A 57,671-nucleotide genomic window follows, 5' to 3' on the forward strand; every position below is an offset into this window, starting at 1 on the left:
CCGATCGAGCAGGCGGTAGAAAAAGCAGTCACAGAGTGTATTCGTGAAAATATATTAGCAGACTTTCTAAAAAAGCAAAGAGCAGAGGTGGTAGCGATGTCTATATTAGAATATAACGAAGAAGAAGAGCTCAAAAAGATCCGGGCAAGTGAGAGGCGCGGAGGCTATGATGATGGCTGGAATGCCGGAAGAATCGAAGGAGAAGCTGCCGGAAAGATCGCAGGAAGGATCGAAGGAGAAGCAGCAGGAAAGATAGCAGGCAAAAAAGAAGTATTACTGGAGATTTTAGAAGAAAAAGGAGAGATAACAGGATTGTTGAAAAAGAAGATTCACGATCAAAATGATATGACAATTCTAAAAAGTTGGATTCAAAAGGCATGTATGACTGATTCGATTGAAGAATTTGAAAATGATATCTGAAGTATGTGATAGTGGAAAATACTATCACACTATCGTTGTTTTGTACATTCATTAAGAACGCATTTTTTGAAAAAATATAATTTTTTTATAAGTTTTTTGGAGGTCATATTCTTATGGAAATGGCCTCCTGCTTTTTGTGTAGTAAAAAAAGCATAGTGTATCAAGGTGCTGTATAAAGTTCCTTCTAGGTATATACTTACTTTACTCCCTTTTGGAAATATGCTAAACTGAAAATGTTAGTATTCGTAATAAATGACAAATTAGTAAAAATAGATGATAAACGGAGGATCAGAAGATGGTAGTAGCACCGAAAGTAAAAGGTTTTATGTGTACCACAGCACATCCGGAAGGATGCAAAGCAGCAGTAAAGTCACAGATTGATTATGTAAAGTCGCAGCCGAAGTCGGAAGGACCGAAAAAAGTTCTTGTGATCGGTGCATCTATGGGATATGGACTTGCAAGCAGAATTGCATTGACATATTCATGTGATGCAGATACGATCGGTATTATTTTTGATAAAGCAGGAAAAGAAAAGAGAACAGCAAGTGCCGGCTGGTACAATACAGCAGCATTTGAAACATTTGCAACAAAAGATGGTTATTATGCTAAGTCCATCAACGGAGATGCCTATTCACAGGAAATCAAGGATGAAACGATCGAACTGATCAAAAAAGATTTTGGCAAGGTAGATATGGTGATTTATAGTGTAGCCGCTCCACGTCGTAAAGCTCCGGATGGAGTTACATATCGTTCTACATTAAAGACAGTGGGAGAAGAATATACGAATCAGACGATCGATCTTCTGACCAATGAAATCACGGAAGTGACGATCCCGGCAGCAACAGAGCAGGAAGTGCATGATACGATAAAAGTAATGGGCGGAGAAGACTGGAAACTCTGGATTGAGCAGTTAAAAGCAGCAGATGTATTAGCAGATCAGGCGATTACGGTAGCGTATTCTTATATCGGACCGGAAATAACCTACCCTATCTATAAAGAAGGATCGATCGGACAGGCAAAGAAGCATTTGTATCAGACAGCAGATGAACTGAATGAAGAGGTAGACGGACTTTTGGCATATGTTTCTGTCAATAAAGCGGTTGTAACACAATCAAGTGCTGCCATTCCGATCGTTCCGTTATATCTTTCTTTGCTTTTTAAAGTAATGAAAGAAAAAGGACTTCATGAAGACTGTATTAAGCAGATGTACCGTCTGGTACATGATCGTCTTTGTTGTAAAGAGATTCCTACCGATCAGAATCGTTTGATCCGCGTGGATGATTATGAAATGAAGCCGGAAGTACAGGAAGCAGTTGCTAAACTTTGGGATAAAGTTTCAAAAGACAATATCAAAGAGATCGCTGATCTTGATGGCTATTGGGATGAATTCTATGAAATCTTTGGTTTTGGGATTGATGGTGTGGATTATGATGCGGATGTAGCAATCCAGATTCCGATTCCAAGTCTGGATGAGTAGAAAGAATGGAAAGAACCAAAGAGGATATGCATTTATAAACAAGAGCGTTGCTGTATCTTGGATGAAAAATGAAATGTGTTTTATGATCTTTGGAGAGGCTCCTTTAAAAAAAAATAAATAAATAAAACGCAAGTGCAAAAATAAATTTTCCTTGCTATCCTGAAATAAAAATGATATACTATCAACTGTCGGCAAGAAAAGATTCTGCGAGAAACTTTTGTGCCGGATATGCGGATATGGCGGAATTGGCAGACGCGCTAGATTTAGGTTCTAGTGAGCAACCCTCGTGCAGGTTCAACTCCTGTTATCCGCATTTGATTTTTAAGGCTGAGAGCATTCTCGTTTATGAATGTTTTTCAGCCTTTTTCTTTTGTTTCTATCCCCTATCGACATGGTAAAATATTCCGTCTGTCTTTTCATTTATAGCATAATTTGTTAAAATATATGTTCATGGTGTCAGAGAACACAGATAGTATGAGAATGTTATTGTGAAAGGACGGAATCAGAACAATGAAACAAAAGTCAAATCCGGTTGCATTACTTCCGATCGGTGTCTTTTTAATCTTATATCTTGGACTTGGAATTACATTAGAATATATTATGAAAGTGCCAATGGGTTTTTACAATGTACCGATCATCGTGGCATTTCTTGCAGCAATACTAGTAGCCTGCTTACAGAACCGATCGGTATCTTTTGATGAAAAGCTAGAAATTATGGCGAAAGGACTGGCAGATAAAAATATCATTACAATGCTCTTGATCTTTTTGACTGCCGGTGTTTTTGTCGGTGTTGTCGGACGAAGCAGCGCGGAAAGTGTGGCATATTTTATGTTGCAAATGATTCCGGCAAAATACGCAGTTATGGTTCTGTTTGTGGTTGCTTGTTTTGTATCGGTTGCAATGGGAACTTCTGTTGGGACAATTACACTTCTGACACCGATTGCAGCGGCTGTGTCGGAAGCATCGGGATTTGGTATGCCTCTTTGCGTTGCTACGGTTATGGGTGGCGCTATGTTTGGTGATAACCTGTCGTTTATATCTGATACAACGATCGCAGCATGCAACGGACAGGGCTGCAGAATGAAAGATAAATTTTACAAAAACTTCTGGATTGCATTCCCGGCAGCTGTGGTCACTCTTATACTGGTTGGTGTCATATCTGCAAATACAACGGTAACAGGCGGCATACAAAAAGAATATCATTTGATCCGGATGATACCGTACATTTTAGTGTTGTTAGGCGGAATAGCGGGCTGTAATGTGTTTTTAGTGCTTTTGTCCGGAATCTTTTCCGGAAGTCTGATCATGCTTCTGACAGGAAAGTCTACAGGTGTAGAACTCATTGGCAATATGGGGAGTGGAGTCAGCGGAATGTTTGAAACCTGCATGGTAGCAATATTGGTTTCTGCAATGTGTGCTTTGATCCGTGAATATGGTGGGTTTGTGGCATTGCTTGGCTGGATTCAGAGGATGTTTAAAGGAAAAAAGGGCGGTCAGATCGGTATGGGCATTCTGGTAGCCGCAATGGATGTAGCAACAGCGAACAATACGGTAGCGATCGTTATGGCAAATCCTATTGCCCGTGAAATGGCAAAAACATATGGGGTATCTGCTAAAAAGTCGGCTTCTTTGCTCGATACATTTTCCTGCATCACACAGGGAATCATTCCGTATGGAGCACAAATGCTTGTAGCGGTATCGGCAGTTTCCGAATTAGGAAAAAATATATCGGCTTTTGATATCATTCCATTTTTATTTTATCCGTTTTTCCTTTTGATCAGTTCTCTGGCATGGATCATTTTTGGAAAAGAAGAAGAGGTTACGACAGCGTGCGAATATCGGTAGACACTACATACTTGTCTTTGTATACTTTTAAGAGCTGCATAGGCGATTGTTGTAGGTGAATCTGCTGCTGCTCTTTGGAAGCCCATTCTTCGACTAAAAGGATCTGATCGTCTTTTTCAACGTGCAAATAGTATTCATAACGAAGGCAGCCGTCTTCCTTTCGAATCTGTTCTAATATATGACTGTTTTGAACATCCTGTAAAAAGGATGTTCTTTTTTGTGGCTGTAATGTATAGGTGACTAATAATAACATAAGAATTCCTCCGGTGTTGATCTGATTGGATTATTTGGTAAACAGGTTAGTTGACGGAAAACCAAAATATTTTTATACTAATAGTGATACATATGAAAAAGTAAGCTTTTACAAGTTTGTATGTGAAAAGATAAATGCATATCTTCTGGAGTCTATATGTTCTATATGCAATTATTTTTGTTTCTAAAAGATTTTTGAAGTATTCTATTAGAGTAAAAATAGCTTCGGAATTCTCATATAGTATAGCAAATCTTGTGTAAAATGGGTAAGTAAAATAGCAAAAGTACAGACAGAAGTATATATATCAGGGTATAAAAAAGAAACATTATCTTGGAATATATCAGGGTATAAAAAAGAAACATTATCTTGGAATATATCAGGGTATAAAAAAGAAATATTACCTTGAAATATATCAGGGCGCAAAAAGAAACATTACATTGAAATACATCAGCGAATCAAAGCAAAACATTAAATCAACATACGTAGACAGCAACATAAATGAGGTAAAAGATGAAAAAGAAGATCCGAAAAAAGATAGTAGCGTTATGCATGATCACAACCATGCTTATTTCATTATGCAGTTGTTCGGCTGGCGGCAATAAGTCACGCGAAAAAGAACGAGAATTTCCTAAATTAGTGATCGGTGCAGATAATTATGAACCATTTAATTATATTGGAGAAGATGGTGAATATCATGGAATCGATGTCGCACTTGCAAGAGAAGCGTGCAAAAGAATGGGCTATCAGCCGGAGTTTCGTCAGATTGACTGGGATCAAAAAGATAATATATTAGAAAGTGGAAAGGTAGACTGTCTTTGGGGCTGTTATACCATGACCGGTCGAGAAGAAAAATACAACTGGGCAGGACCTTATATGTGCAGTCGTCATGTAATAGTGGTTCGTAAAGATAGCAGTATCAAGAAATTATCGGATTTGAATGGCAGGATTGTTGCAGCACAAGTTGGTACAAAACCGGAAACTTTGTTTTTAAATAAAAGCAATCATTTACCGAAAATAAAAAGTCTGGTGACTTTTAAAACAATTGACGAGGTGATTTCAGCATTGCGAAAAGGATATGTTGATGCAATAGCAGCTCATGAAGGTGTTTTGAGACAATACACCAAAGATGAAATAACGCAATATCGTTTTCTGAGTGAAAGTATTTATTCTGCAAAACTTGGTGTTGCTTTTTCGAAAAAAGGTGATCAACAGATAGCAGATAAGTTAACAAAAGTATTGAGAAAAATGGTTGCGGATGGAACCGTTAGCCGGATTGTGGAAAAATATAGTATGAATGGCATACAGGCAGTAAAAGATTTGGAATAAACAGGGAAAAAATCTTATGAAAATAAGGTTTTAGTTATAAGGTGATTCAAAAAGAAAGGCAGGTATTTTATTGAAAAAAGTGTTAGAAATTTTAAAAGGACTTCGTTGGAAAAATATTCTTTTGCTGACGATTGCAGGCTGTATTAATGCATTTGGTGTAACAATTTTTTTAGCACCGGTAGAGTTGTATGACAGTGGAATTTCAGGTACTTCCATGCTGTTATCCCAGATTACACCATCGTATCTTTCACTATCGGTATTTCTGGTCGTATTAAATATTCCTCTTTTCCTATATGGATTAAAAAAGCAGGGGATCTATTTTACGATTTATGCAACATATACGGTCATTATCTATTCTTTTATGGCATGGCTCATTACAGATGTGTTACCGATAGATGTAAGTCTGGCATCTCCACTGGCAGGAAAAGATTTACTTTTATGTGCTTTGTTTGGCGGATTGGTATCGGGAATTGGAAGCGGTCTTGCTATTCGTTTTGATGGAGCAATGGATGGCATTGAAGTTATGGCAGTAATCTTTGCAAAGCGACTGGGCGTTTCAGTTGGAACCTTTGTAATGACATATAATGTGCTCTTGTATATCATCTGTGGTATTGTGATCCACAGCTGGATTCTTCCGTTATATTCTATTGTAACTTATATGGCAGCATTAAAAACCGTTGATTTTATTGTAGATGGTTTTGACCATGCAAAATGTGCAATGATCATTACGACAAAAGCAGATGAGATCTGTGATGCACTTTCGTTGGAATTTGAATCCGGTCTGACTAAAATAAATGCAGTGGGCGGATATTCCGGTATAGAAAGAACCGTGATCTATTTTGTTGTCAATCGTTTCCAGATCACGAAGATGCGCGAGATCATAAGTGAGATTGATCCATCCGCATTTATTGCATTACATGATATTACCGATGTATTTAGTGAGAACCAATAAAAAAGAATCAGAATAAAACAGAGAAATGTTATGCGGCCGGATGAATAAAGTTCAATACAAAATAAAAGAAAAACAAGGAACATATTTGTAATAAAAAAATGATAAAAAGTATATTATGGATTCCTTTTGGCTACAAGAGCATAAAAACAGATGCTTGTACAATATTTATCTATAAAGTTGTTACAATTTATTCATAGTTTCATCATTTGCAATTAACAAAATCTCATTACAATAGAATTATCAAATGAAGGAAAAACATTTGATGAGTGCTTAAAATTTTTTTCATACCTTCTCCTTAAAGAATCGCTTCCCCGGCGATTCTTTTTTTGGTTATATAGGAAGCTTTCCGTTTCCTATATAATAATGATCTGCAAGGGTGCTGTTTTTGAATCTATTTGACCTTGACACCATTTAGCAGATAGAGTAAAACTAAAAAAGCATACTATTTCAAGGAAAAAGGAAAAAGACATGAACGAAACCACGAATCAAAATATACGATATGCTTTTATAAAGTCGATTCCGGTCATGTGTGGCTATCTTTTTTTAGGGATGGCATTTGGAATATTAGCACAGACTTCCGGGTTTTCTGTAATATGGGTTCTTTTACTGAGTATATTTGTTTATGCAGGATCGATGCAATTTATTATGATACCGATGCTTGCAAGCTGTGTTTCTCCGCTTACGATGTTTCTGACAACAATTTTTGTTAATAGCCGTCATTTGTTTTATGGGCTATCGTTTGTTTCTTCTTTTCAGAAAATGAGATCGAAGATCTACATGATCTTTTCTTTGACAGATGAGACTTATTCGGTGCTATGTGCATGCAGGAGCATGGATGAACAGGAAAGACACCGGGATACATGGTTCTGGATATCTCTTCTTGATCAGGCATATTGGGTGATCGGTTCGGTAACCGGTGCTTTGCTTGGAAAAGCTTTGCCGGTAGATTTTACGGGAATAGATTTTGCCATGACAGCATTATTTGTTGTTATTTTGTTAGAACAGGTCTTAGGAAAAGTAAGAAAAACGAAAATGGCAGCCATGACAGGCGGTGTCATTTCTCTGGTGTGTCTGTTTGCTTTTGGCACCACGAATTTTTTACTGCCCTCTTTGGTGATCACGGTCTTTCTTTTATCAGCCGGTCAGGTACATGAGCAAAAGAAAGGGAGACATATTGACGCTTAGAGACAGGTTCGATATACTTAAAGTCATATGGCTAGGAAAGGAGAATGTGTAAGAATACATGAGTAAAGATAGAAAGAAATGGAGTATACTGCTTACACTTGGTCTGACGATCTGTGGTACATTGACCGGATGTGGCGGAAAAAAAGAGATTAAGACAGTCAATGTAAAAGTACAGGAAGCATCCAAGATTGCGATCCCGGTAAAAGCTAAGGATAGCTTTTATTATATTGATGCAAATGGTAAAAAGCTTTTTGATAAGGAATTTTCGTATGCCGGAGCATTTCAAGATGGTATGGCGGTTGTAGAGAAAAAGGGGAAAACAGGTTATATTGATACAAAAGGAAACTATTGCGTTAAACCGATCTATGATCAGGGAAGCGATATGACTAATGGCTATGCTGTTGTAGCAAAAAATGATCAATACGGATATATCAAGCAGTCCGGAACCATTGCAATCGAGCCACGTTATGAAGAAGCATATGTATTTGCAAAAAATGGACTGGCTCGTATTAAACGTAACGGAAAATATGGCTTTATCAATGCACAGGGAGAAGAAGTGATCAAAGCTGTCTATCTTACGGCATCTGATTTTGACGACCATGGCAATGCGATCGTACAGACAAAATCCGGTTATGGTGCGATTGATCAAAAGGGTGTACAGACAGTAGCCTGTCAATATGATTCCATGGGAGCATTTAGCAAGGATGGTTTGGCATTGATCTGTCAGAATGATCTGTATGGTTATGTTGACCGGACAGGAAAAGTGATCGTTAAGCCTAAATATGAGAATGCACGTGATTTTGGTGATAACAAAATGGCAGCAGTTTTTCGTGCAACACGCTGGGGATATATCAATACAAAAGGAAAAGAAGTGTTGAAGCCGACTTATGTTAAAGCTTGGAATTTTGTTGGCGGACGTGCATTGCTTCAGAAAAATAAAAAGTTTGGCTATCTTGGAACAGACTTTGAATATGAGATCGATCCCGATTATGAAAAGGCAAGAGAGTTTTCTGAAAATGGACTTGCCGTAGTCTGTATGGATGGAAAATTCGGTGTGATCGACCGTTATGGTAATCAGGTTGCAAAGACAGAATATAATGACATTCAGGACTTTGGCGATACCGGTTATACGATCGTACAAAAGAATGGAAAATACGGTATCATGAATGCAAAAGGAAAAATTACGGCAAAGATTCAATATCAGGCAATTGGAGTGATCAGTGCAATAAACTGACCGGTGCAATAGACGGATCAGTATGCTGTCCGGTAAGCGAACAGATCAAAAAAGTACGTCGGATAGAAAGTAAAAAGCATATAGTAAGAAAGATATTACATTTCTTTAAAGTCAGAATGAAAATTGACTTTAGCAGATGGGTATATACAGAAATCTTACTATATGCTTTTCTTTTAAAAGATATAAGTGATATAGAATCTTGCTATGTGATTTGGTTTCCTTTTAAAAAATATAAGTTATATGGTGACGGCATTTTAACGGGTATGATCAAAACGCTGTCTTTGCCTTTTATTTCTTATTGGCAGCTTCGTTGATCAGTCCGACGATCTTTTCAATCGAATTATTCAACTGGCTGCGTTTCATGGCTTTTACATATTCGTCACGATGTTCATATGCTTGTAAAACGGCATCATAAAGTTTCTGGTCAGTAACATCTTCTTCCTGAATAACAATACTGTAACCGGCTTTTTCAAATGATGCGGCATTCAGGATCTGATCACCACGGCTGGCTTGTGCTGATAATGGGATCAGGATGTTTGGTTTACGAAGAGCAAGGATCTCACAGATCGCATTTGCACCGGCACGGGAGATCATTACATCAGCGGCCGCCATCAGATCACATAATTCTTCTTTGATATATTCATATTGTACATATCCTTTCGTACCATTTAAGGATTCATCGAGCTTGCCTTTGCCGCAAAGATGGATGATCTGGAATTTTTCTAACAGTTTTGGAAGAATACTGCGGACCGCAGTATTGACTGCAACTGCGCCAAGACTTCCTCCAATGATCAGAAGCGTAGGTTTCTCATCGGTAAATCCACAGAAAGCAAGCCCTTTTTCTTTATCGCCGTGGAAGAGTTCCTCGCGGATCGGTGAGCCGGTAAGAACAGCTTTTTGCGGCGGAAGATGCTTGATCGTTTCCGGAAAGTTCGTGCAGACACGGTTTGCACAAGGAATGCAAATCTTATTTGCAAGTCCCGGTGTCATATCGGATTCATGGATCACACAAGGAATCTTTCTGGATTTGGCAGCCAGTACAACAGGAACGGATACAAAGCCGCCTTTGGAAAAGACAACATCCGGTTTGATCTTTTTTAGTAATTTACGTGCCTGATGCAGTCCTTTAATGACTTTGAACGGATCGCTTAAATTCTTTATATCAATATAACGGCGCAGCTTACCACTGGAGATCGGATAATAAGGGATATCGAGATCTGCGATCAGTTTACGTTCAATACCTTCGTAAGAGCCGATATAAGAGATAGAATATCCCTGTTTTTTTAATTCCGGTATCAATGCAATGTTTGGTGTAACATGTCCGGCAGTACCGCCACCTGTTAATACTATTTTTTTCATAGTATGTAACCCTCCTTTGGAAATACAAAATGATACAGACCGGGTGTTTATGTCGGCCTGCTTCTTTTTTTCTATCATATTATTATAGTATAGATCACAAAATAACTGCAATGTTTTTTTGAAAAATATCCGAAAGTTTCCAAACCATAAAGCAGCCATTCGTAAAACAAAATAGGAAATGCGTCCTATTAACGTTTTTGATTTGTGTTTCTATTTCTTTTCTTTTTTGGAGCACTGTTTCACCTGATAAGAATTTTTAAGATTTTTTTCTTTTTTGCCCTGATTATGGGCGCTCTCATCTGATATAGGGGCAAGGCCAGTTCTGATGTACATTGCTGTTTGGGAATCTCTAAGCCCGTCGCCACTTGCGCTGCAAAAAGAGTATTTGCTTTTTGCAGTGCTATGTGTGCGCTACGTGGCTTTGCGAAGCGGAAGCGTGTCCCAAACAACAATGCTACTCAGACTGAGTCGCCCCTATAGTTATGACCCGCGCCCAATCAGCAAAAAAGATTAAAAAATCAAAAATTCTAATCAGCTGTCGTGTCTATCCAAAAAATAAAAAGAAATAGAAACACAATTTAATATGTTAAGATAAGACGCATTTTCTATTTTGTTTTATGAGAAAAATGATTGATTAGAAAGGCGTTCTATATTATAATGTAAAGGTTGCTTAGATTGTATAAACAAAGAAACAGGCTTGTCATAGGACAGCTTTACAGAGTGAGGAGGTACTTGTAGATGGATTATGATGTGATCATTATTGGAGCCGGACCGGGAGGTATTTTTGCGGCATATGAACTGACAAAAGAAAAAAGTGATCTGCGTATCGCAGTCTTAGAGGGCGGCCATGCATTGGAAAAGAGAAAATGTCCAATTGATGGAGATAAGATTAAATCATGTATTAATTGCAAGAGCTGTTCGATTATGAATGGTTTTGGCGGAGCAGGTGCATTCTCTGATGGAAAATATAATATTACCAATCAGTTTGGTGGCACGCTTTATGAATATATCGGGAAAGAAAAAGCCATGGAACTGATGCACTATGTAGATGATCTGAATGTAAAATACGGTGGAGAAGGCACAAAGCTGTATTCCACAACCAATACGCACATTAAGAAACTTTGTTTACAAAACGGACTTCATCTTCTGGATGCGTCAGTACGTCATCTGGGAACAGATATCAATTATATCGTGTTACAGAATATGTACAAAGAATTAAGTTCAAAAGCAGACTTTTATTTTGATACTTATGTAGAAAGTGTTCAAAAGACAGAAGAGGGTTATGTAGTATCTACAGCAGATAAAAACTACAGCTGTAGTAAATGTATCGTTTCCGCAGGAAGAAGCGGAAGTAAATGGGCAGAAAAACTTTGCAGTGATCTGGAGATCAAAACAAAATCCAATCGTGTGGATATCGGTGTCCGTGTCGAACTTCCGGCAGAAGTATTTTCGCATCTGACCGATGAATTATATGAAAGCAAGATCGTATATCGCACGGAGAAGTTTGAAGATCTGGTTCGTACATTCTGTATGAATCCGCATGGCGTTGTGGTTAATGAGAACACGAACGGTATTGTAACGGTAAACGGACACAGTTATGAAGATCCGGCAAAGCACACGGCAAATACAAACTTTGCACTTTTGGTTGCCAAGCATTTTTCAGAGCCGTTCCGCGACAGTAATGGATATGGTGAGAGTATCGCCAGACTTTCCAATATGTTAGGTGGCGGTGTTTTAGTACAGCGTTTCGGCGATCTGATCCGTGGACGACGCAGCAATGCACGCCGAATCGAGGAAAGCTTTGTAACGCCGACATTAAAGGCAACACCGGGTGATTTAAGTCTTGTTATGCCAAAGCGTATCTTAGACGGAATTATCGAGATGATCTATGCACTTGATAAGATCGCACCGGGTACGGCAAATGACGATACGTTATTATATGGTGTCGAAGTTAAGTTCTATAATATGGAAGTAGAACTTGACCGTAACTTAGAGACAGCACATAAAGGCTTGTATATCATCGGTGATTGCAGTGGGGTGACGCATTCGCTTTCACATGCTTCGGCAAGTGGTGTGCATGTTGCAAGAGCTATCCTTGAAGAAAAATAATATCAGGAAAAACGACTGTCATGCAGAAAAAGAATGCGGTCAGGTTAAAAAGTCAGCTAGACAATAGAAAGAATGCATTTGAACTAAAAGGTCAGCAGACAATGGAAAGAATGCATTCTGGGAAGAAACGGTCTTGACAAATGAAAAAGCAGGTTATATTATGAAATATATCTTGTGTTGATAAAAGCGTTGATGGAGACAGTAGCTTTTTGGGAAAAGGCAAAGTGAATCCGGGATAGTGAGAACCGGATGCAGAGTACCGGATTGTGAAGATCACTCCGAAGCTTCGGATGGAAAAAGGAATTGAGTACATTACGACGGTTCCCACCGTTATATGGGTTGTGTATCGAAGGTACATCAGAATAGGTGGTTTATGATTGTAACGGCTTTCATCCTGTTTTGGGATGGAAGCTTTTTTTGTTTTTTCTTCCCGGTCTTTATTGGGAAATCATTTACATTGCAATCTTTTAAAGTTTTTTATCAGGCAAAATCATAAAAAGAAAGGAAAGAGTAATTATGTACGAGAAAGTTTCGACGAACTTAAACTTTGTTGACCGCGAGAAAAATGTCGGCAAGTTTTGGCGCAATCAGAAAATCTTTGAAAAATCAATGAAAGCAAGGGAGGGAAATCCTACTTACACATTCTATGATGGACCTCCTACTGCAAATGGTAAGCCGCATATCGGTCATGTCCTGACTCGTGTTATCAAGGATATGATTCCACGATATAAGACCATGAAAGGTTATATGGTTCCACGTAAAGCAGGATGGGATACTCATGGTCTTCCTGTAGAACTTGAAGTAGAAAAGATGCTTGGTCTGGATGGCAAAGAGCAGATTGAAGAATATGGTATGGAGCCATTCATCAAGAAATGTAAAGAATCTGTATGGAAATACAAAGGAATGTGGGAAGACTTTTCCGGCACAGTTGGTTTCTGGGCAGATATGGATAATCCATATGTTACTTACGATGACAATTTCATTGAGTCAGAGTGGTGGGCATTAAAAGAGATCTGGAATAAGAATCTCTTATACAAAGGCTTTAAGATCGTACCTTACTGTCCAAGATGCGGAACACCTCTTTCTTCACAGGAAGTAGCACAGGGATACAAATTAGTCAAAGAACGTTCTGCTGTTGTACGTTTTAAAGTGGTCGGAGAAGATGCCTATTTCCTTGCATGGACGACAACTCCATGGACACTTCCATCAAACGTTGCACTTTGTGTCAATCCGGATGAAATCTATTGTAAAGTAAAAGCTGCAGATGGCTATACTTACTATATGGCAAAAGCTCTTCTTGATACAGTGCTTGGTAAGCTTGCAAACAAAGAAGAAAACGTAGAAGCATATGAAGTATTAGAAACATTTACCGGTAAAGACTTAGAGCATAAAGAATATGAGCCATTATATGCATGTGCAAAAGAAGTAGCGGATAAACAGCATAAGAAGGGATTCTTTGTAACATGCGATGCTTACGTTACGATGTCAGATGGTACTGGTATCGTTCATATCGCACCTGCATTCGGTGAAGATGATGCGAATGTCGGACGTAACTATGATCTCCCGTTTGTACAGTTTGTAAACGGTAAAGGTGAAATGACGGAAGAAACACCGTTTGCCGGCTTATTTGTAAAGAAAGCAGATCCTGAAGTGTTAAAGGATCTCGATAAAGATGGTAAATTATTTGATGCACCAAAGTTCGAACATGATTACCCACATTGCTGGAGATGTGATACACCGCTGATCTACTATGCACGTGAATCATGGTTTATCAAAATGACAGAAGTTAAGGATGATCTGGTACGCAACAACAATACCGTCAACTGGATTCCTGAATCCATCGGTAAAGGTCGTTTCGGTAACTGGTTAGAGAATATTCAGGACTGGGGTATCAGCCGTAACCGTTATTGGGGAACTCCTTTAAACGTATGGGAGTGTGAAGGCTGTGGCCATCAGGAATCGATCGGAAGCCGTGCAGAGCTTGCACAGCGCAGTGGTAATCCGGAAGATGCGAAAGTGGAATTACATCGTCCATATATTGATGAAGTGACATTTACCTGCCCGGATTGTGGCAAGACCATGCATCGTGTACCGGAAGTTATTGACTGCTGGTTCGATTCCGGAGCAATGCCGTTTGCACAGCATCATTATCCGTTTGAGAACAAAGATCTCTTTGAGAAGCAGTTTCCGGCACAGTTCATTTCAGAGGCAGTTGACCAGACAAGAGGATGGTTCTATTCATTGATGGCAGAGTCAACGCTTCTGTTTAACAAAGCACCATACGAAAATGTTATCGTATTGGGTCATGTGCAGGATGAAAATGGCCAGAAGATGAGTAAATCAAAAGGAAATGCAGTAGATCCGTTTGATGCTCTTGAAAAATACGGTGCAGATGCAATCCGTTGGTACTTCTATGTAAACAGTGCTCCATGGCTTCCAAACCGTTTTCATGGCAAAGCCGTACAGGAAGGACAGCGTAAGTTTATGGGTACTTTATGGAATACTTATGCATTCTTCGTATTGTATGCTAATATTGATGAATTTGATGCAACAAAATACACATTGGATTATGACAAACTTCCTGTTATGGACAAATGGCTGCTTTCCCGCTTAAACAGTACCGTAAAAGCTGTTGATGAAAATCTTGCAGCCTATAAGATTCCTGAGACAGCAAGAGCATTACAGGATTTTGTCGATGAAATGAGTAACTGGTATGTAAGACGCTGTCGTGACCGTTTCTGGGCAAAGGGAATGGAACAGGATAAGATCAATGCGTATATGACATTGTATACTGCTCTTGTAACGATCTCAAAGGCAGCAGCACCAATGATCCCGTTTATGACAGAAGACATTTATCGTAATCTGGTATGCTCTATTGATGCAAATGCACCGGAAAGTGTACATCTTTGTGACTTCCCTGAAGTCAAAGAAGACTGGATCGATACAAAGTTAGAAGAAGATATGGAAGAAGTATTAGAGGCTGTTGTACTTGGACGTGCCTGCCGTAATACAGCAAATATCAAGAACCGTCAGCCGATTGGCAAGATGTATGTCAAAGCAGACAAAGAGCTTTCTGACTTCTATATGGATATCATCCGTGATGAGTTAAATGTAAAGGAAGCAGAATTTACCGGCGATGTCAGCAAACTGACCACATATAGCTTCAAGCCACAGTTAAAGACTCTTGGACGCCGTTTCGGTAAGAACATCAATGCAGTCCGTGAGATCCTTGCTTCACTGGATGGTCAGGCTGCTATGGCAGAATTAAACGAAAAAGGAAATCTTACGATCACAGTAGACGGTAACGAAGAAGCTTTGGAAAAAGATGATCTTTTGATCGAAGCAGCCCAGATGGAAGGTTACATTTCAGATAGTGATCATGGTATCACGGTTGTTCTGGATACAAACCTGACACCGGAACTTTTAGAAGAAGGCTTTGTCCGTGAAGTGATCAGTAAAGTACAGACAATGCGTAAGGATGCAGGCTTTGAAGTTATGGATCATATCCGTGTGTCCATGCAGGATAATGATAAGGTCAAGGAAATCGTTCAGAAGAACGAAGCACAGATCAAGTCAGAAGTTATGGCAGACGAAATTACTTATGACAAGGCAGCAGGCTTTACAAAAGAGTGGAGCATCAATGGTGAGAAAGTAACACTTGGTGTAGAAAAACTTTCTTGATCAGAGGCATTGACAGATTGCTGGCACAGATTGAGAAAGAAGCATTGTCAAAAAACTGTTCAATAATAGAGTTCTATGTCGAAAACTAATTTTAAAACTAAAAGCATAGTTTGCTTTGAAGAGCAGGTTTAAATCTAAAAATAAAAATGGAGAAATATCAGAAATGGTATTTCTCCATTTTTGCTGTATAGCAGGGACAATGTCCGTTTTGCAGTAGTGTTTTGACCGGAATTGTTCCGGCATTTCTTGAGTTGTAAAATTCTTATTCAAGCTCTGCTCGCGTCATTTACTCAAATAGTGTAAAATTAAGAAAAAAATGCATCACTTTGGCAAATCACTGCGTTATATATAACAGAACACCTGATAAAGCAAAAGAGCAAAGAAAGAAGGGAAATGTTTGGGGATTGGAAAAAAGAAGAGCTGGGAGGAACAAGAACGGCAAAAACTGGCGGATTTATATCGGTATCATCAAAAGAGTATGATGCAGATTGCCATGAGTATATTGCATCGGAAAGAAGATGCCGAAGACGCTGTACAAAACAGCATATTGGCAATATCGCGCCATATGGATAAGCTTGGAGATATTGAGGATTATCGGACGAAAGCCTATATGCAGACAGTTGTTCGGAATGCAGCCATTGATCTGTATCGGAAGAACCAAAAGGCAGGAATCTCCTATGAAGAACTGATCGTCGAACCAATCGATGCATTTGATTTAGAAAAGGTTGTTTGTGACAGCGAAGAAGTAAAGAGGGTATTGTATGCAATCGATACGATGGATCACGATTACCGGGAAATTTTAACATTATATTACCTGAATGAAATGAAACCAAGAGAAATCGCGGATGTGCTAAACCGCTCATACAACACAGTGCGTTCACAAATTCATCGGGGCAGACAGCAGTTATTAAAAAGTTTGGAGGGGTTGCGATGAGAAGAAAAGACAAAGTGATCAAAGAGGCATTGCAAATTTATCAGCAGGAAAAGAAGGAGACATTACCTGTATATCAGGAAGAGGAGAGGGACTCTTTTGAGGACAGGATCTATGAAAAGATCAGAAAAATGGATATACCGAATCCGCGCAGAAAAGCACATATGGTATCGTTAGCCATTATGGTCGTGTTTGTTGTTGCAATCGGTATGTTCTTTATGCAATACCGGAATAAGAATCGTGTTAGCAATACAACCAAAATGATTGAAAAGCTCTATCAGGAGGGAAGCACGGATGGCAGTAAATATGGTATAGATGTATTGAGAGGTACGATCAGGCAGGAAAAGAAAGAATACATTTATCTGATACGCTATCTGAGCAGCACACAGAAAAATGCATTGCGTAAAGTGGCATACAAAAAAACTTCGTATACATTGGAACAAAAACAGGGTGGCAATACAGGAACGGCAATTGTATGCTATGCGTGTGCACCTTATCATAACCAAAAAGAAAAGACATGGAAGGTATATCAGTTGTCAGACCGTAAGAGTCATTGCTATTACATATTAAAAGACAAAGATGAAAATATGGCGATCGCAAAATATGTATTTGCATGGCAGGGACTAAAAGGAAAAGACGTCTTAAAAGACAAATTTGCAATTCAAAAGGGAGAGGATATCCGTTCCGTTACACTGGAACGCTATAGGGCAAGAAGCAAAGAAAATACCGATCGGATCGTAGCAGTTTACACGAAAGAGCAGGAAAAAGCCAATATCCTGCAGGCGATTAAAAAAATCACCCAGAATAGTAAGGAACCAAAGGCGGGTGAAGAAGATGGATTCAATGCACATGAGGTAAGCTGGGATGAAATATCTTCTAAAAAACCGGCAGATTGTTATTATCTTACAATAGAGAACCGTCAGAAGGAAAAATGGATTCTTGGTGTATATTGCAGCGGAAAAGAATGCATATTTTATCAATATGGAAAATATAATACAGGAGATCACTTTGAAGTGGCAGAATCCGATCTGAAATGGGTTTGTGACTGGATCAAAAAGGCAGATAAAGAGTATTAAATGTTAAATGGCTAAAAAGTGTCAGGCTTGTGTCAGGCATAAAAATACAAAGCCCGTATCTGGGATGTACAAGTACAGCACAATGGTGTAAACAATGGCTTGCTACATAAAAGTTATAAAAGCGTAAAGACGATCCAATGCAATCAGATTGCCTATACATTTGAGGCAAAGGATCAAAAGGGCAGGCTGTTTCTGCAGACATGTAAAGATATCATGGAATTATTGCAAAATAGCAAAGAATGGAAGAAACTGCCGCAATATGAACGACTGTATCAATAAATGGAAAAAACGTAGTGAGTGTAAATGAAAAAACCGTAGTGTATGTAAACGAAAATCCGTAGCGGGAAAATTTGATTGTTTGAAAAAAAAATGCTATTCTAAATGATAGAGTGTCTTGTCCAAAAGCATACTTTGCAAAGCAGAGAAGGTTTTCTAAGAAGCAAAAGTATAAAGAAAAAGCAGAGACAGACATGGAATAGAAAGTGAACCCAGAGAATAGAGTTTTCAAAGAGCAGGAAAGGATGATAACAAATGGATCGAATTACAAGTTTTACAATCAATCATGATGTATTAATGCCGGGATTTTATATTTCAAGAAAAGATGGTGATATCACAACCTATGATCTTCGTACAAGAAGACCAAACAAAGGGGATTATATGAACAATGCCGATATGCATTCTGTAGAGCACATGTTTGCAACATATATCCGTAATTCAGAGATTGCAAATTCTGTGATCTATTTTGGACCAATGGGATGTCAGACAGGCTTTTATCTGTTGGTAAAGGATGTTACGCCTAAGAAAGTGTTTGAGATCACAAAGGATGTTCTTCGCAAGATCATTGCACATGAAGGCGAAGTCTTTGGTGCATCTGCTGCAGAATGCGGACATTATGAGAACCTGGATCTGGGCATTGCAAAGGAAGAATGCAAAACATATCTTGCCGTATTAGAAGCACAGACCAATACAGAATTTACTTATCCTGAGTAGGAAAGCACAGACCAATATAGAATTTATATATCCTGAGTAGGAAAGCACAGACTAATACAGAATTCATATATTCTGAGCAGGAAAGTGCAGACTAATACAGAATTCACACATTTTGAGTAGGAAAGTGCAGCACATACAAATACGGTATAGCTTCTTGTTAGAGTAAAATAGATCATTACAAAGCATATTCAGATAATGTAATGGTGTACCGCAAAGAATAATATGTGTAAAATAATACAGTAATAGATACGGTGACAAACAAAGCTAAAAGTTTAATGAAACATTAGCAGATATAAGAAGAATAGGAGAAAAGATTGTGAGAATAGGTGTAATCGGAGCGATGCAAATGGAAATTGATAATCTGAAGAAATCGCTTGAAAATAGTAGTGTAGAAGAAATCAGCAGTGTTAAATTTGTCAAAGGAACGATAGGTGATGTTGAGATTGTTGCAGCAGTCTGTGGTGTTGGAAAAGTATTTGCCGCAATCTGTACGGAAGCCATGATTTTAACCTATCAGGTCGATCGTATTATCAATATTGGTGTAGCCGGTACTTTATGTTCCGATCTTGGTGTGATGGATGTTGCTCTTGCCAATCAGGTTGTACAGCATGATATGAATACATCGGCGCTTGGAGATCCGGTCGGACTGTTGTCCGGTATAGACCAGATTTATATTCCAAGCGACAAAAAGATGACAGCATTGCTTGCAAAATGTCTTGAAGAGAAACAGATTCATTATACGATTGGAACGATCGCAACCGGTGATCTTTTTATGCATGAACAAAAACAAAAGCAAAAACTTCATGAACGATTTGAAGCCGTTGCAGCAGAAATGGAAGGTGGCAGCATCGGACATGTATGTTATATGAATAAAGTTTCGTTTGCAGTGCTTCGTTCTATTTCCGATGGAGATGGTGGTGCAATGGATTATGCGGAGTTTGCACAGCAGGCAGCTAAAATCGGTATTGAGATCGTACTGGCATTCATTTCGAGATTAGATGAACTGGAATAAAAGCTTGCAAGTATAATATGTCAATTCGCAAAGAGGTAGCGAGAAATATAAAACGAAATGCCCAAAAATGAAAGAATATAGTTAGAAAAAAATAAAACGCCTATTTTTTAGGCGTTTTATTTTTTTAATGATTACATAAATAAAAGAGAAAAAACTCCTTAAAGGAGTAGCCGCTGGTAGAGGGAGCTACCAGCGGCCAAAATGAAAAAATGAAAAAGAATCTATCTCAATCATAAGTCAATAAGCAAATTAATAAGAAGTTGAACTCAATCAATTACTTCTTGTCTATTATCATACACAATATATATGAACAAAATATGAACAGAATACGAATAAAACGTTAATATTAGACAAGGCGCCTAGTGGATGCGAACTTTTTTGTGAATTAAAGTCTTTGTATCCTGTGCTGTATCTTTGGCAGTTATCGTAAATGTATATGTTCCCTTCTTTTTATGTTTTAAAGAAATTTTAGAACCAAGTTTTGCAAGGGAATATTTTTTGGTATGCGGTTTTGCCGTAGCAGATACAATGGTTTTTCCTTTACTATTCGTAAATTGTGCGGTCACAGATTGTAAATTGTAATTTGACTGAACCGTTCCGTGTAATGCATAGCATTTTCGGAACCAAATATTCTTTACGGATTTAAAATTGTTTATTTTTAATTCCGATTGTGTTGTTGGAGTCAGATTCCAGACCTGTCCGCTGTTTTCTGCGACGGAAGCTGTATAAGCATAACTACCTGATGACTTGCTGTTACCAACTGATAAGAAATGGTTCGTTGCTGCATTTGTAATCGTATAACGCCGGCTGTTGACATAATGAAGTTTCCATTTCTGACGACTATCTGCTTTGTATTTTGACTGGATCACATTGCCGGCAACAGGGCGAATTGCACCAGCCTGTACATTACCTGATAAAGAGGCTGGTGTAGACGTGCTGTTCTCGGATAATACATAACCGGAATGTAAAAGGGTGAATGTATAAATACCATTTCCGGTATATTTTACAGAGACTTTTCTGCTGTATTGTGCATTGCTTGGAAGAAGCGTGAGCGGCATCTTTTCCTGCTTAGAACTGTGATTGATGCCCAGCGTCATTTTCCGGTTGTTGGCAGTCTTAATATAATAAGTTCCTTCTTCTATTGTTTTCTGGATGTCTACAAAAGAAGCTGTTATATCACTGTTTATATTGTTTGCCATGATCGAAACTGCTTTGATAGTTGTATTTTTTGTTATAGTAAAAGGTCCCTGATATACAGAAGAGTTCTGGGTAGGTGTTGAACCATCTGTGGTATAATAAGTTGCTGCTGCATTAGCTGCGGGAGTGATTGTGATCCTTTTGCCGTTTTTGATAATATCCTGTTGTATCGTCGGTGTCGGTAACCCATTTTGCACAGAAATGACACAGGTTTTATATCCCATGGTCCAGTAGGAAAAGTGATAATGAGGATCATTATAGGCATTGACAAGCGGCTTTCCATCCTTGTTTTTACCTACACAGATGGCAACATGTCCCCAGCCTCCGTTGGTCCAGTAAAAGACAACATCGCCTTTTTGTACATCAGATGCCGATGGAGAGTAAGTGACTTTGTAGCCTGAATTTTTCAGATATGTAAATAAGCGTTTTGACAAACGCCATGCTTCGGTCGTTTTGTTAATCCCTTTCCAGCACCAGGTCTCATCCATGCTCATACCGCCTTCTTTCAGGCATTGCGATACATAACCGGCACATAATTCTTCTCCATATTTTTTGTTTGGATTCTTTTTGTGTTTGTTTCCTACTTTTTTAAAGCAAGAATCCGCATAGGCGGCAGCTTTATCGGAAGAATACGGATCTCCGGGTTTTGCTTGTGCCTGCGTTGTACAACATCCGAGTACGCAAAAAAAGCCAAGTAAACTGCCAAGTGCTATCTGACATATTTTTTTCTTCATGTTCTTCTCCATTCTAAAGTGTTTGATGCAAAAATGCATATCCCCTTTGTACATTGTGTTTGCTTAAAATTTTCATAGCATTTTTAAATCAGAATACTAAAAACGCATCTACTTTTTAGTATATCTTCTTTCCTGCAAAAAAACAATCCATACTTGCCGATATATGTAAAAATATCATAAATATGCAATGCCAGAGTGTTTGATTTCAGGTAGCGGGCACAAGAATGAAAAAAGGAAAATAGAGAGGGTACCATATCGTATATGTGATACAGGGATCGTTGTTTGAAAGGAATATCTGTATAAAAATTGCAAAAATAAAAACGTGGGAAATTGAATGTTCTCTCCTCACCGGTTTGTACGGTAAGGAATGATACTATCAATTTCCCATGTTGTTTTAGGATATTTCGTTTTCCAAAAATTTTTTTAAGAGTCGGTTCTCTAGGAACCAAGCGTCTTTTTTCTATCTCTGACCATATTTTTTCAAAATATTCTGAATTCGTTCTGTTGGATTTAAAAGTTCACTGATTGACTGGTCGTGATTTAAGGTATCGATCAATAATGCGATATATTTGCTCATATCGACACTGACATAATAATCACGTGAAAGAACATCCTCCGGCTGGTATACCAGATTGGTTGTAAGAACTTTGTCGATCAGTCCTTTTTCATGTGCTTCATCGAATTTAGACATTCCATTTGTGAACAGTCCGAAAGTGGCAGCAACAAAGATACGACCGGCTTTCCTTCTCTTTAATTCTGTGGCTACATCAATCATGCTTTCGCCGGAAGAAATCATATCATCAATAATGATAACATCTTTGCCTTCCAGGTTTGCTCCTAAGAATTCATGAGCGATAATAGGATTACGTCCATCTACAATGCGGCTGTAATCACGGCGTTTATAGAACATACCGATATCAATACCAAGAACATTAGCATAGTATACGGCACGACCTAATGCACCTTCATCCGGGCTGATCACCATTAAATGGTCAGCGTCAACGGTGAGGTTGTCTACATTCTTTAAAAGAGCCTTGATAAACTGGTAAGTAGGCTGAACGGTTTCAAAACTCTTTAATGGGATCGCATTCTGTACACGAGGATCGTGAGCATCAAATGTAATAATATTTTCTACACCCATCTGGGTTAATTCCTGTAATGCAAGTGCACAATCAAGTGATTCACGGGCACTTCTTCTGTGCTGGCGGCTTTCATATAAGAAAGGCATGATCACAGTAATACGACGCGCTTTTCCGCCTACAGCTGCGATGATTCTTTTTAAATCCTGATAATGGTCATCCGGCGACATATGGTTCGTCTGACCACATACAGAATATGTTAAGCTATAGTTGCAAACATCAACTAAAAGATATAGATCGTCACCGCGTACTGATTCACGGATCAGACCTTTTGCTTCACCGGAACCAAAGCGAGGGCATGCAGAATCAATGATAAAAGAGTCTCTGTTATATCCTGCGAAAGTAGAAGCTACTGCATGTTTTTGTGCGCGCTCCTCACGCCAGTCAACAATGTAATCATTTACTCTTTTTCCCATATCGCGGCTGCTTTCCAAAGCAAGGATACCGAGGGTACCTACAGGAATTGTTTCTGCTAGTTTGTCGTGTCGTTTCATATTAACCTCCATCTCTGCGCAAAACAATGGGCGTTATCTACATTCAGATCCGTAGCGCAGTTACAAAATCTGATAAAACCAAAAGGGCTTGTATATATAAATAATAATATTTATCTTTTTAAAGCTTTTAAAATACGGATATCTGTACCGATAATCTGCTTGAAATCATAATATCCGGTAAAACGGGAAAAGATCCGCTCACTGTAACGATCTCTCAGATCAGCAAAAGAAAGGTTTGTTGAAATGATCGTTGAACGTTTGTTGACGTGTCTTTCTTCTATAAAATAATAAAGCTGGGAGCCGGTAAAAGAGTTGGTCAGTTCCGTACCCAGATCATCAATGATCAGTAAGTCACTATTTAAAATATAAGCAATCTGCTCATTTGTTGTATAAGGATCATCCCGATGAAACTTATTTTTTTCTAAAATATCAAATAGTTGTAGAGAAGTCAAGTAAACAACAGTATGCCCGGTATCTAAAAGAGCTTTTGCAATGCAATGTGTTAAAAAGGTTTTTCCTACACCGGTAGGACCATAAAAGAGCAGGTTGTTGTAATCTGTGTCAAAATGGGCAATAAATTGTTTACACATTTCCTGTATCTTGATGATATTCTCACGAGGTGTGATAGAAAGGTTTTCGTTACATGTCGTGTCATCATAATAATCCACGCAGAATGTATTGAAATTTTCCTGTTCTAATATATCAGACAGATTGGAATTTTCGTATAATGCATCGAGTTTTGCTTTTTGAAAACAATGACAGGGCGTATTGTCGATAAAACCGGTATCTTTGCAATCTTTACAGGTAAAGATCGAGTTTAGATAGTCTGCGGGATATCCGTTTTCACGCAGAATTTCTGCTTTCTTGGCAAGCAGGTCGCTTTGTGCTTTTAAATAATCTTTATTGTTTGTTTTGGCAGATTCCGGATTTAATACTTCCATACGTGCCTGGCGGATCGAGAGTTCTACAAGATGATCGTGAATCTCCTTTAATTCAGGATATTTTTTGTAGAGCGTTTCATAACGTTCATCTAATTTGCGTTGGTTTTTCATGCGTGTCTGGTCATACTGATACATGATATCTTTATACTGCGTGCTTGAAATTCCCATTGGTTTTCCTTTCTAAGATGCGGCTGCTCAGAATCCAATCAAAGAATCCTGATTAGAGTCTAAGATCATACTAGTTGGATTTTAACGTTTTAGCAACATTTTTTCAAGCTGATCTATTTCAGCCGCAGAAGTGTTCCTTTGCTCAAAAGCATGAAACTGATTTCTGTTATTGCTTTTCTGGATAGCCGGTTTATTGTCTCTTGTATTATTTGCTTTTTTCTTATTATAATTGTCATCACAGACCTGTACATCCTGTAAGGTATGTACATTATGTTTATGCCAGTTTTCCAAAATGCCATTCAGATATTTAAAATCCGGTTTCTGGATCGTAAGTATCGTCCGGTTACAGGCGTTGAGGATGACGGCAAGATCCATCTGCCATTCATTTTGCCAGCGATCAATATATTGTGATTCGATCGAACCGAGCATACGGTTCAGACCAAGTGCTTTGCAAATGGCAGAGTGACATTCATTGTATTGATGTGAAAGTTCCTGTGCATCGTCCGGTGTTTTTACATTGTTTTTGTCCCAAGAAAAAGCTACAGCCTGTACATAGTTGATGTTGGTCTTATGGATCGAACAGCAGTATTCATACAGATATAGGATCAAATCTTTTGAAAAATGTAATGTATCAAATAAATAGATCAAAAGATCAGCTTCTTTGGTTGTAATCGGGCGATCAAGGTAGCTTTCGACAATTAGTCGTGTCCATGAAAAATCATCATCTTTTGCAACACGCTCGGTTTGTTCCTGGGTAATAACGATTTCTTTTGTCTCTGTATCATCTACAGGAAGTGGCTGCGCGTCCTCGTCTTTTCTTGCAACAGCTTCTGTTGTGGCAGTTTCCATGGAAGAAAGGCTGTCTGTCTGATCGACAGATGTTGTATAGGTATCTGCTTTTAGTGCAGATAAAGTATTTGCCTGGAAATCCTCCGGCATAGAGACAGGTTTAGTATAAGAAGATGGTTCATCAAATGATATCTCGTTAGACGGCGTTTCATCAGATGCGGTCACAGAGATAGTTTGATCTGCAGTTTCCGGGTTGAGAAGAAGAATGCCGCAGATATCATCATTTGATTCGTTATATTGCAAGGTTAAAAGGTTTTTCTTTTCCCAGTATTGCAATGCACGCAGAACATCTTTTTCTGTATTTTCCATTCTGTCTGCAAGAGAAGAAATGGAAAGCCCATGTATATCAGACTGGATGCACATGGAAAGGTACAGATATACTTTCACATAACTTCCATTGGCATTTAACATATATTTTTTTATAAATGTATTACTGATTGATGTTGTAAGCGGGATTTGGCTTGAACATAATAATACCTGATCCATGATTCGTCCCCCTTTAAAAATAGGATCAATACGCTGGTAATATGCCGGCGCACGACACATTGTAGCATAGTTTGGAAATAAAGAAAATACCCGCCTGCAGCAGGTGAATTGTTGATTTAAAAATGTGGATAATGTGGATAACTTTTTGCATAAGGTGCTAAAAGTGCAAATAGAATGGCTTGTTTACAGATAAAATTATCCACAATCTCTTGTTAAAAGAAATCAACAAAAAATTGTGGATAATGTGGATAACTATTTCTGGACTAAATGTTCTCCGATTTCTACTACGTTTCCGGCTCCCATAGTTATTAACAAGTCACCGTCAATACATTTTTCTGATAAATATTTTTCGGCTTCTTCAAAACTAGGAAAATATAAAGCATCTTTGCCATGCTTTTTGATCTCTTCCTGCAGGGTACGTGATGAGATATCTCCGGGATCTTTTTCTCGTGCAGCATAGATATCTACTAATAATATGTGTTCTGCTTTTGATAATGCTTTAGCAAATTCAGGAAGCAATGCACGGGTACGCGAATAGGTATGCGGCTGGAAGACACACCATAAATGTTTATGAGGAAACTTCTCGGCTGCATGCAGTGTTGCTGCAATCTCGGTAGGGTGGTGTGCATAATCATCAACGACAGTAACACCATTGAAGGATCCTTTCTGTTCGAAACGGCGTTCCGTTCCATGGAATGCATTCAGACCTTCCTGAATCGCATCCATCGGAATGTCATAGAATTGTGCAATTGCGATGGAAGAAAGGGCATTTGCAATATTATGTTCACCGATCACGTTTAAATGGATCGAATCACCGGTTGGTTTTCCTTGATAAACAAGATCAAAGACACCATCGCCGTTTGAATCAAAAGAGATGTTTTGTGCACAATAATCGGCAGTATGATGCAAACCAAATGTAATGATCCTGCATGGAACATCTTTAGTGATCTGATCCAGATCGGGGATATCTGCATTGATCACCAATACACCGTTTTCCGGAAGCAGTTTGGCATATTCATGGAAAGAATGACGAATATCATCGAGATCCTTAAAAAAATCAAGATGATCTGCATCAATATTTAAAATGATTTCTGCGGTTGGGAAAAACTTCAAAAAACTGTTTGTGTATTCACAGGCTTCGGTAATGAAATTTTGCGAATGACCGATGCGGATATTTCCCTGAATCGCATCTAAGATACCACCAACCGATATCGTTGGATCTTTTTTCGCTGCAAGAAAGATGTGGGAAAGCATGGATGTGGTCGTTGTTTTTCCATGGGTTCCTGCGATGCCGATCGCATTTTTATAATTTTTCATTACCTGCCCGACCATGACAGCACGTTCCATCATGGGAATCCCTTTTTCTTTTGCGGTAGCAAATTCCGGATTATCCGGATGAATTGCAGCTGTATAGACAACAAGATCAATATCATCAGTAATATTTTTTGCTGACTGACCATATATTATGTTAATACCTAAAGAAGCCAGGTGTTTTGTAATCTTACTTTCCTGAGAGTCGGAACCTTTTACGGTAAAGCCGTTTTCATGTAAAAGCTGGGCAAATCCACTCATGCTGATGCCGCCGATTCCGATAAAGTGAACGGTACATGGTTTTTGTAAATCAATCTGGTACATAATCTGCCTCCATAATCATTGTTCTGTTTCTTTCATATATGTATTATAAACCATGAGAATAAAAAAACAAGATAAATTGTCAACAGCCGGAGAAAATACGAAAAAAAGGTTGAAGTGCCGGAAGTATAAGAAAAGAAGGAATAAAAGAAAAAAATCAGGCATAGATAAATAAGGCATATAGAAATTGCACAAAACATCATAGTATATTGTGTATTTTGCATAAAAATAGAAAGAAATACATGATAAATTCGTTAAAATTATTCACATTTTTTGAGAGTTATGTTATACTAAATATATTCCAAAATGAAGGGGTGATAACGTGATTAAGAAAGAAATGATAGCAATGTTATTGGCTGGTGGACAAGGTTCCCGGTTGGGAGTTCTTACAGCTAATGTTGCAAAACCGGCAGTTGCATTCGGTGGAAAGTATCGTATTATTGATTTTCCGTTGAGTAACTGTATCAATTCCGGAGTTGATACTGTTGGTGTCCTTACACAGTATCAGCCATTACGACTCAATACACATATAGGTATCGGGATTCCATGGGATCTTGATCGGAACGTGGGGGGCGTTTCTATTCTGCCACCGTATGAAAAAAGTACGAGCAGTGAATGGTACACAGGTACGGCAAATGCAATTTATCAGAATTTACGCTACATGGAGTATTATAACCCGGATTATGTATTGATCCTGGGAGGTGACCATATTTATAAGATGGATTACGAAGTGATGCTCGATTTCCATAAAGCGAACAACGCAGATGTTACATTGGCAACGATTCCGGTGCCGATGGAAGAGGCAAGCCGATTTGGTGTGGTTATTACAGATGATAAGAAGCAGATTCAGGAATTTGAAGAAAAGCCGGAACATCCACGCAGCAATCTGGCTTCTATGGGAATTTATATTTTTTCGTGGCCGGTTCTAAAAGAAGCGTTGTTAAAAATGAAAGATCAGCCAGGTTGTGATTTTGGCAAGCATATTATTCCTTACTGTCATGAAAAAGGAAAACGTATTTTTGCTTATGAATTCAATGGATACTGGAAAGATGTAGGAACATTGGGTTCTTATTGGGAATCAAATATGGAACTGATCGACCTGATTCCGGTATTTAACTTATATGAAGAGTTCTGGAAAATTTATACACAGACTGACCGTATCAGACCACAATACATATCAGGCTCTGCAGTGATCGATACTGCAATCATCGGGGAAGCAACGGAGGTCTATGGAGAGGTTCATGATTCTGTGATAGGTTCCGGAGTCGTGATCGAGGAAGGTGCGATCGTCAGAGATTCTATTATTATGGGATCGAGCAGGATCGGTGCCGGTACGATCGTAGACAAGTCTATTATTGCTGAGAATGTAGTAGTAGGTAAGAATTGCAAGCTTGGCGTAGGAGAAGAGCTTCCGAACAAAATAAAACCGGATGTTTATGCATTTGGTCTGGTAACGATCGGCGATGACAGTGTCATTCCGGATGGCGTTGAGATTGGCAAGAATACAGCGATTTCCGGAGAAACAGAATTAAGTGATTATCCGGATAACAAGTTGATGAGCGGTGAAACGCTGATAAAGGTAGGTGAGAGAGAATGAGAGCGCTTGGTATTATTTTAGCTGGTGGTAATAACAGCAGGATGAGAGAATTATCAAATAGAAGAGCAACGGCAGCTATGCCGATCGCAGGAGGATTTCGCAGCATTGATTTTGTTCTAAGTAATATGAGCAATTCCCATATTCAAAAGGTTGCTGTTTTTACACAGTACAATGCAAAATCCCTGAATGAGCATCTAAACTCTTCAAAATGGTGGGATTTTGGACGTAAACAGGGAGGCTTATTTGTTTTTAATCCTACGACAACACCGGAAAACAGCTACTGGTATCGAGGCACTGCAGATGCCATGGCACAGAATCTCAGTTTTTTAAAGAATAGTCATGAACCATATGTTGTTATTGCATCGGGTGATGGCGTGTACAAGATGGATTATAACAAGGTATTAGAATATCATATTGCAAAGAAAGCAGATTTTACGGTAGTTACGGCAAATGTCGAAGAAAAAGATGATCCAAGTCGTTTCGGCGTAGTTTCAACAGATTGCAATAACAGAATTATAGAATTTGAAGAGAAACCAATTGACGCGAAGAGCTTTCAGGTTTCAGCAGGTATCTATATTGTCAGGAGACGATTGCTGATCGATCTGATTGAAAAATCAGTTGCGGATGAACGCTATGATTTTGTGAAGGATATTTTGATCCGCTATAAGAATGTAAAGAAGATTTATGCATATCCGATGGAGACATATTGGAGTAATATTTCTTCTGTAGATTCTTATTTTAGAACGAATATGGACTTCCTGAAAAAGGATGTCAGAGATTATTTCTTTAATCAATATCCGGACATTTATTCAAAAGTAGAAGATCTGCCTCCGGCAAAGTACAATAAAGGTTCTGTTGTTACAAACAGTATGGTGTCAAGCGGATGTATTATTAATGGAACGGTTGAAGATTCGATTCTCTTTAAGAAAGTCTTTGTCGGTAACAATTGCGTGATCAAAAATTCTATTATTTTAAATGACGTATATATCGGTGACAATACTTACATAGAAAACTGTATCGTGGAAAGCAGAGATACAATTCGAGCCAACACAAAATATGTGGGAGATAAGGAAGATATAAGGATTGTCATAGAGAAAAATGATCGATATGCATTATAATTTAGAACAAAACTCATGATAAAAGAAAGGCTTGTTGCAGCAGTAATAGAAAATAGAATATTGCCGGCTGTCGGAGAAAAATGCGTATAATGATTTGCTATTTTCTTTGCGTAATGCTAATATAAAAAGAGAAAATAACCAAAGGGGGTTAATAGCTGTGCAAGTTACAGACGTTAGGATCAGAAAGATTACAAAGGAAGGAAAGATGAAAGCTATCGTTTCAATCACGTTAGATGATGAATTTGTAATCCATGATATAAAGATTATCGAAGGGGAAAAAGGAATGTTCATTGCGATGCCAAGCCGGAGAGCCGGTGACGGAGAATATCGTGATATTGCACATCCTATCAACTCCGATACGAGAGAAAAGGTTCAAAAGATGATCCTTGATAAGTACGAAGCGATTCTTACTGAGGAGCCGGATGGCTTAGAAAATGAATAACAATGATTTAGGAAAGGCTGTGGTTTTGACCACAGCCTTTTTTGCGGAATAGGAAAATGCTCGTACAGCAGTGGTGCATCAACAAGAATTGCTTTAGCAATTCTTGGAGTGCAAAGCGCCGGCTTTGCACTTTTTTGCGGGATAGGAAAATGCTCGTACAGTAGTGGTGCATCAACAAGAATTGCTTTAGCAATTCTTGGAGTGCAAAGCGCTGGCTTTGCACTTTTTTATGGAATAGGAAAATGCTCGTACAGTAGTGGTGCATCAACAAGAATTGCTTTAGCAATTCTTGGAGTGCAAAGCGCCGGCTTTGCACTTTTTTATTTATAGAAAGCGGTAACTTCTGAACAAAGCAATAATTGTTTTGAAATTTTGAATTAAAAATATTCGCAAAATGAAACATATAAGAAAGTTAGAACGTCTAATGATTAGATGATAAATACAAAAAGTATCATTTTATAAAATGTAAAGGAGGGAGTACGTGGAAGAAAAAAGAAAAGCAACAGAAGATAAAAAGAGGAAAGCGGATGCTTGGGTACAGGATGTGATTTTAGCCAAGAAAGGTGATGACGAAGCTTATATCAGAATGATAGAACGGTGTAAGCAAAGCATGTATAAAGTGGCAAGGAGTTATTTGAAGAATGAGGAAGATATTGCAGATGTTTTACAGGAAAGTATTTTAAAATGTTATCAGTCACTGACACGTTTACAAAAACCACATTTTTTTAAAACTTGGCTGATACGCATTGTGATCAATGAGTGTAATGATCTACTTCGAAAGAAAAAAAGAGAGTGCCAAATGGAGGAAGAGGAAATGCCGTTTATGGGACAAAAGGAGCAAGGATATAGCAATGTGGAATTTGAAGATCTGATGCAATGTATTCCGGAAAAATATCGTACTATTTTAGTCCTGTATTATGCAGAGGGATATAATTCAAGGGAAATCGCAATGATGCTTGGGATGCGATCGGCAACGGTTCGAACCAGGCTGGTAAGAGGGAGAACGCTCCTGAAGATATATTTGGGGGATAAGTAAAAGTAAGTATGGGCATGAAAGGAATATACTGAAAAGAAAATAGCAATGAAGATGAAAGAAAAATGTATAGAGAAATCGAATACAGAAAAGAGGGATTATTATGGAAAGAAGAGAATTCAAAAATAAATTAAGGGAAAAGGCAGATATCCCGGATGTTGTAGAAGAGAAGGTTTCGAAAGCATTGCGTTTGATCCATGAGGAGAAAGGAGAAAGAGGAGAGGAAAGTGATAGAGCGGTTATAGAATTACAACGCTGGGAAAAGAAAACAAAGGAAAAAATTATGGCTGCCTGCATGATAATGCTTTTAATATTTGGGATCACAATATGGAACTGGGATACGGTAAAGGGGGTGGCCAAAAGCTTTTTAGTGCATCAGAGTGTAATTACAAATGATGAAAAAGTAAATTTGAAATTGGGGTATCTTACTGTGAAATGGCCGGATGCGTCAGAGATTGATCCGAGTTGTGGTATGGTAAAAGTACAATCTTTGAAAAAATTATCGCAAAAACTGGAGATTACTGTGTTAGATAGTGATAAATTAAGGAAGGAACATGCCGAGTGCTCTATTGGACTGCCGTATGACAGAGGTGGCATTGAGCTTACTGACCAGGGGCAGAAGTATGTTGATGAGATGATCTCGGTGCTGGGACCGGTATACCGGCTAGGGAATGATAATAAAGATCAAAAACTGCTTAACCTGACTCTGACAATGTATGGAAAACGTGAAAGTACAAAAAAGAAAATGAAGTATATCGAAACGATTTGTGGCCAGCTTGTTAAAACAGGATATGATAAAACCTTTGGAAAATATTATATCTTCTCCGAATCTGATGAAACGGATGGAAGTGTAAAAGGTATTTTTCAGTTTCAAAATGTGCGTTATGAATTGATGGGAAATGTCAGCGAGACTGAGATGAAAAATGCAATAACAAGTTTTCGGATAAAATATATACAGTAGTGCTATGATGAAAGGAAGCTTGTAAAGGAATATACTATGGAATACACTTGCACCCGGTAAGAGCAAAAGTACCAAAATCCGAATAAGGATATTACAGATTGTAATGTGAAAAAGGAAATCAATTATAAGATATAAAGGTTATCAGTCTCATCTGGTATAGGACTGATAACCTTTATACAATATAATAGGAAGAAACCAATACAAAATGAGCAAATATAGGGAAAAATATACAAAAGAAGCCGGTATTTTACCAGTAAAATAGCGAATATGTAGAAAATGTAAATATTGTGTTAATAATGCGAAAAAAACGAGGAAAAAGCTTGCAAACCCTTAAAAAGCGTGATAGAATTGTACTTGCTGTGACATTGATAGCTATGAAGCGTGAGGTTGCTACAGAGAAATCTGTAGGTTTTCCGTGGAGCGAATGTCAAGTTAGGAAACTGGCGACAAGTCACTGTACAATTTCATATTCTGCGTTTATGCAGAAAAGAGGGAGTTATGCAAAATCAGTAAACCAAGCATGACACACCCGGTTAAGTGTACAGTCACCACTTGTTCCGCTCAAATTAGCAGGTATATGGGGAAACCCAAGATCAGTATAACCTGTAAAAGTGCGAAAAGGAGGCGGCTTTTTTTATGGCAACAAATGTAATGAGAATTACACTCAAAGCGTATGACCACAATCAGATTGATCATGCTGCTGGAAAGATTATTGAGACAGTAAAGAAGACAGGAGCTAAAGTTAGTGGACCTGTACCTCTTCCGACAAAGAAGGAAGTTGTAACAATTCTTCGTGCTGTTCATAAGTACAAAGATTCCAGAGAGCAGTTCGAGCAGAGAACACATAAGAGACTGATTGATGTTATCGCTCCTACTCAGAAGACCATTGAAGCATTGACAAAAATGGAAATGCCATCTGGTGTTGCAGTAGTATTAAAAATGAAAGAAAAATAAAGACAAGTAAGTCCTTAGGGTTTATATAAAAAAGACTGCCCGCAAGGCAGTTCAAGTTTTTGGTTTACGAACTTGCACATTATAGGCCATCTAGGATGATTTCAAAGGAAGGGGAAACCCGATCGTCATGAATATGATGAGCTGACATGGTCAGACAATGAAATCCGCTGTAGATTAACAGGAGGTGCATCTAGTATGAAGAAAGCTATTTTAGCTACGAAGGTCGGTATGACACAGATCTTCAACGAGAATGGAGTTTTAACTCCGGTCACTGTACTTCAGGCTGGTCCTTGCTATGTTACACAGGTAAAGACAGTTGATAATGACGGTTACAGTGCAGTTCAGGTAGGCTTCGTTGATAAGAAAGATAAAGTTATCAGCAAAGATGCCGCAGGAAAGAAAGAAGTAAAGAGATCACATGGTGTTAATAAGCCATTACAGGGTCACTTTGCAAAAGCAGGTGTTTCAGGAAAGAGATATCTGAAAGAATTTAAGTTTGAGAACGCTGAAGAGTACACACTTGGTCAGGAGATCAAAGCTGATATCTTTGAAGCCGGTGACAAGATTGATGTTAGCGGTACTACAAAGGGTAAAGGTTTCCAGGGTGCGATCAAGAGACATGGTCTTCACAGAGGACCTATGGGACATGGTTCTAAGTTCCACAGACATGCCGGTTCAAACGGTGCTTGTTCTGATCCGGGACGTGTATTTAAAGGAAAGAAGATGCCTGGTCATATGGGTTCTGTAAATGTAACAATCCAGAATCTTGAAATCGTTAAGGTTGATGCAGACCAGAACTTAATTCTTGTCAAGGGCGCTGTTCCGGGACCTAAGAAAGCTTGTGTATTATTAAAGGAAAGCGTAAAGACTGGTAAATAATTCTTTTGGAAAGGAGGAACACACAGATGGCTACAGTATCTGTTTATAATATGGAAGGCAGTGAAGTTGGAAAGATGGACTTAAACGACAACGTATTCGCTGCTAATGTAAATGAACATTTAATGCATATGGCTGCAGTATTACAGCTTGCAAATAAGCGTCAGGGTACTCAGAAAGCAAAGACTCGCTCAGAAGTACGCGGCGGTGGAAGAAAACCTTGGAGACAGAAAGGAACTGGTCATGCAAGACAGGGTTCTACAAGAGCTCCACAGTGGACAGGCGGTGGAGTTGTATTTGCTCCAACACCTAGAGAATATTCTTTCAAGATGAACAAAAAGGAAAAGGCAGGAGCAATCAAATCAGCTCTTACATCAAGAGTAAATGAGGAGAAGTTCTTTGTATTGGATTCCTTAAAGTTTGATGAGATCAAGACAAAGAAGATGGTAAACGTACTTGATTCTTTGAAAGTAGAAAAAGCTTTGGTTGTACTTGATGGAGAAGACAACGCAAACGTTGCTCTTTCAGCAAGAAATATTGCCGGAGTAAGAGTTGTAGCATTTAATGCAATCAACGTATATGACATTTTAAAATATGACACAGTCGTTGCTACAAAGAACGCTGTTGAAAAGATTGAGGAGGTGTACGCATAATGGCAGATTTAAAATATTATGATATCATTCTGAAGCCACTTGTAACAGAAAAATCTATGATGGCTATGGAAGAGAAGAAGTACACTTTTTCAGTACATCCGGATGCAACAAAGTCTCAGGTAAAAGAAGCTGTTGAGAAGCTTTTTGAAGGAACTAAGGTTGCTAAGGTAAACACAATGAACTTAGATGGTAAGACTCGTCGCCGTGGCAGAACTGCAGGAAAGACTGCTAAGACAAAGAAAGCTATCGTTCAGTTGACAGAGGATTCTAAGGAAATCGAAATCTTCGAAGGTCTGTAGGCCGAAAGAAGATACGGTTTTATATCCGAAAGAAATCAGATGCTTTGAAAGATGATTGTCGGACAAAGAGATTTCTGAGTTTGAAAATACGCGTGGAAAACCTATCGCGCGGATCATTATAAAAATAATGATGAATATTGAAAGGAGATAACGTCATGGGAATTAAAACATTTAACCCATATACACCTTCCAGAAGACACATGACAGTAATCGAAAGAACTGAGATTACAGCCGATACTCCGGAAAAGTCATTAACAGTGTCATTAAAGAAGAATGCCGGCCGTAATGCACAGGGTAAGATCACTGTAAGACATCACGGTGGTGGTTCTAGAAGAAAATATAGAATTATTGATTTTAAGAGAAACAAAGATGGTGTTGTAGGTACAGTTAAGACAATCGAGTATGATCCAAACAGAACAGCAAACATTGCATTAGTTGCATATGCTGATGGTGAGAAGGCTTATATCCTTGCTCCTAACGGATTAAAAGTTGGTCAGAAGATCATGAATGGTCCAACAGCAGAAATCGAAGTTGGTAACTGTCTTCCACTTGAAAATATTCCAGTTGGTACTCAGATCCATAACATCGAGCTTTATCCTGGTAAGGGCGGACAGCTTGTACGTTCCGCAGGTAACAGCGCACAGCTTATGGCAAAAGAAGGAAAGTATGCAACACTCAGACTTCCTTCAGGCGAGATGAGAATGGTTCCAATCGTTTGCCGTGCAACAGTTGGTGTTATCGGAAATGGTGAGCATGCCCTCGTAAATATCGGTAAAGCCGGACGTAAGCGTAATATGGGTATCAGACCTACCGTTCGTGGTTCTGTTATGAACCCTAATGACCATCCACATGGTGGTGGTGAAGGTAAGGCTCCAGTAGGACGCTCTGGCCCATGTACACCTTGGGGTAAACCTGCTCTTGGATTAAAGACACGTAAGAAGAACAATAAGTCAAACAAGTTGATCGTAAGAAGAAGAGATGGTAAGGCTTTAAAGGTTAAATAATTCCTTTAAATTACCAGATCGGTTCTAGAGAGTTGGAATAGCCGGAAAGATTCGGCAGAATGGAGGATACAATGGCACGTTCATTAAAGAAAGGACCTTTCGCTGACAAGAGCCTTCTCAAGAAGGTAGATGCTGCTGTAGCATCAGGCGATTCACAGGTTATTAAGACATGGTCTCGTCGTTCCACTATTTTCCCATCATTTGTTGGATTAACATTTGCAGTACATGATGGTAGAAAGCATGTACCTGTATATGTTACAGAAGATATGGTTGGACACAAGCTCGGTGAGTTCGTTGCAACAAGAACTTACAGAGGTCATGGAAAAGACGAGAAAAAAGGTAGATAATAAAAAGTAACTGCTCGGTGTGGCATAAGCCACATTGGAGCAATTCATCTGAAATTGAAAGGAGGCTTCATCAATGGCAAAGGGACATAGATCTCAAATTAAAAGAGAGAGAAATGAGAACCAGAAAGATACCAGACCTTCAGCAAAGTTATCATACGCAAGAGTTTCAGTGCAGAAGGCTTGTTATGTATTAGATGCCATCAGAGGCAAAGATGTTGAGACAGCAATTGGTATTTTATCATACAATCCAAGATACGCTTCTAGCATTATTTTAAAAGTTTTACAGTCTGCAATCGCAAATGCTGAGAACAACAATGGAATGAATCCGGCAGATTTATACATTGAAGAGTGTTTTGCAAATAAAGGACCGACAATGAAGAGAATTAGACCAAGAGCTCAGGGTAGAGCTTATCGTATTGAGAAGAGAATGAGTCATATCACAGTAATTCTCAATGAGCGCTAATTATCGTTTTATTGATCGATGAAAGGAGATTGAAATGGGACAGAAAGTTAATCCTCATGGTTTAAGAGTCGGTGTTATCAAGGACTGGGATTCTAATTGGTACGCAGAGGACAATTTCTCAGATTTTCTTGTAGAAGATTACAAGATCAGAGAATTCGTAAAGAAGAAATTATACAGTGCTGGAATCTCAAAAATTGAGATCGAAAGACCTACCGACAAAGTGAGAGTCATCATTCATACAGCTAAGCCTGGTTTCGTAATCGGTAAAGGTGGTGCTGAGATTGAGAACTTAAAGAAAGAATTAGTTAAAGTTTTAGATAGAAAGGTTGCTCTTGACATCAAGATCATGGATGTTAAGAACCCTGACAAACATGCACAGTTAGTTGCTGAGAATATTGCACAGCAGTTAGAGAACCGTATTTCTTTCCGTCGTGCTATGAAGTCTGCAATGAGCAGAACTTTAAAGACAGGCGCAAAGGGAATCAAGGCAGCTTGTTCTGGTCGTCTTGGTGGTGCAGATATGGCTCGTACAGAGTTCTACAGCGAGGGAACTATTCCACTTCAGACATTACGTGCTGATATTGACTATGGTTTCGCTGAGGCTGACACAACTTACGGTAAAGTTGGTGTAAAGGTATGGGTATATAATGGCGAAGTTCTTCCAGCTAAAAAAAATACAAAAAAGGAAGGGAGCGATAAATAATGTTAATGCCAAAGAGAGTAAAGCATCGTAAACAGTTCCGCGGTAGTATGGCAGGTAAAGCGCTCCGAGGAAACAAGATTTCAAACGGTGAATATGGTATTGTGGCTTTAGAGCCAGCATGGATCAAATCAAACCAGATTGAGGCAGCCCGTATTGCTATGACTCGTTATATCAAGCGTGGTGGTAAAGTTTGGATTAAGATTTTCCCAGATAAGCCAGTAACAAAGACTCCGGCCGAGACTCGAATGGGTAAAGGTAAAGGTGCGTTAGAATACTGGGTAGCAGTAGTTAAGCCTGGTCGTGTAATGTTCGAGATTTCAGGCGTTCCAGAAGATGTAGCAAGAGAAGCGTTACGTCTTGCAACTCATAAGTTGCCTATAAGATGTAAAGTTGTATCTCGTGCTGATTTAGAAGGAGGTGCGGGCAGTGAAGACTAAGCAGTTTATGGAAGATTTAAAGAGTAAATCTGCAGCAGAATTAAATGAAGATTTAGTTGCAGCTAAGAAGGAACTTTTCAATTTGAGATTCCAGAACGCAACAAACCAGTTGGATAATACAAGTAGAATCAAAGAGGTTAAAAAGAATATCGCAAGAATTCAGACAGTGCTCGCAGCACAGAAGGCATAATTGATTCAATATAGTTTGCATACAACATGGAAAGGAGGAACCTGTTGTGGAGAGAAATCTTAGAAAAACCCGTGTAGGTAAAGTTGTTAGTGATAAGATGGATAAGACAATCGTTGTTGCTGTAGTAGATAACGTAAAGCATCCACTTTATGGAAAGATCGTTAAGAGAACTTACAAATTAAAGGCTCATGACGAAGAGAATACATGCAAGATTGGTGACAGAGTAAGAGTTATGGAGACAAGACCATTATCAAAAGACAAGAGATGGAGACTTGTAGAAGTAATCGAAAGAGCAAAATAATTTTGCCGGTCATCGAATTTACTGTGTAATGCAGTGAAATTGACGTAACAAATGTTAGGCCGTGAACGTTGCGGCGGAATATGGAGGTAATCATGGTACAGCAGGAATCAAGACTTAAGGTAGCTGATAATACAGGTGCTAAAGAACTTCTTTGTATCAGAGTTATGGGCGGCTCAACCAGAAGATATGCCAACATCGGTGATGTTATTGTTGCTTCTGTTAAAGATGCAACACCAGGCGGTGTTGTAAAGAAAGGTGACGTTGTGAAAGCCGTTGTAGTTCGTACTGTTAATAAGACACGTCGTCCGGATGGATCTTATATCAGATTTGATGAGAACGCAGCTGTAATCATCAAAGATGATAAGACACCAAGAGGAACACGTATCTTTGGACCAGTCGCTAGAGAATTAAGAGACAAACAGTTCATGAAAATCGTTTCATTAGCACCAGAAGTTTTATAAGGGAGGTGTCATTGTGGCAACTAGCAAGATTAAGAAAGGTGATACTGTAAAGGTTATCACCGGTAAAGATAAAGGTAGAGAAGGCAAGGTAACATCTGTAAAAGATGGTAAAGTTGTGATCGAAGGTATCAACCAGGTTACAAAGCACACAAAACCTAGTCAGGCAAACCCACAGGGTGGAATTGTACAGCAGTCTGCTCCTATCGATATGTCTAACGTAATGTATGTTAGCAAAGGAAAAGCTTCCCGTGTCGGATTTAAAATGGAAGGCGATAAGAAAGTTCGTTATGCCAAGGCAACTGGTGAAGTAATCGATTAATTTGGAAAGGAGGAAATAAAAGTTGACTCGTTTATATGAAACTTATAAAAATGAAATTGTCGATGCAATGACAAAGAAGTTTGGTTATAAAAACGTTATGCAGGTACCTAAGCTTGCAAAGATTGTTGTAAATATGGGTATCGGTGAAGCAAAAGAGAACTCTAAGGTTCTCGATGCCGCTGTTGCTGAGTTAGAGACTATCACAGGACAGAAGGCAGTTACAACAAAGGCTAAGAATTCTATCGCTAACTTCAAGTTAAGAGAAGGAATGCCTATCGGTTGTAAGGTTACTTTAAGGGGTGACAAGATGTATGAGTTCTTAGATCGTCTTGTGAATTTAGCATTACCTCGTGTACGTGACTTCAGAGGTGTTAACCCTAATGCTTTTGATGGTAGAGGTAACTATGCACTTGGTATCAAGGAACAGTTGATCTTCCCTGAAATCGAATATGACAAAGTTGACAAGGTTAGAGGTATGGACGTAATTGTTGTTACTACAGCTGAAACAGATGAAGAGGCTCGTGAATTATTAACACAGTTCGGTATGCCTTTCAAGAAATAAGGAGGAAAATCATGGCTAAAACTTCTATGAAAGTTAAGCAGCAGCGTAAGGCTAAATTCTCTTCAAGAGAATACAGCCGTTGCAAGATTTGTGGTCGTCCACATGCTTATTTAAGAAAATACGGAATTTGCAGAATCTGCTTCCGTGAGTTGGCTTATAAAGGACAGATTCCAGGCGTGAAGAAAGCAAGCTGGTAAGGAGGTAAAACTAAGATGATGACGAGCGATCCTATTGCAGATATGCTTACAAGAATTCGTAATGCGAATACAGCAAAGCACGATACAGTGGATGTACCTTGTTCAAAGATGAAGGTTTCTATCGCAGAAATCCTTTTAAAAGAAGGTTACATTAAGAAATTCGATATGATTGACGTTGATGGTATCAGCATGATTCATATTACATTAAAATATGGTGCAGACAAGAATGAAAAGATTATTACAGGTTTAAAGAGAATCTCTAAACCAGGTCTTCGTGTTTATGCATCAAAAGAAGAGCTTCCACGAGTACTCGGTGGTCTTGGTATTGCCATTGTTTCAACAAACAAGGGCGTTATGACAGACAAAGAAGCAAGAAAAGAAAACGTAGGCGGCGAGGTACTTGCATTCGTTTGGTAGTTTCCGGATGAATGTAGTTATCGCTACAAGTACAGAAAATGGAGGTGCACGGCATGTCACGTATCGGAAGAATGCCTATCGCGGTACCGGCAGGAGTTACTGTTGATATTGCAGAAAATAATAAAGTGACTGTAAAAGGACCAAAGGGTACTCTTGAAAGAGTTTTACCTGCTGAGATGACAATTAAGTTAGAGAATGACGAAATCGTTGTTACTCGTCCAAATGACTTAAAGAAAATGAAATCTCTTCATGGTCTTACAAGATCTCTTCTTAACAACATGGTAATTGGTGTTACAGAAGGATATCAGAAAGAGCTCGAAGTAAACGGTGTTGGTTACAGAGCTCAGAAGAAGGGTAAAGTATTAACACTTTCTCTTGGATATTCTCATCCTGTAGAGATGGAAGATCCTGACGGTGTCGAAGTTGAAGTCGAAGGACAGAACAAGATCATTGTTAAAGGTATCGACAAAGAAAAAGTTGGCCAATACGCTGCTGAAATCAGAGAAAAGAGAGCTCCGGAACCATATAAAGGTAAGGGTATCAAATACGCTGATGAAGTTATTAGACGTAAAGTTGGTAAGACAGGTAAAAAATAATTAAAGGAGTGATAATACGATGATTAAGAAGCAGTCAAGAGTAGAAGTTCGTGTGAAAAAACACATGAAGGTTCGTAATCGTCTTTCAGGAACAACTGAGAGACCACGTTTAGCTGTATTTAGAAGCAACAATCATATGTACGCTCAGATTATTGACGACACAGTTATTGATGCCAATGGTAACAAGTCTGGTGCAACACTCGTTGCTGCATCTACATTAGACAAAGATGTTAAAGATGGTTTAACAAAAACAAACAATGTAGAAGCAGCTGCAAAGCTTGGTGAAGCGATCGCTAAGAAAGCAGCAGATAAAGGTATTACAAACGTTGTCTTTGATAGAGGCGGTTTCATATATCAGGGTAAGATCAAGGCTTTAGCTGAAGCAGCCAGAGAAGCCGGATTAAATTTCTAGGCTCTGTTGAACGTAATCTTTTTGGAAAGATTCAAAAAGGATGGATATTAATTTAGGAGGAAAACAACTCATGAAACGTACAATTATTGATACTAGCAATTTAGAGCTAGAAGATAATGTAGTAACGATCAAACGTGTAACCAAGGTTGTAAAAGGTGGACGTAACATGAGATTTACTGCATTAGTAGTAGTTGGCGATAAGAACGGACATGTAGGTGTAGGTCTTGGTAAAGCAGCCGAGATTCCAGAAGCTATCCGTAAAGGAAGAGAAGATGCTACTAAGAAATTAGTAGAAGTTCCTATGGATGAGAATGGTAGTGTACCACATGACTTCACAGGTAAATTTGGAAGTGCTTCCGTTTTGATCAAGAAAGCTCCAGAAGGTACAGGTATCATCGCCGGTGGTCCTGTTCGTTGCGTACTCGAGCTTGCAGGATACAAGAACATTCGTACAAAGTCTCTTGGTTCTAACAACAAACAGAACGTTGTACTTGCAGCTATTGAAGGTCTTAATAACTTAAAGACTCCGGAAGAAGTTGCTAAGGCTCGTGGCATTTCTGTTGAAGAACTTTTAGGCTAATTTGAAAGGATGGAATCGAATTATGGCAGATAAGTTAAAAGTTACTTTAGTAAAGTCTACTATTGGTGCCATTCCAAAGCAGCGTGCAACTGTTGAAGCTTTAGGTTTAAAGAAGATCGGTAAGACAGTAGAGCTGCCTAACAACGATGCTGTTAAAGGCATGGTTTGGCATGTAAGACATCTTGTAAAGGTGGAAGAAATCTAGTAGTCATACAAAGATGAACGCTATAAGTGAAAGGTTGGGCTTGCCTTTGGGCAGCCTGGATCTTCACTTATAGCTTTTTTGTTTTTGCTGATTATAAAAAAATTCAAAAAAGACTAGCCAAACAGCTATACATTATGGTAAAATATTGACTTGTGGCAGAGTTTTTATTATGTAGCGAGGGTAGTGCCGCATACCCGTTAGTGATCAGACTCCGTACCGCGAAGAAGGAAAGAGAAAAGGTACGAAAAAAGGAGTCACCAGTTTTTAGGAGGTAAACATGAATTTATCAAATTTGAGTCCGGCAAAAGGATCAAAGCAGAGCGACAACTTTAGAAGAGGTCGTGGACACGGTTCAGGAAATGGTAAGACAGCAGGTAAGGGACATAAGGGTCAGAAGGCTCGTTCAGGCGCTCCACGTCCGGGTTTTGAAGGTGGACAGTTACCACTTTATATGCGTCTTCCAAAGAGAGGATTTACAAACATCAACTCTCTTGAGATTATTGCAGTAAATGTTGACAAGCTTAACAAGTTCAACGATGGTGATGTTGTAACTGTAGAAACATTACAGGAGAAGGGCATCATTAATAATCCTAAGGATGGAGTTAAGATACTCGGAAATGGAGAATTAACTAAGAAGCTTACAGTTCAGTTAAAAGCTTATGGTGTAAAGGGTAAAAAGAATCAGCCATTTAGTAAAACTGCGGTAGAAAAGATTGAAGCTCTTGGTGGAAAAGCTGAGGTGATCTAAGGATGTTTGAAACAGTCCGCAATGCATTTAAGATTAAAGATCTTAGAAAAAAGATTTTGTATACTTTTATGGTATTGATCGTGGTACGAATCGGATGTCAGCTTCCGGTGCCGGGAGTCGATGCATCTGTTATATCTGAGTGGTTTAATGAAAACAACTCACTGGACTTCTTTAACCAGTTGACCGGTGGTTCATTCTCTCAGATGTCGATTTTTGCATTGAATATCACGCCATACATTACGGCTTCTATCATCTTGCAATTATTAACAATTGCGATTCCTCGCTTGGAAGAACTTCATAAAGACGGAGAAGAAGGTAGAAAAAAAATTGGTGAATATACAAGATATTTATCAGTTGCTCTTGCAGTAGTAGAAAGTGCAGCAATGGCATATGGCTTCGGTAGAAGCGGATATTTAACAAATGGTGTGTCTTTCACATCAATCGCTGTTATCGTTGTTTCATTAACTACAGGTGCAAGTTTCTTGATGTGGTTAGGTGAGCAGGTTACAGAAAAGGGTGTTGGTAATGGTATTTCTATTATCCTGTTATACAACATTGTTTCCCGTATGCCGGAGGATATGATGACTTTATTTGAGAAATTCGTATCCGGTGCATCCAATGTAACAAATGGTTTATTGGCTGCTATTGTTATCATTGCAGTTATTATTGCAACAGTTGTATTCATTATCATCCTCTCTGATGGTGAAAGAAGAATCAATGTACAATATTCAAAGAAAACACAGGGTAGAAAGCTTGTTGGCGGACAGTCTTCACATATTCCGTTGAAGATCAATACCGCAGGTGTTATCCCGGTTATCTTTGCAGGATCTTTATTCCAGATGCCGATCGTTATCGCAGGATTTGCAGGTGTTCAGCCGGCAACCGGTGCAAAGGCATCTATTGGACAGAAGATCTTAACACTTTTGAACCAGAACTCTTGGTGTAAATTCGGAAGTTTTGGTGAGTTTAAGTATACGTTGGGATTAGTAATTTATGTATTATTGTTGATTTTCTTTGCATACTTCTATACATCAATTACTTTCAACCCACAGGAAGTATCTATGAACATGAAGAAGCAGGGTGGCTTCATTCCGGGTATCCGTCCCGGTAAGCCAACGGTAGATTATCTGACAAATGTACTCAACAGCATCATCTTTATTGGTGCGATCGGATTATCTATTGTAGCTATCATTCCAATCTTCTTCTCAGGTGCTTTCGGAGCCGATGTTTCATTCGGTGGTACATCATTGATCATTATCGTTGGTGTCGTTCTTGAAACATTAAAACAGATTGAATCACAGATGCTGGTTCGTCATTACAGAGGTTTCATCAGCGAATAATCAGGATCCGTATACGATCGAATATTTACAAAAAACAAATATCGATTATGTTTTTTCAAAGGGCAACGATGTCTATTCAGATGTCGCTGCCCTTTTTGCTATATAGGAAAATGCTCGTACAGTAGCGGTACACCAACAAGAATTGCTTTAGCAATTCTTGGAGTGCAAAGCGCTGGCTTTGCACTTTTTTGTTTGTTGTTTTGACGGAACAGGAAAATAAGATGACATGGGAGGTAGACAGATGGAATATGCAGACAAGATCATCAAGGGGAAAATTTATACAGCAAATGAACAGCAAAAATATGCAGAAGCGTTTGCAATCAAAGATGGCAGGATACTTGCGATCGGATCAAAAGAAGAGATCAAACAATATCTAGGTGCTGATACAGATGTTAAAGAATATACAAATGGTATTATTCTTCCGGGATTTTCAGAAGGTCATGCTCATGTCAGTTCAACGATTGAACTTGTTGTCGGACCATTGGTTGAAGCTAAAAGTATTGAAGAAGCAGTTGCCGTGATCGCAAAATTTGCAAAAGAACATCCGGGTACAGACGCTATCTATGGTGGAGGATTTGATCCCGGTCTGTTTGGGACAGAAGGTCCTAAAGCATCTTTGATCGATGCGGTTGTGCCGGATCGTCCTGTTATCATTTCGGATGAAGGACATCATTCAGTATGGGTAAACACAAAAGCATTAGAGATATCCGGTATTACAAAAGATACGAAAGATCCCGAGAATGGTCATGTTGTTAAAGATAAGATGACCGGAGAACCAACCGGCTTTTTGCAGGAATTAGCTATCTCGTTAGTAAATCCTGCTATGCCTGTGCTTACATTAGAACAATACGAGGAAGCAATATTATATTACCAGAATGTAGGATTATCCTATGGAATTACCAACGCATTTGAGCCAATGCTAAGTTATACAAGGGACGAACCGATGCGTTTTGATGCATATGAATCATTAGAGAAAAAAGGCAAGCTAAAGATTGCGTTCCGTGTAGCTCCGACATTGAACCCGGGAGAAGATGAAGATGCATTCTTTCAGAATATGAGAGCGTTGCATGAACGATTTGCCGGTCATGATAAAGTGCAGGTAAATACGGTCAAATTCTTTATGGATGGTGTGATTGACGGGCATACGGCACTTCTTAGGGAACCTTACCGGGAAGGATCTCTTGACTGTGGACCGAAAATGTTCGAACAGGAGGAGCTGAACGAGCATGTTATTCGTGCGTTAAAGGAAGGTTACAATATTCATGCACATGCGATCGGTGATGCGGCAGTCGATGAAGCATTAAATGCAATTGAGGCAGCAAAAGAAGTTGTAGCAGACAGTAAAAGCAGAAATGCGATCACACATTTGCAAGTCTGTACACCGGATCAGGCAGCAAGAATGGCAAAACTTCAGGTGATCGCTGTTGTCAATCCGTATTGGCATTATGAAACGGAGCTTTATCAGCCGTTAGAACTTCCTTATCTTGGTAAGGAACGTGCACAGCATATGTACTATGTCAAAGAATTTGCAGATCATGGTGTGACTGTCAGTCAGGCGAGTGACTTCCCGGTTACGGTGCCACCGGATACGATGTTCAGTCTTCATATGATGGTCAATCGTTTTGATCCCGAGACATCGAAAGAGCCGTATTTTCCGGAGCAATGCATCGGTGTGGAAGAGGCAATTGCGGTTCTGACAAAAGGCGGTGCTTATGAAAATGAACTTGAAGACAAAAAAGGATCGCTCGTCAAAGGTAAAGATGCCGATTTTGTTTATCTGGATCGGGATGTTCTGACGATGCCAAAAGAACAGATCTATCAGACAAAAGTTTTGGAAACATGGATCGGTGGAGAATGTGTTTACCAAAGAGAAGAAGAATAGAAAAGCTTGTAAAAGAACAAGGTATATGGGCAGTGCGTAAGCACTGCCTTTTTTGTGGAATTATAAAAATCCATGAACTACAGGCAATGTTTTTGCGGAATTATAAAAATCCATGAACTACAGGCAATGTTTTTGCGGAATTATAAAAATCCATAAACTGCAGGCAATGTTTTCATGGAATTGTAAAAATCTACGTACTACAGGCTTTGCCATTTCGCAAAAAAACTTGTAAGAAAAATGAAAGAAATTTTGCTGTAAAATGTTCGGATTATCTATTAGAATAAGAGATAGAAAATGAGTAGAGCAAACAGTCATTTTCTAAACCGCGGAAAAATGGATATAAAGCAGCTTTATAAAAACAGGCAGGAGAACAATATGGAAAAAATTAAAATATTAGTTGCCGATGATGATCGGGAGATTGTCAACGCAATTTGCACTTTGTTAGAAGAAGAAGGGTATGGAACAGTAAAAGCGTATAATGGAAAAGAAGTTATGCAATGTATGCATGAGCAGGAAGTGCAATTGATCCTTTTAGATATTATGATGCCATATCAGGATGGATTGACGACAACATTGCAAATACGCAATGAAAAAAATATACCGATCATCATTCTTTCTGCGAAGACAGAAGAAAATGACATTGTGCTGGGATTAAATGTGGGAGCGGATGATTATATTGCAAAACCATATTCTCCTTCCGAACTTCTAGCCAGAGTACGGTCACAAATAAGACGTTATCTGCGTTTTGGATCACAAAATATGCAAAAAGACGGAGAAGAGATCATACAAAATGGAAGTCTGGAATTAAATGTCACGCAAAAACAGCTTTATGTGGATGGAGAAGCAGTCAAACTGACTTCTAAAGAGTATAAGATCATCAATTATCTGATGCATAATCTGGGCAGGATCTTTTCAGCCGAAGAGATTTATGAACATATCTGGCAGGAAGAAGCATTTAGTGTAGAAAATACCGTAATGGTACATATTCGAAGAATTCGCGAAAAGATTGAGATCAATCCAAGCGATCCGAAATATTTAAAGGTGGTGTGGGGAATTGGATACAAAATGGAAAAATACAACTAAGATCATAATATTGGTCGTTTCAGGCCTTATCATTAGCTGCTATCTGGCAGTTGCCGGGTGTCTCTGGCAGGAAAATATGCTGACAAGTGCATGGAAAGGAACCGCATATTATAAGACACCGTATCATATGCAGGAGATTGAAACAGCGTTTCGTCGTGTCGTTCAGTTTGAGGATGATACCAATGTGCGGATCCGTGAAAAAGATCCTGAAAAAAGAGATCAGAAGTTAAAAGCAAACTTTTCATTTTATTATAGTATAAGTTATAAAGTTCTGGAAAACAGACAGGCATTTCAAGGCGAAAACAGCAAAATGGAAGCGGCTTTCAGTAAGATCAGAGAGTTGGATCTGAACGGAAGTTTTATCAGTGACGATGTCGATGATTTGCAAACAAATGATACGATCACCTACAATTTAATGACACTTCCTGATGTCAGTACATATATGATCGCAAAGCAGTATAAGACCTATACATGTGGGAAAAATGTTCAAAAAAAGTTTGATGGAGAAAAGATGGATTTTGGAACGATCCGGAAACCGGTGAACAGCTTTATCATTATTGCATTTCAGAACAAATACCTCGAAAAAAGAGATGCCATGTGGCAGAGAATGTCAATAGAATTTTCTGTTATGACCGGTGTTGCAATGCTGGCTGTTATTGCATTTTTGTATAGTGCGGTAACTCTTGGTATCAGAAATCGTAAACGCAGATGGTATTGGTGGGATGCAAAGATGCTGATCGCTGCCTGCACCGGAATGGTTTATCAGGTGCAATTTAGTCAGCAGTCATCTAATAGTATTACCGGTGCATTACTGGCAGGAAACACAAATCCGCTCGCATGGAAACTTACCTGTTTTAGTCTGATCGGAATTCTGTTTCTCAGTGTATTGGGCCTGGCGGTCATTTCGCTGATCGGACAATGGTCACAGAAAACGCTGTATCGTGACGGAGCCTGCCGTATTGTCTGGAATGGATTGAAAAAGTTATGGCGATTATCTGGAAAAGCATTTGCTGTCCTTGAAAAGCTATGGGCATGGCTGATACAGTGCATTCTTGGTCAGAACAAATATCCGGAAGGAATCAATAGAGCACAAAAGAGGCTGGCTCGTTTGACGGCAACGTTTACGGGATTTATCACGGTTTGTTATCTGATCTTTATCGGTTATGTGTTATATATATATAGTTATGTGCCTGTCGGTTATCATAAAGAGACACTTCATAACTGGTATCGGAAAAAGCTGATCTTTCCGGGAGAATTTATCAGTAAACCGGAAAATGTGATCTGCGTCAGTGTGATAGCAAGTGTTTTGTATTTGCTTCTGTTTCTATTGTATATATATTGTAATAAGAAGATTTTTACTTCCTTTACAACATTAGAAAAAGAGATTAAAAAGCTTCATGAAGGGGATTTTGCAATTGATGCAGCGCAAGCACAAAATACACCGGCATATGGTGACCTTCTTTTGTTATCGGAAGTAGGAGCAGGGTTTGAGGAAACATTACAGGAAAAAATAAAAAGTGAGCGGATGAAAGTGGCATTGGTAACAAATGTATCGCATGACCTGAAGACACCGCTTACCTCCGTGATCAGCTATATTGATCTGTTAAAAAGAGAAAATGATCTGCCGCAGAAAGCAAAAGAATATGTGGAGGTCTTAGATAAGAAGGCAGGAAATTTAAAGCACATTGTACAGGATGTCTTTGAACTTGCCAAGACAACAAGCGGTGAGATCACCATTGAAAAGAAAAATCTGGATATGAACCGGTTAGTTGTACAGACGCTAAGTGATATGGAAGATAAGATCCAAAGATATGGGATGGATGTACGCTTTTTGCCACAGCAGCAGGATGTTATGATCTGTTCAGACGGAAATCGTCTGTATCGTGTCATGCAAAACCTGATCGACAATGCATTAAAGTATGCGCTCGAAGGAACACGGATCTATATCCGCGAAAATATTTATCTGAAAAGTGGTACAGAGCGGACGGATATACAAAGTGGACTGTACGGTTCTGCAATAAAAGCGGATTCAAAGAAAACAATGCAGGAACAGAAGAATCCGCAGAAGAATGTAGCAGAACAGCAGGATCCACAAAAAGAAGTACCGGAACAGAAAGAGGATGGCAGCAGCAAGGCAAAGCAGGTTGTCGTACTCAGTGTTACGAATATTGCAAAATACGAGATTGACTTTACTGCCGAAGAAGCGATGGAGCGTTTCTTTCGTGGGGATAAGTCAAGGCAGACGGAAGGAAGCGGACTTGGACTTGCGATCGCAAAAGCATTCACAGAAGCATGTGGTGGAACGCTGACCATTGATATTGATGGAGACCAGTTCCGTGTTAATCTGTCATTTCCGTGTATCTGAAAGAAAATATCAAAAATAAAAAAAGGAAATAGTTGAAAAATAGACGCTGATAGGGTAATATATACCTTGAGCGTCTATTTTTAGCTTATATAGGATCATAAATGTAGAGACTGTTTATTGGGATTTTGAAAGGAGAACATACATGAAGATTATTATGTTAGGTGCACCGGGTGCAGGTAAAGGAACACATGCAAAGGGGATTGTAGCAAAGTATAAGATTCCTACGATTTCGACAGGCGATATCTTCCGTCAGAATATCAAAGAGGGAACAGAGCTTGGCAAGAAAGCAAAAGGATATATGGATGCCGGAGAATTGGTTCCGGATGAGTTAGTATGTGATTTAGTAGTAGATCGTCTTGCAAAGGATGATTGCAAAGACGGATACATTTTAGATGGATTCCCACGTACGATCCAACAGGCAGAAGCTTTAACAGAAGCATTAAAGAAGCAGGGAACAGCAATCGATTATGCATTGGATATTGAAATGGAAGATCAGGCAATCATTGATCGTATGGCTGGCCGTCGTGTCTGTGCAAAATGTGGCGCAACATTCCATGTTGTAAACATTCCTCCAAAGAAAGAAGGCGTCTGCGACAACTGTGGCGGAGATTTAGAGCTTCGCGATGATGATGCACCGGAGACGGTAAAGAAGAGATTAAATGTATATCATGAGCAGACAGCTCCATTGATCGAATATTATAAGAAGCAGGGTATTCTTCATGAGATTGATGGTACACTTGGTATTGATGGTGTAGCTGCAAAGGTTGCAGAAATCCTAGGCTAGATGAGATCTTTTTATGCAGAACGGTTTTTGAAGGCATACAGATAAGAAAGAAGTTATCTGGTGTATTCAAAAAGAAATTGCTTTGTGGTACAAAAAGATAATAACTAATAAAATGAATATATCATATAGAAAGAAGGCATAACATGTCAGTAACAATCAAATCAGAACATGAAATTGAATTAATGAGAGAAGCGGGAAGAATTCTTGCTATCGTTCATGATGAATTAGCGAAGATAATCAGACCCGGCATTAGTACAATGGATATTAACCGCAAGGGAGAAGAGATCATTCGCAGTTATGATTGTATTCCTTCTTTCTTAGGATATAATGGATATCCGGCTTCTGTATGTGTATCGATCAATGATGAAGTTGTACATGGTATCCCAAACAAAAAGAGAATCTTACAGGAAGGCGACATTGTTAGCCTGGATTCCGGTGTTATTTATAAAGGATATCAGTCCGATGCAGCCCGTACACATGCAGTCGGAGAAATATCAGAAGAGGATCGTCGATTGATCGACATTACGAAACAGAGCTTTTTTGAAGGAATCAAATTTGCAAAAGAAGGAAATCATTTATATGACATTTCAAAAGCAATTCAGAACTTTGTTGAGGCAAATGGTTTTTCTGTTGTACGTGACCTGGTAGGTCATGGTATCGGAAAAGAGATGCATGAGGAACCACAGATTCCAAACTTCAAGCCAATCGGAAGAGGAATGAAACTTCGTGCCGGTATGACATTTGCCATTGAGCCAATGGTAAATGCGGGTGTTTATGATGTGTGGATGTTAGATGATGACTGGACTGTTGTTACAAAGGATTCGAAAAAGTCAGCACATTATGAGAACACGATTCTGATCACGGAAGGTGAGCCGGAAATCTTATCATATCGTGAGGATCTGGCATAGAACTCTCATAACAAAAACTGTAGCAGGATACAGTTTATATATAAGAAGTAAAAGTTTTATTGGTACAGTAATGTACCGGATTGAGAATGGAGGAAACAATGTCTAAAGAAGATGTAATTGAAATTGAAGGAATTGTAGTGGAGAAGCTTCCAAATGCAATGTTTAAAGTTGAGCTTGAAAATGGTCATCAGGTACTTGCTCATATCAGTGGTAAGTTAAGAAAGAACTTTATCCGTATCTTACCGGGTGATAAAGTAACAATGGAAATGTCACCATATGATCTGACAAAAGGACGTATTACCTGGAGAGATAAATAATAAGAGGAACCACAAATGACAGAGACAGTTTTTTGAAATTTGAAAGGATTTTCAAAGACTGTCTTTTGTTTTTGCACTTTTTAAGTGAAAAGAAAATGCTTGTAATGGGATACCAATAAGAATTGCGTTACATTTTTAATGGGATAGATAAAGGTCTGTATCAAGTGGCGAAGCAGCAAGAATTGCTTTACGCTTTTAATGGAATAGGTAAAGGGCTGTATCAAGTGGTACGGCAGGAAAGTCTTTTGAAAATTATAAAGTGCAGATGTTGCAATTTTTTTAGAAATAAGTACATTTTTTCGGGACTTTTCAAAAATGGAAAAAATGGAAAAAAGTTGAAAAAAGGACTTGCAACTATAAAATAAATATGGTAGAATAGACAACGGACTTTTTGAAAGGAGGTTATTGCTGTGAAAGTTAGATCTTCAGTAAAACCGATTTGCGAAAAATGTAAGGTCATCAAGAGAAAGGGTCGTGTCAGAGTAATCTGCGAGAATCCTAGACACAAACAGAGACAGGGTTAATAAGAGTTGGTCAGACGATAAAGGTCTGATACAAATTTCGATATAACTTGCTTTCTGTTCATTGTAGTGCTGTGGCACTGCGACATTGTAGATGGACTGATTATCCGTTTCAGTGGAAAGGTGCGTCATTGCATTCATTTGCGCCCGGAGCTGGTTCCATCAACGGCAGATTGATGACTGCGGCGTAGTACCGGTTGCCATTTCGCAGGCAGCCCGACATTTTGCTGTCATAGGGGCAGCAGAAAAAGAATCGTCTATGCTATGGAATTACAATTTAAAGCGGCTGAACAGTGTATATCACTGTGTAACAATCAATTTAATCAAAAAATAACGGAGGTGTAAAGTACACATGGCACGTATTAGTGGTGTAGATTTACCAAGAGAGAAACGTGTTGAGATTGGACTTACTTACATTTATGGTATTGGTAGAGTCAGCTCAAACCGTATTTTAGCAGAAGCTAAAGTCAATCCTGACACTCGCGTGAAGGATCTTAGTGATGAAGAAGTAGCTCGTATTCGTGACGTCATCGACGAGACACAGACAGTAGAAGGTGATCTTCGTAGAGAAATCGCTATGAATATCAAGAGACTTCAGGAAATCGGATGTTATAGAGGCATTCGTCACAGAAAAGGTCTTCCTGTTCGTGGACAGAAGACAAAGACAAACGCAAGAACTCGTAAGGGTCCAAAGCGTACTGTCGCAAATAAGAAGAAATAATAAATAAAATGTACAAATCTTATAGGAGGGTTTGACAATGGCTAAACAGGTAGCAAAAAAGGCAGGCAAGAAGCGTGTCAAGAAAAATGTCGGACATGGACAGGCACATATTCAGTCTTCCTTCAATAATACAATCGTAACGCTTACAGACGCTGAAGGAAACGCAGTTTCATGGGCAAGTGCAGGCGGATTAGGATTCAGAGGATCAAAGAAATCAACTCCATATGCAGCACAGATGGCTGCAGAGACAGCAGCAAAGGCAGCTGTACCACATGGTTTGACATCAGTTGATGTTATGGTTAAGGGACCAGGTTCTGGTCGTGAAGCTGCAATTCGTGCATTACAGGCATGCGGTATTGACGTTACAAGTATCCGTGACGTAACACCGGTTCCACATAATGGATGTAGACCACCTAAGCGTCGTCGTGTGTGATTTTACTCATATACAGTTTTATTTTGTTTGAGAAACGATTAAGTGGAAAATTCGAGTATATTTGATACGAAGAATAGTTTGGATTAGATTATAGGAGGAAAGAGACATGGCAAGAGATATGACGCCGGTACTCAAGAGATGTAGAGCTCTTGGATTAGAGCCAGGATTTTTAGGGCTTGATAAAAAGTCTAACAGAAATGTTAGAGCTGGTAGAAAACCAAGCGAGTATGGTCTTCAGTTAAAAGAAAAGCAGAAAGCGAAATTTATCTATGGTGTATTAGAGAAACCATTTAGAAACAACTTTGCTAGAGCACAGAAGTTAAGATATGGAACAACTGGTGAGAACCTTATGATCCTTCTTGAACTCAGACTTGATAACGTATTATTCCGTATGGGATATGGACGTACAAGAAAAGAAGCAAGACAGATTGTTGGTCACAAGCATGTTCTTGTAAACGGTAAATGTGTAAACATCCCTTCATATGAAGTAAAACCGGGCGATGTGATCGAAATCAAAGAAAAGCACAAAGGTGCTCAGAGATATAAGGATATCCTTGAGGTAACTGAAGGAAGATTAATCCCTGACTGGCTTGAAGCTGATCATGAGAAACTTTCTGGTACAGTAAAAGACATTCCTACTAGAGAGCAGATTGATGTTCCTGTAAATGAAGTGCTTATCGTCGAGTTATATTCTAAATAATAACCTATAGGCAGGTAAGCGTAAAACACCCAAAAGGAGGTCCTGGGAGTGCTAGATTTTAAAGAACCAAATATTCAAATAGCTGAGATTTCAGATGATAAGAGATATGGACGTTTTGTTGTTGAACCTCTTGAGAGAGGTTATGGTACGACTTTGGGTAATTCTCTTAGAAGAATTATGCTTTCCTCATTGCCAGGTACAGCTGTAAGCCATATTAAAATTGATGGTGTAGTTCATGAATTTTCAGCAATTCCTGGTGTGAAGGAAGATGTTACCGAGATTATCATGAATATCAAAAGTCTTGCTATCAAGAACACAGGCGAGACCGATGAAGTAAAGACAGCTTACATTGATGCATCAGGTGAGTGCGTGGTTACTGCAGCAGATATTCAGGTTGATTCAGATATTGAAATCATGAATCCTGATCAGGTTATTGCGACTTTAAGCGGTGGTCCTGACTGCAAGCTTTATATTGAAATGACTATCGCAAATGGTCGTGGATATGTTAGCTCAGACAAGAATAAGAGAGAAGATTTACCGATCAATGTGATCGCTATTGATTCTATCTATACTCCTGTTGAACGAGTTAATATTAAGATCGAGAATACTCGTGTAGGTCAGATTACTGACTATGATAAGTTGACAATTGAAGTATTTACAAATGGCACAATTGAGCCAAGCGATGCTGTAAGTCTTGCAGCAAAGGTGCTTAGTGCACATTTGAAGTCTTTCATCAACCTTTCTGATAAGACAGAAGGAATTCCTGTTATGTCTACAGAAGATGATGACAGTAAAGATAAGGTGCTTGATATGTCAATTGATGAATTGGAACTTTCTGTTCGTTCATATAATTGTTTAAAGAGAGCAGGTATCAATACGGTTGCTGAATTATGTAACCGTACTTCTGAAGATATGATGAAGGTAAGAAACCTTGGTCGTAAGTCTTTAGAAGAAGTATTAGCTAAGTTAAAGGAATTAGGTCTTTCCCTGAATATAGGGGACGAATAATTAGGAGGTAAGCACATGGCAGGCTATAGAAAACTTGGAAGAACTTCCAGCCAGAGAAAAGCTTTGCTTCGCAACCAGGTAACAGACTTATTATACTATGGTAAGATCGTTACTACAGAAGCTAAGGCAAAAGAAATTCGTAAGATTGCAGAAGGTATCATTGCTTTAGGTATCAAAGAATGCAATAATTACGATACAGTTAAAGTTACTGCTAAAGTTGCCCGCAAGGACAAGGATGGCAAGAGAGTAAAAGAAGTTGTAGATGGTAAGAAGCAGACTGTATATGATGAAGTAGAGAAAGAGATCAAGAAAGATCAGCCTTCAAGACTTCATGCAAGAAGACAGATGCAGAAGACGCTCTTTACAATTACAGAAGCTCCTGCAGAAATCAAGGGACGTAAGAAAGCTACTAAGACTGTAGATGTTGCATCTAAGGTTTTAGATGAGATCGGACCAAAGTATGCAGAGCGTAACGGTAACGGTGGTTACACACGTATCATTAAGATCGGTCAGCGTAAAGGTGACGCTGCTATGCAGGTACTTATCGAGTTAGTATAATTAAAGATGAGATAAAAACATGAAAAATGTCCGGGACAGGGATACTTGTCTACGGACGTTTTTTGTGCTATAATATATTAAAGTGCAAAAAACGAAAAACCTTTTTGATTCGGACTTTTCTACACTGATATGATGTGTGGGAGAAGTCTTTTTTGTTGTTTGGAAACTTTTTTCATACATCAGAAAAGATTATCCCAGGAAAATGTAACGCTGTATTCTCAGACTTTTGGCGTTTTCCTAAATAAGAAAAGTGTCACCTGAAAATACAGGAAAAACAAGGAGGAATTTATCATGACAACATTAAAAACAGCAAAAAGAAGTATGGATGTAAAAGCAAAGAAATTGAGAAGAGAAGGATTTGTTCCGGGCAATCTTTGTGGAAGAGATCTGGAAAAATCAGTGCCTCTTAAAATTCAGGTATTTGATGCCCAGAAATTCATTAAGAAAAATATGATCGGCAGCCGTACTGTTCTTGAATTGGACGGAAAGAAGATCAATGCGCTCGTAAAAGATTATGAGTATAATCCGGTTACAAAGCATATTATGTATATTGATTTCCAGACCCTGGTAGCTGGTGAAAAGATTTCAGCAAAGGCACAGATCGTTCTCCTGCATGAAGATCTTGCAGATGGTTGTGTTGATGAAGAACTCTCAGAAATAGATTATAAAGCAGAGCCGGAAAATCTGATCGAGAAGGTAGAATTAGATTTTGAGAAGCTTGGAAAAGTAAAATGTGTTCATGTAAAAGATATTCCAGAATTTTGTTCTGATAAGATTGATCTGATCACATCACCGGATGCAATCGTATTCACAGTAGAAGAAGCTTCTGCACCAATTGAAGATACAGAGGAGGATGCAGCAGAAGTAGTTACGGCTTAGAAAATAGAAAAGTAATAAGAGATAAGAAAAAAGTTTTGATATTTTCATAGAAAATTGTGCGTGTATATGAAAGAATACTTTTTGTGTTATGAATTCATTGCAAGCGGGCAAGAAGTGAAACTTTCTGTATTAAGAATTCATTGCAAGCGGGCAGGAAATGATGCTTTCTGTATTAAGAATTCATTGCAAGCGGGCAGGAAATGATGCTTTCTGTATTAAGAATTCATTGCAAGCGGGCAAGAAATGATGCTTTTGTATTAAGAATTCATTGCAAGTGAGCATGGAACGATTCTTTCGGTATTATAAATAGTTGCAAAGAGTGTTAAGGATACAGAAAGTATTTTCATCATTTCGTGACAATTTGAACATACTTTTTTCACGAATTCCATCTATAATAGAATTATCAAATAGATAATAGCTATTTGATATCCGCTTAAATTTTTTTCATATCTTCTCCTAAAGGGACATTGCCTATGCAATGTCCCTTTACTTTATGGCAGACAGTAGAGTGAATTGTTTGTGGATTGTAAAGTGAAACTTTTGTCAAATACACTTCTTTACTATATATTCCGAAATTGTTAAAATGTTAATCAGAGTAGTTAAGAAAGGAAACAGAGATATGTGTGCAGTAAGCGGACTACCTGCCAATACAGAAGAATGGAAGCGATTCGATAGGATCTTTGAAGAAAATGTATTGGAACTGGGTTTTGATGAACAAAAGAATGAGATCTATCTTGTATATATGATGACAGATGCGATCGAGAGCATTCTGGTACTGGAGCAGGCTGTAATGACAGGCGAATTTGA

General features: G+C 38.7%; 61 protein-coding genes, 1 tRNA gene and 1 pseudogene (1 of these 63 running past the window's edge). 56 read left to right on the forward strand and 7 right to left on the reverse strand.

Going from position 1 to position 57,671, the window contains the following annotated elements:
* The 4 genes and pseudogenes from H8700_RS11135 to H8700_RS11150 form a co-directional block, all read left to right on the forward strand.
* Positions 1 to 420: pseudogene (locus H8700_RS11135) on the forward strand (hypothetical protein); the annotation flags it as partial.
* Positions 421 to 715: 295 nt separating this feature from the next.
* A complete protein-coding gene (gene fabV, locus H8700_RS11140; protein ID WP_249305687.1) occupies positions 716 to 1,897 on the forward strand; it encodes an enoyl-ACP reductase FabV in 1,182 nt (393 codons plus the stop codon).
* A gap of 230 nt (positions 1,898 to 2,127) precedes the next feature.
* A tRNA-Leu gene (locus tag H8700_RS11145) sits at positions 2,128 to 2,210 on the forward strand.
* A 197-nt stretch (positions 2,211 to 2,407) separates the two neighbouring features.
* On the forward strand, positions 2,408 to 3,742 hold the full coding sequence (locus H8700_RS11150; RefSeq protein WP_249305688.1) for a Na+/H+ antiporter NhaC family protein: 1,335 nt from the start codon (positions 2,408 to 2,410) through the stop codon (positions 3,740 to 3,742).
* Here the strand turns inward: H8700_RS11150 and H8700_RS11155 are convergent.
* On the reverse strand, positions 3,717 to 3,995 hold the full coding sequence (locus tag H8700_RS11155) for a putative quinol monooxygenase (protein WP_249305689.1): 279 nt from the start codon (positions 3,993 to 3,995) through the stop codon (positions 3,717 to 3,719). The genes H8700_RS11150 and H8700_RS11155 overlap by 26 nt on opposite strands.
* Before the next feature lie 510 nt (positions 3,996 to 4,505).
* On the opposite strand from H8700_RS11155, the gene H8700_RS11160 reads away from it, so the two are divergent.
* The 4 genes from H8700_RS11160 (at position 4,506) to H8700_RS11175 (ending at position 8,692) form a co-directional block, all read left to right on the forward strand.
* The gene (locus tag H8700_RS11160; RefSeq protein WP_249305690.1) at positions 4,506 to 5,321 is read left to right on the forward strand and encodes a substrate-binding periplasmic protein; all 816 of its coding nucleotides are present in this window, start codon (positions 4,506 to 4,508) and stop codon (positions 5,319 to 5,321) included.
* A gap of 79 nt (positions 5,322 to 5,400) precedes the next feature.
* Positions 5,401 to 6,273, forward strand: a complete 873-nt coding sequence (locus H8700_RS11165; RefSeq protein ID WP_330606375.1) for a YitT family protein — start codon at positions 5,401 to 5,403, stop codon at positions 6,271 to 6,273.
* 468 nt (positions 6,274 to 6,741) lie between these two features.
* A complete protein-coding gene (locus tag H8700_RS11170; RefSeq protein WP_249305691.1) occupies positions 6,742 to 7,458 on the forward strand; it encodes an AzlC family ABC transporter permease in 717 nt (238 codons plus the stop codon).
* A gap of 58 nt (positions 7,459 to 7,516) precedes the next feature.
* Positions 7,517 to 8,692: a WG repeat-containing protein gene (locus H8700_RS11175; RefSeq protein ID WP_249305692.1), complete on the forward strand. Its 1,176-nt coding sequence runs from the start codon at positions 7,517 to 7,519 to the stop codon at positions 8,690 to 8,692.
* A gap of 288 nt (positions 8,693 to 8,980) precedes the next feature.
* On the opposite strand, the gene murG is transcribed toward H8700_RS11175, so the two are convergent.
* Positions 8,981 to 10,051 (reverse strand): undecaprenyldiphospho-muramoylpentapeptide beta-N-acetylglucosaminyltransferase, encoded by a 1,071-nt coding sequence (gene murG / locus H8700_RS11180; protein ID WP_022140731.1) that lies wholly within the window; start codon positions 10,049 to 10,051, stop codon positions 8,981 to 8,983.
* Positions 10,052 to 10,789: 738 nt separating this feature from the next.
* On the opposite strand from murG, the gene H8700_RS11185 reads away from it, so the two are divergent.
* From H8700_RS11185 to H8700_RS11210, 6 genes are all read left to right on the forward strand, one after another.
* Positions 10,790 to 12,160: an NAD(P)/FAD-dependent oxidoreductase gene (locus H8700_RS11185; protein WP_249305693.1), complete on the forward strand. Its 1,371-nt coding sequence runs from the start codon at positions 10,790 to 10,792 to the stop codon at positions 12,158 to 12,160.
* 516 nt (positions 12,161 to 12,676) lie between these two features.
* Positions 12,677 to 15,841, forward strand: coding sequence for an isoleucine--tRNA ligase (gene ileS / locus H8700_RS11190; RefSeq protein WP_249305694.1), 3,165 nt, complete (start codon positions 12,677 to 12,679; stop codon positions 15,839 to 15,841).
* A 397-nt stretch (positions 15,842 to 16,238) separates the two neighbouring features.
* Positions 16,239 to 16,775 (forward strand): RNA polymerase sigma factor, encoded by a 537-nt coding sequence (locus H8700_RS11195; protein WP_249305695.1) that lies wholly within the window; start codon positions 16,239 to 16,241, stop codon positions 16,773 to 16,775.
* The gene (locus tag H8700_RS11200; protein WP_249305696.1) at positions 16,772 to 17,848 is read left to right on the forward strand and encodes a hypothetical protein; all 1,077 of its coding nucleotides are present in this window, start codon (positions 16,772 to 16,774) and stop codon (positions 17,846 to 17,848) included. Before H8700_RS11195 ends, H8700_RS11200 begins: the two co-directional genes overlap by 4 nt.
* 531 nt (positions 17,849 to 18,379) lie before the next feature.
* The gene (locus tag H8700_RS11205; protein WP_249305697.1) at positions 18,380 to 18,838 is read left to right on the forward strand and encodes an S-ribosylhomocysteine lyase; all 459 of its coding nucleotides are present in this window, start codon (positions 18,380 to 18,382) and stop codon (positions 18,836 to 18,838) included.
* Between the two features lie 316 nt (positions 18,839 to 19,154).
* Positions 19,155 to 19,850, forward strand: a complete 696-nt coding sequence (locus H8700_RS11210) for a 5'-methylthioadenosine/adenosylhomocysteine nucleosidase (protein ID WP_249305698.1) — start codon at positions 19,155 to 19,157, stop codon at positions 19,848 to 19,850.
* Positions 19,851 to 20,209: 359 nt separating this feature from the next.
* Here the strand turns inward: H8700_RS11210 and H8700_RS11215 are convergent, their stop codons facing one another.
* The 5 genes from H8700_RS11215 to murC form a co-directional block, all read right to left on the reverse strand.
* Entirely contained in the window at positions 20,210 to 21,781 is a 1,572-nt protein-coding gene (locus H8700_RS11215; RefSeq protein ID WP_249305699.1) for a chitobiase/beta-hexosaminidase C-terminal domain-containing protein, read from the reverse strand.
* A gap of 460 nt (positions 21,782 to 22,241) precedes the next feature.
* On the reverse strand, positions 22,242 to 23,414 hold the full coding sequence (locus tag H8700_RS11220; RefSeq protein ID WP_022141307.1) for a ribose-phosphate pyrophosphokinase: 1,173 nt from the start codon (positions 23,412 to 23,414) through the stop codon (positions 22,242 to 22,244).
* Positions 23,415 to 23,524: 110 nt separating this feature from the next.
* Positions 23,525 to 24,523, reverse strand: a complete 999-nt coding sequence (locus H8700_RS11225; protein ID WP_249305700.1) for an ATP-binding protein — start codon at positions 24,521 to 24,523, stop codon at positions 23,525 to 23,527.
* Positions 24,524 to 24,604: 81 nt separating this feature from the next.
* The gene (locus H8700_RS11230) at positions 24,605 to 25,858 is read right to left on the reverse strand and encodes a DnaD domain protein (RefSeq protein ID WP_249305701.1); all 1,254 of its coding nucleotides are present in this window, start codon (positions 25,856 to 25,858) and stop codon (positions 24,605 to 24,607) included.
* 252 nt (positions 25,859 to 26,110) lie between these two features.
* Positions 26,111 to 27,493, reverse strand: a complete 1,383-nt coding sequence (murC, locus tag H8700_RS11235) for a UDP-N-acetylmuramate--L-alanine ligase (protein ID WP_249305702.1) — start codon at positions 27,491 to 27,493, stop codon at positions 26,111 to 26,113.
* Between the two features lie 319 nt (positions 27,494 to 27,812).
* Here murC and H8700_RS11240 point away from each other — a divergent pair, with 319 nt between their 5' ends.
* The 42 genes from H8700_RS11240 to H8700_RS11445 form a co-directional block, all read left to right on the forward strand.
* Positions 27,813 to 29,087 carry a glucose-1-phosphate adenylyltransferase gene (locus H8700_RS11240; protein WP_022141311.1) on the forward strand — a complete coding sequence of 425 codons (1,275 nt, stop codon included), beginning with the start codon at positions 27,813 to 27,815 and terminating at the stop codon, positions 29,085 to 29,087.
* Positions 29,084 to 30,205, forward strand: coding sequence for a glucose-1-phosphate adenylyltransferase subunit GlgD (gene glgD, locus H8700_RS11245; RefSeq protein WP_249305703.1), 1,122 nt, complete (start codon positions 29,084 to 29,086; stop codon positions 30,203 to 30,205). The genes H8700_RS11240 and glgD overlap by 4 nt, the downstream gene beginning before the upstream one ends.
* Positions 30,206 to 30,362: 157 nt before the next feature.
* Complete coding sequence (spoVG, locus tag H8700_RS11250; RefSeq protein ID WP_022141313.1) at positions 30,363 to 30,647, forward strand: septation regulator SpoVG; 285 nt, start codon at positions 30,363 to 30,365, stop codon at positions 30,645 to 30,647.
* Positions 30,648 to 30,755: 108 nt separating this feature from the next.
* Entirely contained in the window at positions 30,756 to 30,977 is a 222-nt protein-coding gene (locus tag H8700_RS11255; RefSeq protein ID WP_249305704.1) for a hypothetical protein, read from the forward strand.
* Positions 30,978 to 31,128: 151 nt separating this feature from the next.
* On the forward strand, positions 31,129 to 31,683 hold the full coding sequence (locus tag H8700_RS11260) for an RNA polymerase sigma factor (RefSeq protein WP_249305705.1): 555 nt from the start codon (positions 31,129 to 31,131) through the stop codon (positions 31,681 to 31,683).
* Between the two features lie 100 nt (positions 31,684 to 31,783).
* Entirely contained in the window at positions 31,784 to 32,641 is an 858-nt protein-coding gene (locus H8700_RS11265) for a hypothetical protein (RefSeq protein ID WP_249305706.1), read from the forward strand.
* Positions 32,642 to 33,277: 636 nt separating this feature from the next.
* Complete coding sequence (gene rpsJ, locus H8700_RS11270) at positions 33,278 to 33,595, forward strand: 30S ribosomal protein S10 (protein ID WP_022141316.1); 318 nt, start codon at positions 33,278 to 33,280, stop codon at positions 33,593 to 33,595.
* 195 nt (positions 33,596 to 33,790) lie between these two features.
* Positions 33,791 to 34,474, forward strand: a complete 684-nt coding sequence (gene rplC, locus H8700_RS11275; protein WP_022141317.1) for a 50S ribosomal protein L3 — start codon at positions 33,791 to 33,793, stop codon at positions 34,472 to 34,474.
* 26 nt (positions 34,475 to 34,500) lie between these two features.
* The gene (gene rplD / locus H8700_RS11280; protein WP_022141318.1) at positions 34,501 to 35,124 is read left to right on the forward strand and encodes a 50S ribosomal protein L4; all 624 of its coding nucleotides are present in this window, start codon (positions 34,501 to 34,503) and stop codon (positions 35,122 to 35,124) included.
* Entirely contained in the window at positions 35,124 to 35,423 is a 300-nt protein-coding gene (rplW, locus tag H8700_RS11285; RefSeq protein ID WP_249305707.1) for a 50S ribosomal protein L23, read from the forward strand. Before rplD ends, rplW begins: the two co-directional genes overlap by 1 nt.
* 155 nt (positions 35,424 to 35,578) lie before the next feature.
* On the forward strand, positions 35,579 to 36,427 hold the full coding sequence (gene rplB, locus H8700_RS11290) for a 50S ribosomal protein L2 (RefSeq protein WP_022141320.1): 849 nt from the start codon (positions 35,579 to 35,581) through the stop codon (positions 36,425 to 36,427).
* Positions 36,428 to 36,498: 71 nt separating this feature from the next.
* The gene (rpsS, locus tag H8700_RS11295; protein ID WP_022141321.1) at positions 36,499 to 36,774 is read left to right on the forward strand and encodes a 30S ribosomal protein S19; all 276 of its coding nucleotides are present in this window, start codon (positions 36,499 to 36,501) and stop codon (positions 36,772 to 36,774) included.
* A 73-nt stretch (positions 36,775 to 36,847) separates the two neighbouring features.
* Positions 36,848 to 37,237: a 50S ribosomal protein L22 gene (gene rplV / locus H8700_RS11300; RefSeq protein WP_022141322.1), complete on the forward strand. Its 390-nt coding sequence runs from the start codon at positions 36,848 to 36,850 to the stop codon at positions 37,235 to 37,237.
* Between the two features lie 34 nt (positions 37,238 to 37,271).
* Positions 37,272 to 37,940 (forward strand): 30S ribosomal protein S3, encoded by a 669-nt coding sequence (gene rpsC, locus H8700_RS11305; protein ID WP_022141323.1) that lies wholly within the window; start codon positions 37,272 to 37,274, stop codon positions 37,938 to 37,940.
* Positions 37,940 to 38,377 (forward strand): 50S ribosomal protein L16, encoded by a 438-nt coding sequence (gene rplP, locus H8700_RS11310; RefSeq protein WP_022141324.1) that lies wholly within the window; start codon positions 37,940 to 37,942, stop codon positions 38,375 to 38,377. Before rpsC ends, rplP begins: the two co-directional genes overlap by 1 nt.
* 7 nt (positions 38,378 to 38,384) lie before the next feature.
* Entirely contained in the window at positions 38,385 to 38,567 is a 183-nt protein-coding gene (gene rpmC, locus H8700_RS11315) for a 50S ribosomal protein L29 (RefSeq protein WP_283242257.1), read from the forward strand.
* Positions 38,568 to 38,613: 46 nt separating this feature from the next.
* Positions 38,614 to 38,868 (forward strand): 30S ribosomal protein S17, encoded by a 255-nt coding sequence (gene rpsQ, locus H8700_RS11320; protein ID WP_022141326.1) that lies wholly within the window; start codon positions 38,614 to 38,616, stop codon positions 38,866 to 38,868.
* 92 nt (positions 38,869 to 38,960) lie between these two features.
* Positions 38,961 to 39,329 carry a 50S ribosomal protein L14 gene (gene rplN, locus H8700_RS11325; protein WP_022141327.1) on the forward strand — a complete coding sequence of 123 codons (369 nt, stop codon included), beginning with the start codon at positions 38,961 to 38,963 and terminating at the stop codon, positions 39,327 to 39,329.
* 13 nt (positions 39,330 to 39,342) lie between these two features.
* Positions 39,343 to 39,648, forward strand: a complete 306-nt coding sequence (rplX, locus tag H8700_RS11330; protein WP_022141328.1) for a 50S ribosomal protein L24 — start codon at positions 39,343 to 39,345, stop codon at positions 39,646 to 39,648.
* 22 nt (positions 39,649 to 39,670) lie between these two features.
* The gene (gene rplE / locus H8700_RS11335; RefSeq protein WP_022141329.1) at positions 39,671 to 40,210 is read left to right on the forward strand and encodes a 50S ribosomal protein L5; all 540 of its coding nucleotides are present in this window, start codon (positions 39,671 to 39,673) and stop codon (positions 40,208 to 40,210) included.
* An 11-nt stretch (positions 40,211 to 40,221) separates the two neighbouring features.
* Positions 40,222 to 40,407 carry a type Z 30S ribosomal protein S14 gene (locus tag H8700_RS11340; protein ID WP_022141330.1) on the forward strand — a complete coding sequence of 62 codons (186 nt, stop codon included), beginning with the start codon at positions 40,222 to 40,224 and terminating at the stop codon, positions 40,405 to 40,407.
* A 15-nt stretch (positions 40,408 to 40,422) separates the two neighbouring features.
* The gene (gene rpsH, locus H8700_RS11345; protein WP_022141331.1) at positions 40,423 to 40,824 is read left to right on the forward strand and encodes a 30S ribosomal protein S8; all 402 of its coding nucleotides are present in this window, start codon (positions 40,423 to 40,425) and stop codon (positions 40,822 to 40,824) included.
* A 53-nt stretch (positions 40,825 to 40,877) separates the two neighbouring features.
* Positions 40,878 to 41,420 (forward strand): 50S ribosomal protein L6, encoded by a 543-nt coding sequence (gene rplF, locus H8700_RS11350; protein WP_022141332.1) that lies wholly within the window; start codon positions 40,878 to 40,880, stop codon positions 41,418 to 41,420.
* 19 nt (positions 41,421 to 41,439) lie between these two features.
* Positions 41,440 to 41,832 (forward strand): 50S ribosomal protein L18, encoded by a 393-nt coding sequence (rplR, locus tag H8700_RS11355; RefSeq protein WP_022141333.1) that lies wholly within the window; start codon positions 41,440 to 41,442, stop codon positions 41,830 to 41,832.
* Between the two features lie 70 nt (positions 41,833 to 41,902).
* Positions 41,903 to 42,412 carry a 30S ribosomal protein S5 gene (gene rpsE / locus H8700_RS11360; RefSeq protein WP_022141334.1) on the forward strand — a complete coding sequence of 170 codons (510 nt, stop codon included), beginning with the start codon at positions 41,903 to 41,905 and terminating at the stop codon, positions 42,410 to 42,412.
* A 22-nt stretch (positions 42,413 to 42,434) separates the two neighbouring features.
* Entirely contained in the window at positions 42,435 to 42,617 is a 183-nt protein-coding gene (gene rpmD, locus H8700_RS11365) for a 50S ribosomal protein L30 (RefSeq protein WP_022141335.1), read from the forward strand.
* A gap of 277 nt (positions 42,618 to 42,894) precedes the next feature.
* Positions 42,895 to 43,365, forward strand: a complete 471-nt coding sequence (gene rplO, locus H8700_RS11370) for a 50S ribosomal protein L15 (protein ID WP_022141336.1) — start codon at positions 42,895 to 42,897, stop codon at positions 43,363 to 43,365.
* A 2-nt stretch (positions 43,366 to 43,367) separates the two neighbouring features.
* The gene (gene secY, locus H8700_RS11375) at positions 43,368 to 44,705 is read left to right on the forward strand and encodes a preprotein translocase subunit SecY (protein ID WP_249305708.1); all 1,338 of its coding nucleotides are present in this window, start codon (positions 43,368 to 43,370) and stop codon (positions 44,703 to 44,705) included.
* Positions 44,706 to 44,946: 241 nt separating this feature from the next.
* Entirely contained in the window at positions 44,947 to 46,587 is a 1,641-nt protein-coding gene (locus H8700_RS11380) for an amidohydrolase (RefSeq protein ID WP_249305709.1), read from the forward strand.
* 375 nt (positions 46,588 to 46,962) lie between these two features.
* Positions 46,963 to 47,670 (forward strand): response regulator transcription factor, encoded by a 708-nt coding sequence (locus H8700_RS11385; protein ID WP_249305710.1) that lies wholly within the window; start codon positions 46,963 to 46,965, stop codon positions 47,668 to 47,670.
* The gene (locus H8700_RS11390; RefSeq protein ID WP_249305711.1) at positions 47,642 to 50,035 is read left to right on the forward strand and encodes a sensor histidine kinase; all 2,394 of its coding nucleotides are present in this window, start codon (positions 47,642 to 47,644) and stop codon (positions 50,033 to 50,035) included. The genes H8700_RS11385 and H8700_RS11390 overlap by 29 nt, the downstream gene beginning before the upstream one ends.
* A 142-nt stretch (positions 50,036 to 50,177) precedes the next feature.
* Positions 50,178 to 50,819, forward strand: a complete 642-nt coding sequence (locus H8700_RS11395; protein ID WP_249305712.1) for an adenylate kinase — start codon at positions 50,178 to 50,180, stop codon at positions 50,817 to 50,819.
* A gap of 143 nt (positions 50,820 to 50,962) precedes the next feature.
* Positions 50,963 to 51,727, forward strand: a complete 765-nt coding sequence (map, locus tag H8700_RS11400; protein ID WP_022141342.1) for a type I methionyl aminopeptidase — start codon at positions 50,963 to 50,965, stop codon at positions 51,725 to 51,727.
* A 98-nt stretch (positions 51,728 to 51,825) separates the two neighbouring features.
* Entirely contained in the window at positions 51,826 to 52,044 is a 219-nt protein-coding gene (gene infA, locus H8700_RS11405; protein ID WP_022013568.1) for a translation initiation factor IF-1, read from the forward strand.
* Positions 52,045 to 52,454: 410 nt separating this feature from the next.
* Positions 52,455 to 52,568 (forward strand): 50S ribosomal protein L36, encoded by a 114-nt coding sequence (gene rpmJ / locus H8700_RS11410; RefSeq protein ID WP_118559023.1) that lies wholly within the window; start codon positions 52,455 to 52,457, stop codon positions 52,566 to 52,568.
* A 349-nt stretch (positions 52,569 to 52,917) separates the two neighbouring features.
* Entirely contained in the window at positions 52,918 to 53,286 is a 369-nt protein-coding gene (gene rpsM / locus H8700_RS11415) for a 30S ribosomal protein S13 (RefSeq protein ID WP_022141343.1), read from the forward strand.
* 37 nt (positions 53,287 to 53,323) lie between these two features.
* Positions 53,324 to 53,719, forward strand: coding sequence for a 30S ribosomal protein S11 (rpsK, locus tag H8700_RS11420; RefSeq protein ID WP_022141344.1), 396 nt, complete (start codon positions 53,324 to 53,326; stop codon positions 53,717 to 53,719).
* Between the two features lie 106 nt (positions 53,720 to 53,825).
* Positions 53,826 to 54,419 (forward strand): 30S ribosomal protein S4, encoded by a 594-nt coding sequence (gene rpsD, locus H8700_RS11425; RefSeq protein ID WP_022141345.1) that lies wholly within the window; start codon positions 53,826 to 53,828, stop codon positions 54,417 to 54,419.
* Positions 54,420 to 54,467: 48 nt separating this feature from the next.
* Complete coding sequence (locus tag H8700_RS11430; RefSeq protein WP_022141346.1) at positions 54,468 to 55,427, forward strand: DNA-directed RNA polymerase subunit alpha; 960 nt, start codon at positions 54,468 to 54,470, stop codon at positions 55,425 to 55,427.
* A 15-nt stretch (positions 55,428 to 55,442) separates the two neighbouring features.
* Positions 55,443 to 55,985: a bL17 family ribosomal protein gene (locus H8700_RS11435; protein ID WP_249305713.1), complete on the forward strand. Its 543-nt coding sequence runs from the start codon at positions 55,443 to 55,445 to the stop codon at positions 55,983 to 55,985.
* A gap of 291 nt (positions 55,986 to 56,276) precedes the next feature.
* Positions 56,277 to 56,864 carry a 50S ribosomal protein L25 gene (locus H8700_RS11440; RefSeq protein ID WP_249305714.1) on the forward strand — a complete coding sequence of 196 codons (588 nt, stop codon included), beginning with the start codon at positions 56,277 to 56,279 and terminating at the stop codon, positions 56,862 to 56,864.
* Between the two features lie 583 nt (positions 56,865 to 57,447).
* On the forward strand, positions 57,448 to 57,671 hold the start of the coding sequence (locus tag H8700_RS11445; RefSeq protein ID WP_249305715.1) for a DUF3878 family protein. The gene runs 799 nt beyond the window's last position; 224 of the gene's 1,023 nt are visible here — the first part of the coding sequence; the start codon lies at positions 57,448 to 57,450; its stop codon lies beyond the right edge, outside the window.

Origin of the sequence: Jutongia hominis (assembly GCF_014384965.1) — a bacterium.
GTDB lineage: Bacteria > Bacillota > Clostridia > Lachnospirales > Lachnospiraceae > Butyribacter > Butyribacter hominis.

Coding starts and splice junctions, on each gene's coding strand:
- H8700_RS11230 (WP_249305701.1), bottom strand. CDS start 25,858: ATGGATCAGGTATTATTATGTTCAAGCCAAATCCCGCTTACAACATCA.
- rpsE (WP_022141334.1), top strand. CDS start 41,903: ATGAAACGTACAATTATTGATACTAGCAATTTAGAGCTAGAAGATAAT.
- H8700_RS11185 (WP_249305693.1), top strand. CDS start 10,790: ATGGATTATGATGTGATCATTATTGGAGCCGGACCGGGAGGTATTTTT.
- rpsK (WP_022141344.1), top strand. CDS start 53,324: ATGGCTAAACAGGTAGCAAAAAAGGCAGGCAAGAAGCGTGTCAAGAAA.
- rpsM (WP_022141343.1), top strand. CDS start 52,918: ATGGCACGTATTAGTGGTGTAGATTTACCAAGAGAGAAACGTGTTGAG.
- rplO (WP_022141336.1), top strand. CDS start 42,895: ATGAATTTATCAAATTTGAGTCCGGCAAAAGGATCAAAGCAGAGCGAC.
- H8700_RS11340 (WP_022141330.1), top strand. CDS start 40,222: ATGGCTAAAACTTCTATGAAAGTTAAGCAGCAGCGTAAGGCTAAATTC.
- glgD (WP_249305703.1), top strand. CDS start 29,084: ATGAGAGCGCTTGGTATTATTTTAGCTGGTGGTAATAACAGCAGGATG.
- rpsD (WP_022141345.1), top strand. CDS start 53,826: ATGGCAAGAGATATGACGCCGGTACTCAAGAGATGTAGAGCTCTTGGA.
- rplD (WP_022141318.1), top strand. CDS start 34,501: ATGGCTACAGTATCTGTTTATAATATGGAAGGCAGTGAAGTTGGAAAG.
- rpmD (WP_022141335.1), top strand. CDS start 42,435: ATGGCAGATAAGTTAAAAGTTACTTTAGTAAAGTCTACTATTGGTGCC.
- rplW (WP_249305707.1), top strand. CDS start 35,124: ATGGCAGATTTAAAATATTATGATATCATTCTGAAGCCACTTGTAACA.
- H8700_RS11440 (WP_249305714.1), top strand. CDS start 56,277: ATGACAACATTAAAAACAGCAAAAAGAAGTATGGATGTAAAAGCAAAG.
- H8700_RS11220 (WP_022141307.1), bottom strand. CDS start 23,414: ATGAAACGACACGACAAACTAGCAGAAACAATTCCTGTAGGTACCCTC.
- rplF (WP_022141332.1), top strand. CDS start 40,878: ATGTCACGTATCGGAAGAATGCCTATCGCGGTACCGGCAGGAGTTACT.
- murC (WP_249305702.1), bottom strand. CDS start 27,493: ATGTACCAGATTGATTTACAAAAACCATGTACCGTTCACTTTATCGGA.
- H8700_RS11200 (WP_249305696.1), top strand. CDS start 16,772: ATGAGAAGAAAAGACAAAGTGATCAAAGAGGCATTGCAAATTTATCAG.
- H8700_RS11175 (WP_249305692.1), top strand. CDS start 7,517: ATGAGTAAAGATAGAAAGAAATGGAGTATACTGCTTACACTTGGTCTG.
- rplB (WP_022141320.1), top strand. CDS start 35,579: ATGGGAATTAAAACATTTAACCCATATACACCTTCCAGAAGACACATG.
- map (WP_022141342.1), top strand. CDS start 50,963: ATGTCAGTAACAATCAAATCAGAACATGAAATTGAATTAATGAGAGAA.
- H8700_RS11205 (WP_249305697.1), top strand. CDS start 18,380: ATGGATCGAATTACAAGTTTTACAATCAATCATGATGTATTAATGCCG.
- rplP (WP_022141324.1), top strand. CDS start 37,940: ATGTTAATGCCAAAGAGAGTAAAGCATCGTAAACAGTTCCGCGGTAGT.
- rplC (WP_022141317.1), top strand. CDS start 33,791: ATGAAGAAAGCTATTTTAGCTACGAAGGTCGGTATGACACAGATCTTC.
- H8700_RS11170 (WP_249305691.1), top strand. CDS start 6,742: ATGAACGAAACCACGAATCAAAATATACGATATGCTTTTATAAAGTCG.
- secY (WP_249305708.1), top strand. CDS start 43,368: ATGTTTGAAACAGTCCGCAATGCATTTAAGATTAAAGATCTTAGAAAA.
- rplN (WP_022141327.1), top strand. CDS start 38,961: ATGGTACAGCAGGAATCAAGACTTAAGGTAGCTGATAATACAGGTGCT.
- rpmC (WP_283242257.1), top strand. CDS start 38,385: ATGGAAGATTTAAAGAGTAAATCTGCAGCAGAATTAAATGAAGATTTA.
- H8700_RS11215 (WP_249305699.1), bottom strand. CDS start 21,781: ATGAAGAAAAAAATATGTCAGATAGCACTTGGCAGTTTACTTGGCTTT.
- rpsH (WP_022141331.1), top strand. CDS start 40,423: ATGATGACGAGCGATCCTATTGCAGATATGCTTACAAGAATTCGTAAT.
- H8700_RS11395 (WP_249305712.1), top strand. CDS start 50,178: ATGAAGATTATTATGTTAGGTGCACCGGGTGCAGGTAAAGGAACACAT.
- H8700_RS11380 (WP_249305709.1), top strand. CDS start 44,947: ATGGAATATGCAGACAAGATCATCAAGGGGAAAATTTATACAGCAAAT.
- H8700_RS11435 (WP_249305713.1), top strand. CDS start 55,443: ATGGCAGGCTATAGAAAACTTGGAAGAACTTCCAGCCAGAGAAAAGCT.
- H8700_RS11155 (WP_249305689.1), bottom strand. CDS start 3,995: ATGTTATTATTAGTCACCTATACATTACAGCCACAAAAAAGAACATCC.
- murG (WP_022140731.1), bottom strand. CDS start 10,051: ATGAAAAAAATAGTATTAACAGGTGGCGGTACTGCCGGACATGTTACA.
- H8700_RS11225 (WP_249305700.1), bottom strand. CDS start 24,523: ATGGGAATTTCAAGCACGCAGTATAAAGATATCATGTATCAGTATGAC.
- H8700_RS11265 (WP_249305706.1), top strand. CDS start 31,784: ATGGAAAGAAGAGAATTCAAAAATAAATTAAGGGAAAAGGCAGATATC.
- fabV (WP_249305687.1), top strand. CDS start 716: ATGGTAGTAGCACCGAAAGTAAAAGGTTTTATGTGTACCACAGCACAT.
- rpsS (WP_022141321.1), top strand. CDS start 36,499: ATGGCACGTTCATTAAAGAAAGGACCTTTCGCTGACAAGAGCCTTCTC.
- rpsJ (WP_022141316.1), top strand. CDS start 33,278: ATGGCAACAAATGTAATGAGAATTACACTCAAAGCGTATGACCACAAT.
- ileS (WP_249305694.1), top strand. CDS start 12,677: ATGTACGAGAAAGTTTCGACGAACTTAAACTTTGTTGACCGCGAGAAA.
- H8700_RS11160 (WP_249305690.1), top strand. CDS start 4,506: ATGAAAAAGAAGATCCGAAAAAAGATAGTAGCGTTATGCATGATCACA.
- H8700_RS11385 (WP_249305710.1), top strand. CDS start 46,963: ATGGAAAAAATTAAAATATTAGTTGCCGATGATGATCGGGAGATTGTC.
- infA (WP_022013568.1), top strand. CDS start 51,826: ATGTCTAAAGAAGATGTAATTGAAATTGAAGGAATTGTAGTGGAGAAG.
- H8700_RS11150 (WP_249305688.1), top strand. CDS start 2,408: ATGAAACAAAAGTCAAATCCGGTTGCATTACTTCCGATCGGTGTCTTT.
- rpsC (WP_022141323.1), top strand. CDS start 37,272: ATGGGACAGAAAGTTAATCCTCATGGTTTAAGAGTCGGTGTTATCAAG.
- rplR (WP_022141333.1), top strand. CDS start 41,440: ATGATTAAGAAGCAGTCAAGAGTAGAAGTTCGTGTGAAAAAACACATG.
- rplV (WP_022141322.1), top strand. CDS start 36,848: ATGGCAAAGGGACATAGATCTCAAATTAAAAGAGAGAGAAATGAGAAC.